This is a genomic window from Arthrobacter koreensis, from assembly GCF_035792275.1.
Lineage (GTDB): Bacteria > Actinomycetota > Actinomycetes > Actinomycetales > Micrococcaceae > Arthrobacter_B > Arthrobacter_B koreensis_A.
The window spans coordinates 57,337-104,118 of sequence record NZ_JAMWKK010000016.1 but is presented as its reverse complement, the minus strand read 5'-3'; the positions used below and the strand labels follow the sequence as shown (position 1 = coordinate 104,118).

Annotated in this window: 38 protein-coding genes and 1 pseudogene (1 of these 39 only partly in view); 14 read left to right on the top strand and 25 right to left on the bottom strand. The window is 63.1% G+C overall.

What is annotated here, in order from left to right:
- Positions 1-122: 122 nt before the first annotated feature.
- Positions 123-1,241: a peptide chain release factor 2 gene (prfB, locus tag NGB94_RS15095; protein ID WP_325791511.1), complete on the bottom strand. Its 1,119-nt coding sequence runs from the start codon at positions 1,239-1,241 to the stop codon at positions 123-125.
- 155 nt (positions 1,242-1,396) lie between these two features.
- Here prfB and NGB94_RS15090 point away from each other — a divergent pair, with 155 nt between their 5' ends.
- Complete coding sequence (locus NGB94_RS15090; protein ID WP_325791509.1) at positions 1,397-1,693, top strand: hypothetical protein; 297 nt, start codon at positions 1,397-1,399, stop codon at positions 1,691-1,693.
- A gap of 29 nt (positions 1,694-1,722) precedes the next feature.
- Here the strand turns inward: NGB94_RS15090 and NGB94_RS15085 are convergent, their stop codons facing one another.
- The 7 genes from NGB94_RS15085 to NGB94_RS15055 form a co-directional block, all read right to left on the bottom strand.
- The gene (locus NGB94_RS15085) at positions 1,723-2,142 is read right to left on the bottom strand and encodes a pilus assembly protein TadG-related protein (protein ID WP_325791508.1); all 420 of its coding nucleotides are present in this window, start codon (positions 2,140-2,142) and stop codon (positions 1,723-1,725) included.
- 41 nt (positions 2,143-2,183) lie between these two features.
- Entirely contained in the window at positions 2,184-2,594 is a 411-nt protein-coding gene (locus tag NGB94_RS15080) for a hypothetical protein (RefSeq protein ID WP_325791507.1), read from the bottom strand.
- 28 nt (positions 2,595-2,622) lie between these two features.
- Complete coding sequence (locus NGB94_RS15075) at positions 2,623-3,030, bottom strand: TadE family protein (protein ID WP_325791506.1); 408 nt, start codon at positions 3,028-3,030, stop codon at positions 2,623-2,625.
- A gap of 10 nt (positions 3,031-3,040) precedes the next feature.
- On the bottom strand, positions 3,041-3,271 hold the full coding sequence (locus tag NGB94_RS15070) for a hypothetical protein (protein WP_325791505.1): 231 nt from the start codon (positions 3,269-3,271) through the stop codon (positions 3,041-3,043).
- Positions 3,272-3,359: 88 nt separating this feature from the next.
- Positions 3,360-4,070, bottom strand: a complete 711-nt coding sequence (locus NGB94_RS15065; protein WP_325791504.1) for a type II secretion system F family protein — start codon at positions 4,068-4,070, stop codon at positions 3,360-3,362.
- A gap of 221 nt (positions 4,071-4,291) precedes the next feature.
- Positions 4,292-5,146, bottom strand: coding sequence for a type II secretion system F family protein (locus NGB94_RS15060; RefSeq protein ID WP_325791503.1), 855 nt, complete (start codon positions 5,144-5,146; stop codon positions 4,292-4,294).
- The gene (locus NGB94_RS15055) at positions 5,143-6,369 is read right to left on the bottom strand and encodes a CpaF family protein (RefSeq protein ID WP_325791501.1); all 1,227 of its coding nucleotides are present in this window, start codon (positions 6,367-6,369) and stop codon (positions 5,143-5,145) included. The genes NGB94_RS15060 and NGB94_RS15055 overlap by 4 nt, the downstream gene beginning before the upstream one ends.
- A 536-nt stretch (positions 6,370-6,905) precedes the next feature.
- Here NGB94_RS15055 and NGB94_RS15050 point away from each other — a divergent pair.
- Entirely contained in the window at positions 6,906-9,101 is a 2,196-nt protein-coding gene (locus tag NGB94_RS15050; protein WP_325791500.1) for a GH25 family lysozyme, read from the top strand.
- Positions 9,102-9,193: 92 nt separating this feature from the next.
- On the opposite strand, the gene rfbA is transcribed toward NGB94_RS15050, so the two are convergent.
- Positions 9,194-10,060 carry a glucose-1-phosphate thymidylyltransferase RfbA gene (gene rfbA / locus NGB94_RS15045; protein WP_325791498.1) on the bottom strand — a complete coding sequence of 289 codons (867 nt, stop codon included), beginning with the start codon at positions 10,058-10,060 and terminating at the stop codon, positions 9,194-9,196.
- Positions 10,061-10,115: 55 nt separating this feature from the next.
- Here rfbA and rfbB point away from each other — a divergent pair, with 55 nt between their 5' ends.
- Genes rfbB through NGB94_RS15025 form a run of 4 tightly spaced genes read left to right on the top strand, consistent with a single transcriptional unit; the run spans position 10,116 to position 13,646 of the window.
- Positions 10,116-11,114: a dTDP-glucose 4,6-dehydratase gene (gene rfbB / locus NGB94_RS15040; protein ID WP_325791497.1), complete on the top strand. Its 999-nt coding sequence runs from the start codon at positions 10,116-10,118 to the stop codon at positions 11,112-11,114.
- A gap of 5 nt (positions 11,115-11,119) precedes the next feature.
- Positions 11,120-12,568, top strand: coding sequence for a bifunctional dTDP-4-dehydrorhamnose 3,5-epimerase family protein/NAD(P)-dependent oxidoreductase (locus NGB94_RS15035; RefSeq protein ID WP_325791496.1), 1,449 nt, complete (start codon positions 11,120-11,122; stop codon positions 12,566-12,568).
- A gap of 4 nt (positions 12,569-12,572) precedes the next feature.
- Positions 12,573-13,238, top strand: coding sequence for a glycosyltransferase family 2 protein (locus NGB94_RS15030; RefSeq protein WP_325791495.1), 666 nt, complete (start codon positions 12,573-12,575; stop codon positions 13,236-13,238).
- Positions 13,239-13,244: 6 nt separating this feature from the next.
- Entirely contained in the window at positions 13,245-13,646 is a 402-nt protein-coding gene (locus NGB94_RS15025; protein ID WP_325791494.1) for a DUF2304 domain-containing protein, read from the top strand.
- Positions 13,647-13,752: 106 nt separating this feature from the next.
- Here NGB94_RS15025 and NGB94_RS15020 read toward each other — a convergent pair whose 3' ends face one another.
- Entirely contained in the window at positions 13,753-14,637 is an 885-nt protein-coding gene (locus NGB94_RS15020; RefSeq protein WP_325791493.1) for a glycosyltransferase family 2 protein, read from the bottom strand.
- 179 nt (positions 14,638-14,816) lie between these two features.
- Between NGB94_RS15020 and NGB94_RS15015 the strand changes: the two genes are divergently transcribed.
- Positions 14,817-15,584, top strand: a complete 768-nt coding sequence (locus tag NGB94_RS15015) for a glycosyltransferase (RefSeq protein ID WP_325791492.1) — start codon at positions 14,817-14,819, stop codon at positions 15,582-15,584.
- Between the two features lie 9 nt (positions 15,585-15,593).
- Here NGB94_RS15015 and NGB94_RS15010 read toward each other — a convergent pair whose 3' ends face one another.
- Both NGB94_RS15010 and NGB94_RS15005 read right to left on the bottom strand, forming a co-directional pair.
- Complete coding sequence (locus NGB94_RS15010; protein ID WP_325791491.1) at positions 15,594-16,529, bottom strand: glycosyltransferase; 936 nt, start codon at positions 16,527-16,529, stop codon at positions 15,594-15,596.
- Between the two features lie 84 nt (positions 16,530-16,613).
- On the bottom strand, positions 16,614-17,519 hold the full coding sequence (locus NGB94_RS15005; RefSeq protein ID WP_325791490.1) for a glycosyltransferase family 2 protein: 906 nt from the start codon (positions 17,517-17,519) through the stop codon (positions 16,614-16,616).
- Positions 17,520-17,689: 170 nt separating this feature from the next.
- Here NGB94_RS15005 and NGB94_RS15000 point away from each other — a divergent pair, with 170 nt between their 5' ends.
- Positions 17,690-18,943: a hypothetical protein gene (locus NGB94_RS15000; protein WP_325791489.1), complete on the top strand. Its 1,254-nt coding sequence runs from the start codon at positions 17,690-17,692 to the stop codon at positions 18,941-18,943.
- A 291-nt stretch (positions 18,944-19,234) separates the two neighbouring features.
- Here NGB94_RS15000 and NGB94_RS14995 read toward each other — a convergent pair whose 3' ends face one another.
- From NGB94_RS14995 to NGB94_RS14970, 6 genes are all read right to left on the bottom strand, one after another.
- Entirely contained in the window at positions 19,235-21,175 is a 1,941-nt protein-coding gene (locus NGB94_RS14995) for a DUF6541 family protein (protein ID WP_325791513.1), read from the bottom strand.
- A 110-nt stretch (positions 21,176-21,285) separates the two neighbouring features.
- Entirely contained in the window at positions 21,286-22,017 is a 732-nt protein-coding gene (locus NGB94_RS14990; RefSeq protein WP_325791488.1) for an ABC transporter ATP-binding protein, read from the bottom strand.
- A gap of 3 nt (positions 22,018-22,020) precedes the next feature.
- Positions 22,021-22,893 carry an ABC transporter permease gene (locus NGB94_RS14985; protein WP_325791487.1) on the bottom strand — a complete coding sequence of 291 codons (873 nt, stop codon included), beginning with the start codon at positions 22,891-22,893 and terminating at the stop codon, positions 22,021-22,023.
- Positions 22,894-22,895: 2 nt separating this feature from the next.
- Positions 22,896-24,908 carry a glycosyltransferase gene (locus tag NGB94_RS14980; protein WP_325791486.1) on the bottom strand — a complete coding sequence of 671 codons (2,013 nt, stop codon included), beginning with the start codon at positions 24,906-24,908 and terminating at the stop codon, positions 22,896-22,898.
- Positions 24,905-26,092, bottom strand: a complete 1,188-nt coding sequence (glf, locus tag NGB94_RS14975; protein WP_325791485.1) for a UDP-galactopyranose mutase — start codon at positions 26,090-26,092, stop codon at positions 24,905-24,907. Before glf ends, NGB94_RS14980 begins: the two co-directional genes overlap by 4 nt.
- Positions 26,093-26,200: 108 nt before the next feature.
- Positions 26,201-28,243 (bottom strand): acyltransferase family protein, encoded by a 2,043-nt coding sequence (locus tag NGB94_RS14970; RefSeq protein ID WP_325791484.1) that lies wholly within the window; start codon positions 28,241-28,243, stop codon positions 26,201-26,203.
- A gap of 293 nt (positions 28,244-28,536) precedes the next feature.
- Between NGB94_RS14970 and NGB94_RS16815 the strand changes: the two are divergent.
- Positions 28,537-28,992: pseudogene (locus NGB94_RS16815) on the top strand (FHA domain-containing protein); the annotation flags it as partial.
- Between the two features lie 402 nt (positions 28,993-29,394).
- A complete protein-coding gene (locus NGB94_RS14965) occupies positions 29,395-32,442 on the top strand; it encodes an FtsK/SpoIIIE domain-containing protein (RefSeq protein WP_325791483.1) in 3,048 nt (1,015 codons plus the stop codon).
- Here the strand turns inward: NGB94_RS14965 and NGB94_RS14960 are convergent.
- Entirely contained in the window at positions 32,439-32,864 is a 426-nt protein-coding gene (locus NGB94_RS14960) for a hypothetical protein (protein ID WP_325791482.1), read from the bottom strand. The genes NGB94_RS14965 and NGB94_RS14960 overlap by 4 nt on opposite strands.
- 256 nt (positions 32,865-33,120) lie before the next feature.
- Here NGB94_RS14960 and NGB94_RS14955 point away from each other — a divergent pair, with 256 nt between their 5' ends.
- The gene (locus tag NGB94_RS14955) at positions 33,121-33,369 is read left to right on the top strand and encodes a WhiB family transcriptional regulator (protein WP_055239553.1); all 249 of its coding nucleotides are present in this window, start codon (positions 33,121-33,123) and stop codon (positions 33,367-33,369) included.
- Positions 33,370-33,485: 116 nt separating this feature from the next.
- Here the strand turns inward: NGB94_RS14955 and NGB94_RS14950 are convergent, their stop codons facing one another.
- From NGB94_RS14950 to NGB94_RS14935, 4 genes are all read right to left on the bottom strand, one after another.
- Positions 33,486-34,967: a PAS domain-containing sensor histidine kinase gene (locus NGB94_RS14950; protein WP_325791481.1), complete on the bottom strand. Its 1,482-nt coding sequence runs from the start codon at positions 34,965-34,967 to the stop codon at positions 33,486-33,488.
- 12 nt (positions 34,968-34,979) lie between these two features.
- On the bottom strand, positions 34,980-39,815 hold the full coding sequence (locus tag NGB94_RS14945; protein WP_325791480.1) for an NAD-glutamate dehydrogenase: 4,836 nt from the start codon (positions 39,813-39,815) through the stop codon (positions 34,980-34,982).
- 88 nt (positions 39,816-39,903) lie between these two features.
- On the bottom strand, positions 39,904-41,208 hold the full coding sequence (locus NGB94_RS14940; RefSeq protein ID WP_325791479.1) for an AAA family ATPase: 1,305 nt from the start codon (positions 41,206-41,208) through the stop codon (positions 39,904-39,906).
- Complete coding sequence (locus NGB94_RS14935; protein ID WP_325791478.1) at positions 41,205-41,852, bottom strand: SAF domain-containing protein; 648 nt, start codon at positions 41,850-41,852, stop codon at positions 41,205-41,207. The genes NGB94_RS14940 and NGB94_RS14935 overlap by 4 nt, the downstream gene beginning before the upstream one ends.
- A gap of 178 nt (positions 41,853-42,030) precedes the next feature.
- On the opposite strand from NGB94_RS14935, the gene NGB94_RS14930 reads away from it, so the two are divergent.
- Entirely contained in the window at positions 42,031-42,261 is a 231-nt protein-coding gene (locus NGB94_RS14930) for a helix-turn-helix domain-containing protein (RefSeq protein ID WP_325791477.1), read from the top strand.
- A gap of 33 nt (positions 42,262-42,294) precedes the next feature.
- Here the strand turns inward: NGB94_RS14930 and NGB94_RS14925 are convergent, their stop codons facing one another.
- Complete coding sequence (locus tag NGB94_RS14925; protein ID WP_325791476.1) at positions 42,295-42,843, bottom strand: hypothetical protein; 549 nt, start codon at positions 42,841-42,843, stop codon at positions 42,295-42,297.
- A gap of 162 nt (positions 42,844-43,005) precedes the next feature.
- Between NGB94_RS14925 and NGB94_RS14920 the strand changes: the two genes are divergently transcribed.
- Together NGB94_RS14920 and NGB94_RS14915 are read left to right on the top strand one after the other, a co-directional pair.
- Positions 43,006-43,842: a LysM domain-containing protein gene (locus NGB94_RS14920; protein WP_325791475.1), complete on the top strand. Its 837-nt coding sequence runs from the start codon at positions 43,006-43,008 to the stop codon at positions 43,840-43,842.
- Positions 43,843-43,866: 24 nt separating this feature from the next.
- A complete protein-coding gene (locus NGB94_RS14915) occupies positions 43,867-44,400 on the top strand; it encodes an Rv3235 family protein (protein WP_325791474.1) in 534 nt (177 codons plus the stop codon).
- A 2-nt stretch (positions 44,401-44,402) separates the two neighbouring features.
- Here NGB94_RS14915 and secA read toward each other — a convergent pair whose 3' ends face one another.
- Positions 44,403-46,782 carry the 3' portion of a preprotein translocase subunit SecA gene (secA, locus tag NGB94_RS14910; protein ID WP_325791473.1) on the bottom strand. 359 nt of this gene lie beyond the right edge of the window, so the window shows 2,380 of its 2,739 coding nt (coding positions 360-2,739); its start codon lies off the right edge, out of view; it ends in the stop codon at positions 44,403-44,405.

Below are 46,782 nucleotides of genomic sequence, written 5' to 3'. Positions count from 1 at the left end.
GGAGCCAGACGGGCATTACCGTGGGACATGAAGACCTCTTGGGTTCGGCTGTGTGTGGTAACCACCAAACCTAAGAGGTCTTCACCCTATTCACGTGTAACCAACGTGGTGTCTCAGTACAACTAGTTGCGGGCGGAAACGCTGCCGTTCGCGCGCCAGCGGATTCCGGCGTCGATAAAGTCGTCGATTTCACCGTCGAAGACTGCGGACGTGTTGCCCACTTCGTGCTCCGTCCGCAGGTCCTTGACCATCTGGTACGGGTTGAGCACGTAGGAGCGCATCTGGTCGCCCCAGGAAGCCTTTACGTCTCCGGCGAAGGCCTTTTTCTCTGCGTCTTCCTGTTCCTTCTTCAGCAGCAGGAGCCGGGACTGCAGCACGCGCATGGCTGCGGCACGGTTCTGCAGCTGGGACTTCTCGTTCTGCATTGAAACCACGGTGCCCGTGGGAATGTGGGTCAGCCGGACCGCGGAGTCCGTGGTGTTCACGGACTGCCCGCCCGGGCCTGAGGAGCGGAAGACATCCACGCGGATCTCGTTGTCCGGAATGTCGATGTGGTCCGTGGCCTCAATCAGGGGAATAACCTCGACGGCGGCAAAGGAGGTCTGGCGCCGGCCCTGGTTGTCGAACGGGCTGATGCGCACAAGCCGGTGGGTTCCGGCTTCCACCACCAGGGTGCCGAACGCGTAAGGAGCCTTGACTTCGAATGTGGCGGATTTCAGCCCGGCTTCTTCGGCGTAGGAGGTATCGAGAACCTGGGTGGGGTAGCCATGCCGTTCGGCCCAGCGCAGGTACATGCGCAGGAGCATGTCGGCGAAGTCGGCAGCGTCCACGCCGCCGGCGCCGGCGCGGATGGTCACCACGGCCTCGCGCTCGTCGTATTCACCGGAGAGCAGGGTCACAACCTCAAGCTCGGAGAGCGCCTTGCGCAGCGACTCAAGTTCGGTGACGGCCTCCGCCTTGCTGTCGGCGTCGGATTCATCCTGGGCGAGTTCGACAAGGACTTCGAGGTCATCGATGCGCGCTTCGAGCTTCTGCAGCCGTTCCAGGGCGCTCTGCTTGTGCGAGAGCTTGGACGTGATCTTCTGCGCAGCATCCGGGTCATCCCAGAGGTTGGGCTCCCCGGCCATCTCGCTGAGTTCAGCGATGTCTTCCTTCATCGCGGCGACGTCTGACACGTCCTCAATGGAGGCAAACGTGGAGCGGAGGGCGCGGATTTCTGCGGGAAAATCAATTTCAGCCATGGTGATTACAGACTACGCCATGCCCCGGTTCCACAGCCCGGAACTGGTTCTTGGGTGACACAGCGGATCGGTGACGCACCGAAGGATGACCCCAGCGGTGTCAGCCCCCGGGAGTACATTGGTGCTGTCCGATCCGGAAAGGAGCTTCGAATTCAATGAACGCTTCCCCCTCCCCCATCCGCCATCCTGAGCGCGGACACAGCTACAGCCGCGAGGAGCTGGAGGAACTGGCCGAGCAGGGTGATCCCTGGGCGCTCGGGAAACTGGACGACTGGGACCAGTATGACGCCGCCGACTACACGGGATCGCTCCGGGACCGCTGCCCAGATCCGGACTGCGACCTCTACGGTGAGCGCGTCACCCTCTGCTATGCCGACGACGGCACACTGCTGGAGGTCGACCACGGCGGCTGGGGGCACTACCCGCCCCGGGAGCAGGCGAAGGCTTCCTAGCAGCGTCTGTTCTGGGCGGTTATGCTCGTTCAGCGCGTCAGCCGGGCCCGGGCGTCGCTTTCAGCGCTGATCCTTATGCCGTCAGGAACCAGGAAGTTCACAATCGGCGGGTGTACGACGCCGGAAAGCACCACCCGGGCGGTACGCCCGTCCGGGGTGCCGGTCTCCGGATCGATCTGCAGGGAACTGATCCTTTCGCCCGCACGGCTGTCTGCCAGGTACTGCTGCACGGCCCCGGTCACGGCTGCCGAATTGAGCACCGCCGCAGGCGCAGTGCCGGAACTGGAACCCTGGACCTGCGAAAGCGAGAAGGTGTCGGCGGCTGCGAGCGCGGCCCCGTCTGCTGCTGACAGGAGTTTCTTGTGGCCCAGATACACCGACGAGGCTCCGGCTACGACGGTGATCACCAGCAGGGCGAGCAGAACGTAGCCGATGATCAGTACCCCCATCTGCCCATCCTCCTGGTCTTTGGCCGTCGTTCGCTGCGGGGTCATCCGAACCTCTCGACAGTCTGCATAGAGGTTGAGTCGACTCGTACGGGAGTCAGCTCCATACCCGGAATTGAACCGAGGACCGGCAGGGGGACATCGAAAGCCACAGTGACCGTGACGGTCGAACCCGGGGTGAGGCATGCCGGGGAGCAGGCAACATCCAGATCCATTCCCGATGGATCGAGCCCAAAGTCCGTGACCGCGAGTTCGGCTGCGGCTCTGGCCTTGGCTTCCGCATTAGCTGACCCTGCAGCCGCATAGACCTTGGCGGCATGGTCCGCTGCGCCTACTACGGCATATGCCGCTCCCTGGACCTGTGCGACCGCAACAATGATGTAAACGAGGGGAACAAGGAGGAGCACGCCGAGGAAGACGAATTCGACGACGGCACTTCCTTCCTCAGCTCTCACTGGGCCAGGGCCTTCCCCCGTCCCGCTATTAGGGCCAATAGGCATGCCCTCTCACCTCGATTCCTCCGGTCGGGCCGATCAGGCCGATCACGGGAAGCGGAGCCCGCACCTGGATTTGGAGCATGGACCCGCCGTCCCCGCCAACGCGTGAGTAGGTCACGTCCTGGGCAAAACCGGATGACAGGGTTCCCGAGATGAGTTCACGGGCGCGTTCCACGCCGTCTTCGGGGCTGCGGTCCGCGAGGGTTCCGTAGCGTGCTCCCGAGGCAGCTGCGTCTGTCAGGGTGTTGCGCACATGCAGGATCAAGGCAAGCTGGACCACCGCCATCACCAGCAGCGTGAGGAGCGCTCCTACGAGGACGAAGTCGACTACGGCGGACCCGTCCTCATGGGCTCCCCCGGCCGCAGGATTTCGTCCGCGGAGGCGACGCTGCATCCGAGGTGCCCTACTGCCGGACCCGGGCAATAGCTGAATCGAAGAGAGACTTCAGGGCTGGCTCCGCGACCGCAAGAATTGCGGCGACCAGCACGGCGGACATCAATGTGATCATGACCCACCCTGGAACGTCCCCGCGATCCCGCTCAGACTCTTCCGGCGCGAGCGCGGCTGTCAGACGGGTCAGCACCAGCGTGGAAAAGAGCAGGGGAAGGGAGCGGATGGCTGAACGTTTATTCATTGGTGCCCTCTCAGTCTTGTTGCGGGTTTCGGTTTTCGGGAGTTGGGGCTCGCGGGCCGCGTGGGGCCCGGAGGTACGGCTGAAGCAGTCATAGGCCGATCCTGAGCAGTGACAGGCCAGGAAAAACAGCAAACAAAACTGTCAGCGGCAGGACGCCGAAGACCAGCGGCATCATCATGGCGATTTCCTTTTTGCCCGCCTGCTCCATGAGTTCCCGTTTAGCCAGGTCCCGGACGTCCTGAGCCTGTGCGCGCATCACGTCGGCCAGCGGCGTGCCTCGTTCAATAGCGACCGAGACACCGTCCACGAACCTGGATAATGGGGCCAGCTGGGTCCTTCTGGACAGGTCGGCAAGTGCCGTGAGCAGGGGAATCCCGGAGCGTGTCTCGGCCACCACACGCTCGAACTCCCCCGCCAGCTCCCCCCGTGCCGTCCTGCTGATCCGTTCGAATGCACCTCCGGCGCTTTCGCCCGCACCTACGGCCAAGGCCATCATTTCTGCCAGACTGGGAAACTCCGCCAGCATGAGAGCTTCGCGCCGGCTGACCTCGCGTGTGAGCAGGTAATCACGCAGCAGATATCCAAGCAGTCCGCCGGCAAGGCTCAGGACCGCAATCGCCGGCACCGGAATGCTGCCCCTTACCGAGAGCCACACCGCGAATGTCCCTCCGGCCAGCAGCCCACCGCCGGCATAGAGCAGCTGTTCAGAGCGGAATTCAAGCACGGTGGTCCGGCGGCCTGCCCGCTCGAGACGCTTGTACAGAGCCGACGCCGCTGGACTGATCCGGTTCAGTTTCACGACGGCATTGCGGAGCAGTGGCCGGAAGATCCGTTCCAGAGGGCCGAATGGAGTCACATCGGCTGGAGAAAGCAGCCGGGAACCCTGCACGCTGGAACGAAGCTGAGGTGCGATCCGGTCCGCGAACGTGGTCGGCCGTAAGAAAGGCAGCCGTACGATGGTCAGCCACAGACCCAGCCCAAGTCCTGCACCGGACAGCAGGACTGCCGGCCAGCCGGCGTTCACCGCAGCACCCGTGCATCTGCCGGCAGGGCTCCAATTCGGAGCATTAGACGGTAACAGCCCACGGAGATAACCATTCCGGCGGCAAGCACGGCCGCTCCAGCTGCCGTATTGTAAGCTGCCACCGCTTCCGGGCGGGTGGCCATCAGCAGGACGACTCCCCACGGGGCTGCGACGGCCAGCCGAGCGGCGTTGACCGTCCACGACTGTCGCGCCAAGAGCTCGCTGCGCGTCCGTGCGTTCTCCCGCAGGAACTCGGCCAGGGTTCCCAGGAGCCTGCCGAGGTCTGATCCGCCCACTTGCCGTGTAATTCTGAGGGCTTCGACGATCCGGTCCCCTACAGGATCTGCCAGGCGTTCCTTGAGGTTGCTGAGGGCCTCGTCGAACTGGCCACCGGCTCGGTAGTCCGCTCCGAATTCCCTAAAGGGGGCCCGCAGTTCCTCGGGTCCGTTCTCACCCAGCTGGATCAGTGCCTCAGGAAGTGACAGCCCTGCCCGTATGGCCGAACGCAGATGATCCACTGCGTCCGGCCACAGTTCCATGAGGGAAGCGCTGCGTTTCTGTGCCTGCCATCGCACGGCAGTCACGGGCACGGCACTCCCAAACAGTCCCAGGCAGACGCCGATGGGAAGCGAGCCGGTCAGCATCCAGGCGACCAGCAGCACGAGCAGTCCCAGAAGAGCACTGCTGGCGACCAAAGCTGACGGCGTAACCCTGCTTATCCCGGAAGCAACAAGCAACTGTTCAAGCTTTCCGGCACGCTTGGGTTTGCCGGGACGCTCCGGCAGTTCCCAGCACGACCACCAGACCAGGTACAGTCCGAAGCCGAGAGCCAGTCCCAGTGCCGCACTCATGCCGCCGGCTCCAGCAGTTCCGCGAGATTCATTCCGGCGCGTGCGAATTTGTCCGGTGACGGAAGTGAAGTGGGCGAGGCCACCAGCCGCCCGTTCTCTCTCTGGAACACGAGCGACGATTCAATGATCCCGTTTTCAACCCTTCGGCCGAGGGCCAGCACCTCCGCAACCTCGCGTTTTCCTGCCGGCGTCCGGACGCAGTGGACCACCAGGTCAATGCACGATGCGACTGTCGGAACAACGAAGGCGCTTGAAATGTTGGCCCCCGCCAGGAGCGGCAGCGTCGAGATCTTTGTGACGGCGTCGTGCGCACTGTTCGCGTGGACCGTACACATTCCCGGCAAGCCGGAATTCAAGGCTATGAGCATGTCCAGGCTCTCGGCCTCCCGCACCTCGCCAACGATCAGGCGGTCGGGCCGCATGCGCAGGGCTTCCTTCACCAGGCGCCTCATGGGGATTTCGCCCGAGCCTTCGAGGTTGGCCTGCCTGCACTGCAGACCAACGACGTCGCGCAGCGGAAGCTGGAGTTCGAAGATCTCTTCCACCGTGACGACACGTTCACGGGCTCCAATGGAGGCTGCCAGGCAGTTCAGCAGCGTCGTTTTCCCGGCCTGGGTGGCGCCGGAGACCAGGATGTTCAGGCCGCCGGCTACCGCGGCGGACAGAAATCTGGCTGCCTGGGGTGTCAGCGTTCCCAGTTCCACAAGGTGTTCCAACCGGCTCGCCCGGACGATGAACTTTCTGATGTTCACTGCCCAGTGGCGCCGGGTCACGTCTGGAATGACGACGTGAAGCCGCGACCCGTCCGGTAGGGCAGCATCCACAAACGGCGAGGAGAGGTCCAGTCGCCTTCCCGAGGACTTCAGCATCCGTTCCACCAGATCCCGGATCTGTTCCGAGGTGAGGCTGAGCGCTGTCAGCTCGGACCGGCCGTCCCGCGCTGCGTAGACCTCGCCGGGAGAGTTGATCCAGATCTCTTCGACTGTTTGGTCATCAAGGAGCGGCTGAAGTGCTCCGTAGCCTGCTACGGCGTCGAAGACCTGTTTGGTTGCCCGTTCAAGGTGGCCGAGCGCCGGCAGCGAGCCCAGCAGGGAGCGGTCGTCGTAGTCGTGGACCGCGGCTTCGACCAGACGCCGTACTTCGCCGGCCTGGCGTGCCGGGTCCAGGCCACGGACACGGATGAGCTCGCGCACCTCATCCTCGACAATACGCACCGCGTCCATTGTGCTCCCCCGGGTCATCCGCACGGCATTTCTGCCGTCTCAAAGAGACAGAACCTGCAGGCCAGTCCGGCCATGCGGGCGAGAATAGGTGATTTCCCCGCTGCTGACGAGAGTGAAGGATGCCTCGTGTGGAAAACTTTCGGGCGAGGCGGCGTCGCATGCCGTGGAGGTAGGAGCATCCAGCGGCCGCAGCAGCCCCTGGGACGGGGCTCACCCCGAGGGAACCGCACATGCAATGTGCTAGTTCGGGGACGAACTTTAGCCTCACTCATCACATTTGCAACATTGGCTCCGATAGTCTGGGCAGACATCCCAGCGCCGCACAGGCGCGTATTTTTCGTCTTGGAGATCCAGTGACACCATCAAAGCCCCGTTCCGTTCTGGCCCTGGGCATAGCCCTGGCGCTCTTGTTCACGGGAGCTCCGGCTAGCGCTGCGGTCGGTCACACCGTTCTGCCTCCGGCACCTGCACCTGCACCTCCGAGCGTTTCTCCGCAGCCTGAGGATGGAACCGGTATTGAAGGCACTGTTCCACCTATGCCGCTGGACGTGATTGTTTCGCCGCCCACCGGTCCAACAGCCGAGGAATCCGTTCCGGCGCCGCAAAGCGATGAGCCAGCTGTCGAGCAGCCGGAGAAGCCAGGCGCCATGGAAGTCAAGGACATCATTGGACCCCTGGGAGCCCGGATGGGGCAGGGACTTGAGCGGCTGGAAACCACGGGCGATCCGCAGGTACCCACCGAAGATGAAGTCCGGGAACGGCAGCAGGCCGAGGCGGATCCTGAAGTTCCGCTGAATGTGCCTGACCTGGGCACTCCGGCGAAGGTGGCGGAAGGCTCCTCCTTCGCTGGCGGCTCAGAGTCAGCGGACAGTGCCGTATTCAGCGCGTCGAGCAGGATAAACGGCGTTACCGCCTCGGTTACCCTCGCAGCGACCTGGATGCCTGCCGGGATCCAAGGGCTGGACGTTAGCAGTCATCAGGGCAACGTCGACTGGTCCCGGGCATGGAGCCAGGGCGGCAGGTTCGCCTACGTCAAAGCCACCGAAGGAACGTATTACAAGAACCCGTACTACGGACAGCAGTACAACGGCTCAAAAAACGCCGGAATGATGCGCGGGGCTTACCACTTCGCGATCCCCAGCCCAGGGTCCGCAGCGCAGGAAGCCAACTACTTTGTCAACAACGGCGGCGGCTGGACTGCGGACGGCAGTACCCTGCCTCCCTTGCTGGACATTGAGTACAACCCGTACCAGCAACTTGGCGATACCTGCTATGACATGTCAGCCGGAGAGATGGTGACGTGGATCAAGATTTTCTCCGACACCGTCAAGGCCCGTACAGGACGGGTTCCGATGATCTACACAACCACCGATTGGTGGCGCACCTGCACGGGCAACTCGTCTGCCTTTGGCAACCACCCGCTTCACCTGGCCAGGTACAGCACCGCTGGTCCCGGAGCGATGCCGGCCGGCTGGAGCACTTACACGGTATGGCAATACAGCAGCACGGGACCCTTTGTCGGCGACTCGAACGTCTTCAACGGATCCGCCGCAGCACTGAACGCCTTCGCCCGAAACATCCTTGTCCCGGCGGCTGCGGCTGCGATCGACACCAAGGCAAAGGCCAACCCCGGGCTGGGTGCCCAAACATCCAACATAACGTGCGGCATCAGAGACGGCGGGTGTTACCAGAACTTCCAGAGGGGAGCCATTCTCTGGTCCGGCGCCACGGGCGCACAGGTAAGCCCTAACGGCGCCATACGCAATGCCTACCAGCGGAGCGGCTTCGAGTCAGGCGGCTTGGGGTACCCCACCGGTGACCAGGTATGCGGCATCAAGGACAACGGCTGTTACCAGAACTTCCAGGGCGGAGCCATTCTATGGTCAGCCGTGACAGGCGCCCGACTCAGCCCCCAGGGTGCGATTAGGGAAGCTTACAAGAAGCAGGGGTTCGAAGCTGGGACGCTGGGATACCCGACCAGCGACCAGGTCTGCGGACTCAAGGACAACGGCTGCTACCAGAACTTCCAGGGGGGAGCCATTCTATGGTCAGCCGCAACAGGCGCCCAGGTGAGTCCCTCAGGACCGATACGCGCGGCCTACCAAAAACATAGGTTCGAAAACGGCGGACTCGGCTTCCCTACCAGCGATCAGGTCTGCGGAATCAAGGATAGCGGGTGCTACCAGAACTTCCAGGGCGGAGCCATCACCTGGACCAAAACGACCGGTGCCCACGCGACGGGCGGTGAAATCCGTCGGCAGTGGCAATCAGCCGGTTTCGAAACCGGAGTCCTCGGTTACCCCACCGGAGACGAAGTATGCGGCATCAAGGACAACGGCTGCTACCAGAACTTCCAGGGCGGAGCCATCCTCTGGTCAGCCCCAACAGGCGCCCAGGTGAGTCCCTCAGGACCGATCCGCGCGGCGTACCAAAAACACGGGTTCGAAAACGGCGGACTCGGCTTCCCTATCAGCGGCCAGATCTGCGGAATCAGGGACAACGGCTGCTACCAGAACTTCCAGGGCGGAGCCATCACATGGACTAAATCTGTCGGAGCGCACCCCACCGGAGGGGAAATCCGCAGGAAATGGCAGTCCACCGGCTTTGAAAAAGGAGTCCTAGGCTATCCCATCATAGATGAAACCTGCACAGTGGGACGGTGCACTCAGGCCTACCAAGGCGGCCGGATCGACTGGACCCCCAGCCGCGGCGCCGTTGTCGTGCGAAACTGAGCCCTCCGCCCCACGGCGTCGGTAACGCCGTCGACAACGAAAGCCGGCCAGGAAGTTCCTGGCCGGCTTTCGTTTGTCTTAGCTGAGTCCTGCTACTTATTCCTCAGCAGCTCAAGGAGGTATTGGCCGTAGCCGCTCTTGACCAGCGGTTCGGCCCGCTGGCGCAGCTCGTCGTCGGAGATGTTTCCCAGACGCCAGGAGATCTCCTCGGGGCAGCCGATGGACAGGCCCTGGCGTTTCTGCACGGTCCGGATGAACTCGGATGCCTCGTTGAGCGAATCGAACGTACCGGTGTCCAGCCAGGCTGTGCCGCGCGGCAGGATTTCGACCTGCAGCTTCCCCTTCTCCAGGTAGATTCGATTCACGTCCGTGATTTCCAGCTCGCCGCGCGGCGATGGTTCCAGGCTCCGGGCGATCTCCACAACGTCATTGTCGTAGAAATACAGCCCGGGGACCGCGTAGTGGCTCTTCGGACTCGTGGGCTTTTCCTCCAGGGAAATGGCGCGTCCAGACTCGTCGAATTCCACCACACCGTAGGCGCTCGGATCGGCTACCCAATAGCCAAACACCGCCCCACCGTCGATGTCCGCAAAGCGGCGCAGCTGCGTCCCCATGCCCTGGCCGTAGAAGATGTTGTCTCCCAACACCAAAGCCACCGGCCCGTTGCCGATATGCTCTGCGCCAAGAACAAAAGCCTGGGCTAGGCCGTCCGGGGAGGGCTGCTGCTTGTAGGTGATGCTGACGCCGAAGCGGCTTCCGTCGCCTAGCAGACGCTCAAACTGGTCTGCATCATGGGGGGTAGTAATAATCAGGATGTCTGTGATCCCGGCAAGGATAAGGGTGGACAGGGGGTAGTAGATCATCGGTTTGTCATAGACCGGCACCAGTTGCTTGCTGACTCCCAGAGTGATGGGGTGAAGTCTGGACCCGGTGCCGCCTGCCAATATGATTCCGCGCATGCCCTCATCATCCCGGCTCGGTCGAGGCACGGCAAATCCGGTAGTGTTTGTCTACATGCATAAACTCCTGGTGACCGGCGGCGCCGGCTTTATCGGCTCAAACTTCGTGCACTATGCACTGGCGAACACCGACTATGTCGTAACGGTGCTCGACAAGCTGACCTATGCCGGCAATCTTTCGTCCCTGAAGGGGCTGCCCGAAGACCGTTTCACCTTCGTCCAGGGAGACATCTGCGACGCCGAACTGGTGGACCGCCTGGTGCAGGAGACCGACGTCGTAGTCCACTACGCGGCGGAGTCCCACAACGACAACTCCCTCCACGATCCGCGGCCGTTCCTGGACACCAACATCATTGGCACCTACACGCTGATCGAGGCTGCGCGGAAGCACGGCAAGCGCTTCCACCACATTTCCACGGACGAGGTCTACGGCGACCTTGAACTCGATGACCCTGAGCGGTTCACCGAATCCACCCCGTACAACCCCTCCAGCCCGTACTCCTCCACGAAGGCCGGCTCGGACCTGCTGGTGCGTGCGTGGGTGCGTTCCTTCGGCCTTCAGGCAACCATCAGCAACTGCTCCAACAACTACGGCCCGTACCAGCATGTGGAGAAGTTCATTCCGCGGCAGATCACCAACGTGATCGACGGCATCCGTCCCAAGCTCTACGGCGCCGGTGAGAACGTCCGTGACTGGATCCACGCCAATGACCATTCCTCCGCGGTCCTCACCATCATCGAGAAGGGCGAGATCGGGCAGACCTACCTGATCGGCGCTGACGGGGAGAAGAACAACAAGGAAGTCGTTGAACTGATCCTCAAGCACATGGGCCAGCCTGCTGACGCCTACGACCAGGTCATCGACCGGCCAGGCCACGACCTGCGCTATGCCATCGACTCCACGCGGCTGCGCACCGAGCTGGGCTGGGAACCGAAGTTCTCCAACTTCGACGCCGGCATCGAAGACACCATCGACTGGTACCGCGAGAACGAAGCCTGGTGGCGGCCGCAGAAGGCCGAAACCGAAGCCAAGTACAAGGTCCAGGGCCAGTAACCGCGATGGTTGAATTCTCCAAGGCGCTCACTGCCCGCGAAACTCCCATTCCCGGCGTCGTTCTCTACGACCTTCCGGTCCACGGCGATAACCGCGGCTGGTTCAAGGAGAACTGGCAGCGGGAGAAGATGCTGGCGCTCGGACTGCCCGACTTCGGCCCAGTCCAGAACAACATCTCCTTCAATGAGAAGGCCGGCACCACCCGCGGCATCCACGCCGAACCGTGGGACAAGTACATCTCCGTGGCCACCGGGCGGATCTTCGGCGCCTGGGTGGACCTGCGCGAAGGCCCGAGTTTCGGGACGGTGTTCACGGCAGAAGTGGACCCGAGCCAGGCGATCTTCATTCCCCGCGGCGTCGGCAATGCCTTCCAGACCTTGGAGGACAACACTGCCTACACCTACCTGGTGAACGACCACTGGAGCGCAGACGCACAGGGGCAGTACACCTTCCTGAACCTCGCTGATGAGACCGCTGCCATCGACTGGCCCATCCCGCTGGAGCAGGCTGAACTGTCCGACAAGGACAAAGCGCACCCCCGTCTGGCGGACGTGGTTCCGATGAAGCCGAAGAAAGTCCTGGTCCTGGGTGCGGAGGGCCAGCTTGGGCGTGCCCTCCGCAAAACGTACGACGGCGATGCCTCCGTTGAGTTTGCCGGGCGCGCGGAGTTCGACCTGACGGATCCGGCTGCCTATGAACGGAACTGGAAGAACTACTCAGCGATCATCAACGCCGCCGCCTACACTGCTGTCGACGCAGCGGAGACCCCCGAAGGCCGGCGTCTGGCCTGGGAAATCAATGTCAGTTCCGTTGCTCGCCTGGCGCGGATTGCGACCTCCAACCGACTGACGCTGGTGCACGTCTCCAGCGACTACGTCTTCGACGGAACCAGGGAAACCCATCCGGAAGACGAGCCTTTCTCGCCCCTGGGGGTCTACGGCCAGACCAAAGCAGCGGGCGACGCGATCGTCGCCACAGTTCCCGCCCACTACATCGTGCGTACGAGCTGGGTCATCGGCGAAGGGAAGAACTTCGTCCGGACCATGGCCTCGCTGGCAGAACGCGGAGTGGAACCCTCCGTGGTGGATGACCAGATTGGCAGGCTCACCTTCACGGAAGACATCGCCGCCGGAATCCTCCATCTGCTCGCTTCCGGCGCGGAGTACGGGGTATACAACCTCACCGGTGATGGCGCACCGGTTTCATGGGCCGACGTCGCCAGGCAGGTTTTTGAACTCACTGGTCAGAGTGCCGCGGCGGTCACCGGGGTCAGCACAGAAGACTACTTCAGCGGCAAGGAAGCCGCGCAGCGGCCGCTGAACAGCGTGCTTCCGCTGCATAAGATCCAGGCAGCCGGGTTCACACCCGCAGACGCCTCCGGTCGGCTGGCTGGTTATCTGGGTGTTCATCCCGTCTCTACGGACGACTCCGTCAAACGCAATATGGGATACTGACACCGTGAGCACCACTTGGATCGTTATCCCCATGTACAACGAAGCGACCGTCGTTGGTTCCGTCATTGAAGACCTTCGCCGGGAGTTCCCTAACGTTGTCTGTGTAGATGACGGCAGCAGCGACGGATCACAGAGAGTTGCCCGCGAAGCCGGAGCAGTCGTGGTCCAGCATCCGATTAATCTCGGGCAGGGCGCTGCCCTGCAGACGGGCATCGAGTTCGCGCTGCAGGATCCTTCGATGACCAGCGTCGTCACCTTCGATGCAGACGGGCAGCACCGGGTCGCTGACGCCGTTGCCATGGTTGCCCGGATCAATTCGGGCGAGGCCGAAGTTGTCCTTGGATCACGGTTCCTGGATAACCGGACCAAAATCACGCGGCGCAAGCGGATTGTCCTGAAGACCGCGGCCATCCAGTCCCGGATGGCCACCGGGATGAACCTCACAGATGCCCATAACGGCCTGCGGGCTATCAACCGTGACGTCGCTGCCAAGCTTCACCTGACTCAGAACCGCATGGCCCATGCTTCCGAACTCGTGAACCAGCTGGCGACCCTCCGTCCTCGGTGGGTAGAGCATCCGGTGGAGATTATCTACACGGACTACTCAAAGGCCAAGGGTCAATCCCTTCTCAACTCAGTGAACATCCTGGCCGAACTCTTCTTTAGGTGACATGAATTGATACTCATCGTTCAGATAGTCCTTGTCGTCGCCGTCATCATGGTCTCCGTAGCCATGATGCGCGGCGGCGTGAACGCCCGGCACCTCGCGCTGCGGCGGATCATGCTGATGATTTTTGCCGTGGCTGCCGCGCTGTCCATTTTCTTCCCCAATGCACTGACCCATGTAGCAGGATTCCTCGGCATCGGCCGCGGAACAGACCTCGTGCTTTACGCCGCGATTGTCTGCTTCTTCGTGTTCATTGCGACCACATACCAGCGCTTCAGGAACATGGAAACTTCTATAACGACCCTCTCGCGGCGCATCGCCCTGGATGAAGCCCAGAAGCCGTGGGCCGAGAGGCAGGATGCCGGCGGGGAAAATCCCGGCGGACAGAACGCTGACGGCCTTCGCCAGTAGGTCCTGCCGCGGGGAAATCCTGCAGCCGACAGAAAAAGGAGCGGACCCGCTTTTGGATCCGCTCCTTTTTCTGTGTCCTGCATCTGTCCCGCGCCCGGGGACGTGCTTACCCGATAACGTGCTTTGCGAGCTTCGGGATGTAACCAAACTTGCCGCTGGCCGTCGACTGGGCAATCAGCGCAGCCGCGTTCAGCCGGGAGGTCAGGTGCAGCTTTGCGGCCCGGGCTGCACGGTTCCAGCCGAGCTGGTCAAACCTTGCGGCTTCGCCTTCAAAGAACCGTCGTTCTTCGTCGAACCGGCGTCCGTCCAGGGCCCGAACAGAGGAATCAGAACCGGAATGGCGGCGGTAGAGGAAAGCCAGTTCCGGGGTCAGCACCATCGAGCCGTCAGCAGCGGCGATATCCAGGAGCAGGGCCAGGTCCTGTACGACGTCGAAGTTGGACCGAAACCCAATCCGCTTCAACATCTCCGACTTCCAAGCGATGGAGGGGAAGTAGTGCCATCCGGCACGCAGCAGGCTGGTGGCCAGGTCCTCGCCGCCGAGCTGCCGACGTTGGGCACCCCGCGGAAGGGCGGCCTTCTTCACCCGGTCAGCCAGCGGCGTCGTTGCGCGGCTAAGTTCGTCGATCACCTGGACGCCGGGCTGAACGGCACTCGCTCGGGGAAACGCTTCAAAGGAGGCCACCACGGCTGTGAGGTAGTTGGGCAGCATAATGTCGTCTGCGCCCATGATGACGGCGATCGGTGCCTCAACCAGCTCCACCGCTTTGCGGTAGTTGCCATTCGCGCCAAGGTTCTTCTCATTGCGCTGGTAGCTCACACGCGGATCCGTGATTTCCGCGAACCAGCGGGCCGGCTCGGGGTCGGGATAACCGTCGTCAATGACAACAAGACGCCAGTCCTGGTGCTGCTGCCCCATCACGCTTCGGGCAGCTTGCTTCATTAGTTCCACGTCCCCGTAATAGGGGAACATCACATCTACGGCAGTCACGGATTGCTTCTTTCACTTCAATTGAGACGGCAGGGCAGCGCCGACGAGCGGCGCCAGATTTTTCGGGCAGCCAGGGGACGGGGAATAACATCAACTATAGGGAGGGCACGCACCGAAGTCGAAACAGCCCAGCCGGTATGCTTGATACGGCACCCCGCTCCCCAGAAAGAATCTGCAGGATGAGTATGAATACCAGCACCCCTCCGTCCCCGGTTCGTGGCCGGGTCAGCGTCTGCATGGCGACCTACAACGGAGCGGCCCATGTGGAGGAGCAGATCGCCTCCATCCTGCCGGAGCTGAAGGACGGAGATGAGCTGGTAATCGTCGATGATGCCTCCACCGATGACACCGCCGAGGTTATCGAGCAGATCGGCGACCAGCGCATCCGGTTGATCCGGTCTGCGGTCAACCGGGGATATGTCAAAACCTTCGAGGCAGCCCTCACGGCCAGCCAGGGCGACTACGTCTTCCTCTCCGATCAGGACGATGTCTGGATTCCTGGCCGGATCGACTCGATGGTGGCGGCGCTGCAGCATGCCGACGTGGTGGCAAGCAACTTTGGATACTTCGGACAGGCCCCCCGCCGGATCGAATCTCTTCGGCTGCGAAGCGCGGACAGTTCCCGCAGGTGGGCGAACCTTCTGACCCTCTGGATTGGAATCCGCCCTTACTACGGGTGCGCCATGGGGTTCCGGAGCTCGGCGAAGGACCTCATCCTCCCGTTCCCGCGGTTCCTCGTCGAAACCCATGACCAGTGGATCGCCCTGGTAGGGAACCTCCGCGGCTCGATGGCACATCTGGAGCCCAACACACTGAACCGCAGGCTTCACGACAACAACACCACCCCGAAGACCGCCCGAAGCCTTGGACGCATACTGCGCGCCAGGTTTATGCTGGCCCGTGCCTTCGTAGTTGCGCTGGCCCGGATAATGCGGCGGAAGGCGTAGAGGACAGCTTTAGTCGGCTTTCCGCTTCCGCGGGGTGACCAGGGCACTAACGCGGGGGCTGATTCGTCCCATTCGCCCGGCCAGTGCATCCCGCACGCCGAATAGAATGGCTGCGATCTGCCGGCCGCGATGCGGACCGTAGACCACGCGAACGCCGTAGAAAACGATTTCCAAGCCGATCCTCCTAAGCACCCATATGGGCTGTTTCAGCAGGTACCGCTTGTACATGACCAGGCCGTTGCGCGTGATGTAATAGACACGGAAGGGTGCGTGAGAGTGCACAAAACGCTTCTGTCCTCCCACCGTGACATGCCATGTTCCGAGCCGCATGGGGCGCGAGTCCCCCACCGAGTGGGCGATGTTGCAACCCGGGGCGATCAGGGCGGCCAGCCCCAGTCCGCGAATTCGTGCCGTGAACTCCGAATCGACACAGTCGATGAACAGATCCTCTTCCAACAGTCCGGCCACCTCGAAGGTCGACGCCGGGATCAGCGTTCCGGACTGCATCGGATCGAACGCCTCGAGGAAGGCTTCACCGGCTTTCTGTACCATGACCGTGCTGCCGTTGTGCGACTCTGCGCACACCATGCCTACAGCTAAGCCCTGGGCCTTGGCCCGTTCCCAGGCGCTCAGCGCTGATGCGACGTAGCCGGAATCGAGTTCTGAATCCTGGTCCAGCGTGAGGAAGAAGTCCGGCGACGATTCGGCAGCATAACGGATGCCTGCGTTGAGTGCCGCAGCGATACCGCTGTTGGTTCCCTGCTCCAGTACAACGGCGCCGGCCTCCGCCAGTCCCGCCAGCACTGACGGGTCTGCCTCCGGGGATCCGTCATCGACGACGACGATGAGTTCAACCTGGTCGGCCAGCCGCTTGACTTTGTCTACCAGATCCAGCGGCGGGTTGTAGGCGGAAATCACCGCGGCGACGCGGTAGGAGTCGGACATGCTGTACACCTTTGGTTGGTACGGTTGCGTGCGGTCGTTCGATGTCGGCTGCGGGCCGGTTGGATCCCAGCGGGCCAGCGGTTGCTAGTCGCCCAGCCGGACGGTCTTGGCAAGCAGCTGGCCGGGCCAAATTGTCCGGGGAGATCGGACCAGTCCCTCATAAAGCCCGCGTCCTGCGGAGCGGAGCCAGAGCCTGCGGTCCTCAGCGGCCAGCCCCTGGCGCAGCGCCAGCACGGCCATGCCGGCAGCCCACCTCACCGGGTTCTGCAGCAGCGTCCTAGGCGCCGGGTCCAGACGGCGACGCCACAGGTTGTTGCGGATGTAGTAGAAAAGGCGCCCGCCCATGTCGGTTTGGTTCTGCTTTTCCGGGTGGCTGATGCGGCTGTCCGGGAGCATCATGCCGAATGTGCTGCTGCTGAGCCTTCGGGTGTATTCGGCGTCGTCGAACCAGATAAAGAAGTCAGCGTAAGGCAGCGGCATCTTTGCTGCGGCCACGAGGTCGATCAGGACACCAACGAAACTGGCACTGTCGACGGCGATTCCCCCCAGCGCATTGGCTGTTAGCTGCTTCTCGGGGGCCGGGGTCAGGTCGGGCAAATGGCCGCTGTTCGGCGAGCCCTCCGGATTGAGAACCAGCGAGGTAACAAACCCGGGCCGGTCCGTCGCGGACTCCATGGCCTTCACCAGGGGTGCCAGGCTGCCGGGAAGCGGTTCGGCGTCATCGTCCATCAGCCAGGCACAGTCGTGGCCTGCGGCGATGGCATGCTCTATCCCCCAGGCGAAACCCCCGGCGCCGCCGAGGTTGGCACCGGTTTCGAAGACTGAAACTTCCGGAAACTCCTCGCGCACCATGGCAACGCTGCCGTCGGTGGACCCATTGTCCACAAGGATAATCTCGTCCGGTTGCCGGTCTTGGGATTGAAGTGCCGAAAGGCATTTGCGGAGCAGGTCCACACGGTTATACGAGACAACAACTGCTGCTACAGACAAAGAGTTCCCATCGACGGAGTGTGCCCCGGCTCCATGCCGAAAGGAACAGGCTGAAGGCGGGCGGCGCTATCTCGATGATATCAACCCGTTCAACTCGCCGGGTTAGAATCTTCAGCGGGAACAAGCGCGGAAAATGGTCCGTGCAGATCCCGTGTAACGGAGGATACTTCTTGGGCCAGCGCACTGTCCTGCGGCATTTCCAGCGTCTGGGGGCGTTCGGCGCCTCTGTTGTCATCACCACCGTGGTCGGAGTCCTGGCCATACCTGTTGTGATCACCCACGCTGGGAGCGCAACATGGGGCGTGATCGCGCTCGGGCAGTCCGCGGCACTCCTCTTTGGCGTGCTGGTTTCCTTCGGCTGGGGAACAGTGGGGCCGGCCATGGTCGCCGGGATGCCGGCGGAGCAACGTCCGCAGATGTATGTCGATTCGTTGGTCAGCCGGTTTTACCTGTTCATCGTCGCTGCCCCGCTGGCTGCACTGACAGTATGGCTGATTGCTGGCAGCAGCTCCCCGTCCGTGGCGGTTCTAGCCTGCATGGCGTACCTCCTGCCCTTCCTCGGAGCCTCGTGGTACTTCGTCGGTGATGCGCGGCCCGGGCGGCTGCTGGTCTTCGATACCCTGCCGGTCACACTGGGGACACTTTTCGGCCTGGGCGGGCTCATACTCACCGCAGACGTGTACGTCTACCTGTCGATACAGCTTGGCATGAACCTCTTGGCTGTCCTGGCCAGCGGCCTGCTGATCCGCAGGTCTGCCTTCGGTCCCCGGTTCGATTTCCGCCTTGGCCGCGCCCTGCGCCGCCTGGGCGGCCAGCGGCACGGCGTCATCACCGCCGCTACCTCCAGCCTATATGTCAATACGCCCCTGCTGGTTGTGGGCGCGGCCATTCCGGCCGCCGTTCCGCTTTACGCGATGGCTGAAAAGTTCTTCAAGTACGGACTCACCGCAGTCGGCCCGGTGGTCCAGGTCCTGCAGGGTTCCATCGCGGATCCGGACAGGGCACGCCAGGATGCCCGCGTACGCACAGCTGCCAAGCTGGCCCCGTTCGGGGCGCTGGTCAGTGCCCTGGCTATGGCCGTTTGCATTCCCTGGGCAAGCATCCTGCTGTCCCAGGGCGAGATCACGGTCGGGTTCGACCTCAGTGTGCCCATGGGCGTCGTGTTTGGCGCGGTCGCCGTCTCCCAGGTCGTTGGGCTCGCGTGCCTGATTCCCATTGGCGAAGGGAAAGCACTGGCGGTGTCCACGGTGCTAGGAGCTGCCGTCGGAATTCCGCTGATCATAACCGGCGCCCTGACACTTGGTGCCGCTGGAGTTGCTTGGGCCGTGGCAGTGTCCGAAATGGCGGTTGCTGCATATCAGCTGCGTGTGGTTCACACATATTTCCGCCGGTCAGCAAGACGCGGTGACTCCGTTCCGCAGTGACCGCAGTCCGGGCGCCGCTTCTTCGGCGGGTAACTGTACTGAGACTAAAGTTTGGTGGTTACCACACACACTGAACCAAAGAGATCTTCATGTCCCAAGGTAATGCCCGAAGAATGATCCTGATCCAGCGCGTCGCCGCACGCCGGCCCGTAACTCATGTGGCTAACGACGAAGGCCTTCACCGATGCCCTCCAACCCTGGTTAGACTTTCACAACCAACAACACCCACACGGCAGCCTCGGAGGCAAAACACCGATCACGATGTGTAATCAACCTGTTGTCTGAGTACAGCTAGCCGCAGGCAGTAATCCGGTACAGCTTTGCGTCGCCTTCGGCATCCACCAGTTCAACGGCACCGCTCGAGTCCAGGTCCTCCAGACCTGGATACGGATGGTCTCCACCATGTATCTCCTGATCCCCGAAGTCCAGCACATACTTCACCCCGGTTTCCCGCAGGGCCGGGCAGACGTCCGGCTCTGTCTGGGCTTCCCGGAGGCTCGCGTACACTTCGTCTTCTTCCGGGTCCAACGCGGAGATCGTGTGCAGCTGCATAGGCCTGTGACCGGTCAGTGCGTAGACCAGGGAACTTCCGGTCCACGGATTTCCAACGAGTTCCGCACCGTCTTCGATCACGCCGTCGAGGCGCCTCATCAGTTCGTACTCATCACTGGAGACCAGCGGGGAGTCATCGGTCAGCTCGTAGTTGCCGGCCGCGGACATCGCTGCGTTGCGGACGTTCTGCTGCTGGGTTGCCACCGCGGTTACCGCCAGCACGATCACCACTGCTGCAGCGGTCGCGGTGCGGGTTGTTGCCGCCTTCCATTCCCGTGCCATCATCAGATCCAGCACTGGCTGCCAGATCCTGCGATTCAGCCAAGCGATCAGCATGGTGCCTCCGATGGCGGCCAGCGGCAGGGCGGCTACGGGAAGCAGGGCAGCGAGGCGGTAGTTGTCCGTGTACCAACCTCCGGTAATCAAGTCCCGGAAGTCGCTGTCTGCTGCTCCGGTGGCGACGACATATAGGAAGCCGCCTACAGCCCAGAGGCCGGCAGCCCACCAGGACGCACGCCCGAGGACAACGGCCACGAGTCCGAAGGCGCACAGAATCATTACGGCCCATGAAACGGGGGATCCAAGCGGTGCGCTGGCAAAAACTTCGCCCATGGCCTGGGCCGGTGTCTGGTACGGAAGCCAGATCAGTGTGTCAGCTGCAGGACGCACAACGTACCAGAGCCTCACGACTCCGATTCCGTAGAGGACGAAGCCCAGGATATACAGCCAGGCCCGAACCGTGCTGCGCCGGGCGACCTCCGTACGTACACGGCGGGTCACTGCCGCGATTACCAGGGGCACCGAGAACGCTGTCACCGCCAGGACCGCACTGGGATGTCCCAGCCCCAGCCCGGGAAGCGCTGCCAGGAGCAGTAGCCATAGCAGAGGCAGCGGTGCGGACCTCCGGGCCAGTCCCAGGACAGCGAGCAGGATTCCGAGCACTGCCGGAATCAGGCTGACGCCGAGGAAGTTTGGGTAGAGGACGCCAAAATCCACCAGCAGTAGCGGGAAGGTTCCGAAGGCGCCCGCCAGAACTCCGGCCAGCAGAGTGGGTACTACGCGCCGGCCGGCGATCTGCTGGACCAGGAAAATGCAGCCAAGGGGCCAGATAAGCGCCCCAATCACAAGGTTGACCGCGTTGACGCTCACCGGGATCGCTGACCCGGTAAGCGAGTCGACCAGTGACACCAGCCCGTGCCATCCGGCGGGATAAAAACCAATCCCGGTCATGCCGCCTATGCTCAGGGATGACGCGGACCCGGTATCAGCTATGTACTGGATGGCGTTGAGATGGAAGATGTTATCGAAGGTCTGGGAGAAGCTCTCAGGAGACCCAAAGGCATAGAGCAGGCGGCGTCCCACAAGTGCGGCTGCACCCACAACTGTAACGGCCTCCACCAAATGCAAGGCCGGGTCCGCGGCCTGCGGCTGCCCCTGCTCGGGGGAACGGCCGGCCCACCACGCCCTCAGCAGCCACACCACGAGCGTTGTTGCAGCGGTCAGGACAGCAAGCGGGACCCAAGACCAGCGAACGCCCATGAAGTCCGCAATAACTGCCGACACCGCCACCAGAGAGACGCTGAGCACGGGTGAGACTGCCAAGGCAGCCATCCACCGCAACCGGAACCCAAGGAAGGCCAGCAACCCTCCCGGCACTAGAATGACGCACAAAGCGACCATGATCTGTGGCGTGACGGAAATCCAGGTCACTGTGTTCCTTCCGATGTGCCGTGATTCTCACAGCACGTTGATTCAGGGTCCGGACGCAAAGCCGCCAGCAGGGTGGGAACCTACGCGACGCCGCGGAGACGGTCAACGACGTCGCGCACCGGGGCGTCCATCACGATCTTTCCATGCTCCAGGAGCACTCCCCGCTCACAGATGCGCGAAACCAGGTCCAAATCATGACTGACAACTACCAGCGTCTTGCCTTCTCCGGCCAGTTCCTTGATCTTGTCGATGCACTTCTTCTGGAACGGTTCGTCGCCCACTGCCAAGATCTCATCCACCAGGAAGACTTCTGGGTCCGTATGTACGGCGACGGAAAAAGCGAGCCGCAGGTACATACCCGAGGAATAGAACTTAACCTCGGTGTCGATGAACTGGCCGATTTCGGAGAATTCGACAATTGAGTCGAACTTCTCGTCGATCTCCTGCTCGGTCATGCCAAGGATTGCACCGTTGAGGTAGACGTTGTCCCGTCCACTGAGATCATGGTGAAATCCTGCGCCGACTTCGATAAGTCCCGCAACGCGCCCCCTGGTACCCACGCGACCGGCATCGGGGCGCATGACGCCGGAGATGTGCTTCAGCAGCGTGGACTTGCCTGACCCGTTCAGGCCCAACAGCGCCACGGTTTCACCTTGCTCCACGGCTAGGGACACGTCCTTAAGGGCATCAAATTTCTCGCTCAGGTCGCCCTTGCGCCCCTTGATCAGCCAGACAAACGCCTCTTTCATCGAGCGCGTATGGCGCAGGACAAACCTCTTGCTGATATTGCTTACTTCTATGGCAGTGGCCACGGGTCAGAGCTCCTGTGCGAAACGGCCTTCAAGGCGACGGAAAACGAGCTGTCCGGTCAGCAGGACCAACCCCGAAATAGCCAAGCCGACGGGAATCCACACTGAAAGCAGGTGCGGAGGAACAGCTTCTGCCGCGTCCGCGGTGGGCAGCCAGAAGGCGAAGTGAAACGCTTCGACGCCTACGGTAATCGGATTTAGCTGGTAGACGGTGAAAAACGTTTCGCCGAGCTTGTCACGCACCATGATCCATGAATACAGGACAGGTGAGGCCCACGTTGCGATCATCAGCAGCATGTCAACCAGGTTTTCAGCGTCCCTGAAGTACACGTTGACGGCTCCGAAAAGCAGGCCCAGACCGGTGGCCAGAAGTGCCACGATCAGGAAGCCGGCTACGGCAGCCGCCAGCTGCATCAGGCCGGGCCGCCAGCCGTTGAATAGGCAGGCGACCAGCAGAATGATGATCTGAGGTACGAAGTGGACTCCCGAAACCCAAACAGATGCCACGGGGAAGAGCTGACGCGGAAGGTAGATCTTTTTGATCAGACCTCCGTTGCCCACGATCGAGCGTGAGGCATTGCCCAGGGCTTCGGTGAAAAAGTTGATCAGCACTATGCCTGAGAACAGATAGATCGCGTAGTTCGGAAGCCCGCTGGGGTTGCCAGGGCTCCGCTCCATGTTCAGGAAGACACCAAGGGCAACATAGAAGACGACGAACTGCACAGCCGGCTTCACATAGGACCACAGCAGCCCCAGCACCGATCCGCGATAGCGGACCTTCAGTTCCTTGGCAACTAGCAGCTTGAGAAGGAACCGTGAACGGAAAAGGTCAGCAAATCCGCTGCCCCGCCCCGGCGTCTGAAGAGGTTCGGCCGACAAACCTATCTGCCCTCGTCTTCCGAATGCTTCTCAAACGTTGCCTTCCAGGCTTCGAAGGAAGTGATGTGCGGCAGAGCGCCGCGGTAACGGTCGCTCAAGTGCTGCCAGTTCTTCAGGATCTCCGCGTTCAGCCGAAGGCTCTCCGCCAGCAGCTCGCGCACCTGCTTTGGGTCACGCCGGTACCAGGAGGCACCGGTCCCCTCAGCATTGGAGACCACCGCGCTGTCGTACTGGGACGTACGCCACCACTTGTTGTCCTGGTGGGCAATGTACGCCTGGGGGTGCTCCATGCTGACCGCAGGAACCTTCTTGGTCAGCTGCTTAACCACGGTCTTTGCCGCCCATGGAATCAGGGTGGCGTACGAGGGCGCACTGAAGCCCTGTCCTCGCCGCGGCGGTTTATGCATGACGGGCGCTGGGAACGCCTCCGGCTCAGACTGGATCTGGGCATCCGAGAATTCTGAGACCATACCGCGGATTTCCGGAAGCTTGGTTGGCAAGAGGTCGTGAAGCTGCTCGGGACCCTTCAGGAGATCGCGCAGCGCCATGGCCCGGCCGACAGCTGTATAGTACTGCATCGAAATCAGGTGTTTGAGATCCATGTAGCCGGTTTCCCGGACAACGCGGCCGCCGTGTTCATACGGGCTGTGCAGCAGCGCCGCAATCATGCGGTTGCGCGTGTGGAAATAAGCCTGCCATCCCACGAGATCGTCCTTATCGATCCACGAGACATGCCACACGGCCGAGCCCGGCATGGAAACAGTCGGATAGCCCGCGGTCTTCGCCCGCAGCCCGTACTCGGCATCGTCCCATTTGATAAAGACCGGCAAGGACAGCCCAATGTCGCGGATGACCTTGGTGGGGATCAGGCACATCCACCAGCCGTTGTAATCTACGTCGACCCGGCGGTGTAGCCACGAGGTCTGCCGCAGGTTGGAGCGCACGAAGTCGTGGCCTAGGGTCTGATCCTCGTGAGGCTGATCCGGCTGAAAACGGTACGGATTAACTGTCTCGCCGAAGGTATGGAGCACGGTCCGGTTGTACAGGTCGAACATGTGCCCGCCCACGATGGTGGGGGTCTTGCAGCGGTCGGCGAAGGTGACTAGGCGGGAGATGCTCTCTGGTTCCATGACAACGTCGTCGTCCAGGAGCAGGACGTAGTCACTCCCGCTTTCTACTGCCTCATACATCCCGCGTGCGAAGCCGCCGGAACCACCAAGGTTTGCCTGGTTGATGATTCTCAGTTTGCCGTCCATCAGGGCTTCGACTTCAGCGAAACCCTCGGCGTCGGCAACCTTCTTTGTACCCTGGTCTACAATCAACACCTCCTTGAGGCACCTCAGAGCCTCAGGATGCTCGCCCAGAATACGCAGGTTGTTAAGGCAGAAGTCAGTCTTGTTCAGCGTGGTGATCTCAAGGGTGACTGTGCCCTGGCTGACCGGTTCGCCCGGGGCCTGCCATTCAGCTTCCTCAAGGACGAGAGGCTCAGAACCGGCCACTAGATCGAACCAGTACCAGCCCCCGTCGCCGAACGGCTTCAGACTCAGCTCGAACGTGCTGGTTGCCGGGGCGCCCACGCGCTGGGTTTCGACGTGCTGGAGTGCACCACGTGCATTGGACTTGTAGACACTGACGGCTCCGGTTCCCGTCGTCCGGACGCTCAGACGCACAGTATCCAAGTTGGTCCAACGGCGCCAGTAGCTAGCCGGGAACGCATTGAAATAGGAGCCGAAGGACACACGCTCACCGGCCCGGACGGACGTTGAACGCCGGGAGAGGAAGTCCTCTGCGTGGGCTTCCTTTCCGGGCGTGGAAAACGACGGGGCCGCCCGGGTGCTCTTCTTGGCGTCCCCATTCATGGTAGACAATTGGACGCCCACCGCGCTGCCCGTGTCCAGATACAAGGGCACCGTGTCTAGCTGGTCCTGAGAGGGTAGGACGACACGCTGGAGGGTCGACCAGACTTCGCGTCGCTGTCCGGCCCTTGCCGAGCTTTCGACTATAGCGTTGCTCACGCGTCGACTCCTCCGCTTTCCAGCTTTGCTCCCCCGGTGAAGTGGGGCTTGATCTTATTGTCGTACATGGACAGGGCAGACCCGATGGCCATGTGCATGTCCAGGTACTTGTAGGTACCCAGACGTCCGCCGAACAGGACGTCCTTTTCGCCCTTGGCAAGGTCGCGGTAGGCAAGCAGCTTGGAGCGGTCCTCAGCAGTGTTGACCGGGTAGTACGGCTCGTCTCCCTTTTCAGCGAAGCGGGAGTACTCACGCATGATGACCGTAGCGTCCTTGGTGTAGTCCCGCTCCGGGTGGAAATGGCGGAACTCGTGGATCCGGGTGTAGGGAACATCCTCATCCGGGTAGTTCATGACTGAAGTTCCTTGGAAGTCCTCGATCGGCAGGACTTCTTCCTCAAGGTCGATCGTGCGCCAGGAAAGGTCGCCCTCGGCATAGTCGAAGTAACGGTCGACCGGACCGGTGTAAACCACCGGCACCTGGCCGAGTGTTATGGAGCGGGAGAACTCGTGCCCGTCGTCGAAGAAATCGGTCTTGAGGTGCACCTGGATGTTTGGGTGGTCAGCCATCCGCTCGATCCAAGCGGTGTAGCCGTCTACGGGCAGGCCCTCATACTTGTCGTTGAAGTACCGGTTGTCGTAGGTGTAACGGACTGGGAGACGCGAGATGATCTCGGCGGGCAGATTCTTCGGATCCGTCTGCCATTGCTTGCCCGTGTAGTACTTGATGAACGCCTCATAGAGCGGGCGTCCAATCAGCTGGATGCCCTTGTCGTTGAGGTTCTGCGGATCGGTGCCGGCCAGTTCGCCGGCCTGCTCCTGGATGAGCGCCCTGGCTTCGGCCGGTCCCATCGAGGAGCGGAAGAACTGGTTAATTGTTCCCAGATTGATAGGCATGGGGTACACCTCGCCTTTGTGGCTGGTGTAGACCTTATGCACGTAGTTGGTGAACTGGGTGAACTCGTTCACATAGTTCCAGACACGCTCGTTGGACGTATGGAACAGGTGCGCACCATAACGGTGCACCTCGATCCCGGTCTGGGATTCGTTCTCGCTGTAGGCATTGCCACCGATGTGGTGCCTGCGGTCAAGGACCGCAACCTTCAAGCCCAGTTCTTTGGCGGCACGTTCGGCTACGGTGAGGCCGAAGAAGCCCGACCCTACGACGACGAGGTCAACGTTCACTTGTCACTCCTGTAAGTTTCCGGGCAGCCGTACGGCACACACCCAACGGTTTAGGTTATCGGACATTTTTTGTGGGCACACATTCGGACGTTCGACTCTTGCGGTGCGCTACCATCCAACCAAGGCATGGAACCGGCGGTCGAACTCGATGCTCATCGATTCTGCATAAGACGCGGTCAGGTGGTTGTCATCCAAATACACCCGGACATTGCCAACCACGGGAGAGCAGACATTGTTCGGACAGATGATGTCCGTCATGTCCAGCAGCGCCAGGTTCTCTATGTCATCGAAGTCGACGGCCAAGGAAGCGCTGTCCGAGAGCTTGTCTTCCAGCGGCGCGGAGCATTGATCTGCTCCGTGGGTCTCTGTACATTCCAGGACGTTGAACTCGAATCGCGGGTTGTCGCGGACACCAATGAGTGGAACCTCCTTCTCTGCCAGCAGATGGGCCGCTTCCGGAAGACCTGCTATGACCTGGTCATTGGCTTCATCCGCGCGAGCCGCGGTGCCCACGGCCAGAACCGCGTCCGGCTGCAGTTCCAGCGCGTATTCCAGCGCTGCTTCGTTGAACTCTCGGCATTCCTCCCAATGTCCGTCCTGGGGCGCTCCGAAGCGACACCCGCCGAGGAGGAGCGCCATCACCCGGTAGTTCCTTTCCTCTGCCATCGGCCGGATGGATCCGAGCCATTGCTGGGCGTGCGAGTCGCCGATGACTAGAAGAGTCTTCCCGTAGTCATCCGACTCTGTGCCCATGCACCGATCGGCGAGTTCCTGGCTAACAGGTGCATCGTCATATGCGCTGCAGTCTCCGTCGAGGCTCGCCCATTCCTCCCCTAGAGAAGTGGTAAGTGGAATGATCGGCGCCCCTGGATCACTTCGGTCTACAAACCCCGGCAACAACGCGGCAGCTCCAGGGTTGTTCCGGTCCGCACCTGCCGCTAGCTGGGCTGCTTCCAGCTTCAGTCCGCCCTGCCAGGCCACGGCTGGCGCTGCGGCCAGCACAATGCATACTGCAATAACAACAGCCGCCCGCCGTTTCTTCTTCTCCGCCCATTGCATGGCGCGCATGGGCCGCTCCACGAATCGCGTGGTCAGGTACGCCAGCGTAAGAGACAGAGCAATAATGGCAGTGCCACCGATCGGTCCCACTTCCTCACGTCCACGCCAGATCAGGTAGATGATAAGGACGGGCCAGTGCCAGAGGTAGAGGGCGTAGGACATGTCACCAAGCCGGATCAGAGGTTTCCAGGTCAAGAGCCTGTCCGCTCCGAACGGGCTCTGCGTTTGCCCCGCAAGTATTATGAGAGCGGCGGCTACGAGCGGCCATAATGCAACATAACCGGGGAACTGGCCCTGGACATCGAGGATGAAGCCGCCGGAGAGCATGGCGGCGAGGCCGATCCAGCCCGCCGCCACGCGTACGGCGCCCGGCAGCTTTAGGTACGGCAGCGCGAGGACCAGCAGAGTACCGAAGGCGAATTCCCAGAGTCGCGTCCTGGTATCGAAGTAGGCGTGGACCTGGTTCGTATACGTTTCGTAAATGGAAAACGTTAGGGACGCAACAAAGACCGCACCGAACACGAGCAGTACTGCTCGGCGGACGGGAACCTTCGCAGCTTTGACGATAACCGCCACCAGCGCGAAAAGCAGCGGCCAAAGGATAAAAACCTGGCCCTGCACGGATAAGGACCAGAAGTGCTGAAGCGGGCTCGCGATGCTTTGGTCAGTTGCGTAGTAATCCACTGAGTTGGCTGCAAGTGCCCAGTTTTGGAAGTAGAAGAGGGAAGACCAGGTCTGAGACAGGATTTCAGACCAGCGCGAGCGGGGGACGAACAAGGCCGTAGCGGCAAGGACGCTCAGAAGAACGACGACGACGGCTGGCAGCAGGCGTTTGAACATATGTAGCCAGTAGCGGCCTAGGTCGAGTGCCCGGCCCGCTTCGAGTTTGCGTACAAACGACAAAGTGAGCAGGAAGGCCGAGATGAGCAGGAAGATGTCCACGCCGCCCGACACCCGCCCAAACCAAATGTGGTAGGTCACCACCATGAGCACAGCTAGCGCCCGAAGTCCCTGGACTTCGGGCCTGAACCCTGGTTTCGGGCGGGCACGCGGTTGCTCATGCTTCCGAGTGACTAGTACTTCCTGGTGCACACGGGCCTTTCGAAATAACTTTTTGCGGTCTCCCCCATCGCGAGTCTATCGTTCCTCCATCACTCGACCCCGCAACACCGCCCGCCCCCTCGCGCGAAAATTATCCACAACTGCTCTGCGTCCCGAGGTTCCTAAGCGCTCCGGCAGTAGCTTGGTGCCGACTGGATGTTTCCTGTCAGGGAGGTGTACTTGTGGCGATCCACGCATCAGCAACGGGGCGTCTCGTGTCCCATGTTCTCCCTTCCTTACACGAGACCCAGGTTCTGCCACTGGTGATTAATCCCACGTCTTTCATGAGCGATGCGGAGCTAGCCGCCCAGGTGAATGGCCTGCTTAGTCTTTCCGATCATCAGTCCAGAACTGCCCGTGCGTTCGAACTGGCTGGCGGTCAGGAGGGGCGCATCCTCTTTACGCCGGGCACCGATTCCAGGGCATCCCGCGTTCGAGACGCCATCCCTGGGCTCCTCCTCGTGACACACACCGGCCCGGATGCCGGACGCATAGAGGAACTAAGGCCCGGACACTACTCACTGGGACGCCCAAGCCCAGACCAGAACGCCGGGACGGAGCGCACTGGCATCCTGATCAGCGACCCTGCGCTGTCACGCATCCATGCCCGGCTCGAGGTGAATTCCAAAGGAGTGCAGATATTCGACCGGGACTCCAGCAATGGGCTCTGGGTAGACGGTAAGCGCGTAAGCCACGCACGGTTGTCCACCACGTCCATAGTGCGGGCCGGAAACACTTTATTCCGGCTGCATCTACCGGGAACGGACACAGGAAGGCCGGACGGGCTAGAAATCCCAGGAACAGGTAGCCCTCCACAGCCAGTGGACAGCCCCGTCGAAATAGAGGATGCTCCCCCGCCGCGGCCAGGCTCAGGCACCCTGGCAGCAACTTTTCTACCGCTCGGGCTCGGAATCGCACTGGCATTATCAACCGGAATGTGGCTCTTTCTGGCCTTCTCGGGCATTGGCGCGCTCACCGCCGGGGCCAGATTCCTACTCTACCGACGCCGCATTACCGCCTTCCGAGGTGCCGAAGCGACGGCAATGGAGGTGGACCGCATCCGGCGTCATGTCCTGCACCCCACCTTGGGTGATCGATGCCTTGCTGCTGAGCCAGGTTCTGCATTCGGAGACTCAATCCGAATGGAACCAGCACCGAACACCAAAACCACCAGCCGGAAACCGCCCATCGCCCTGCGGCTTGGCACCGGCTCTCTTCCGGCAGACTTGGCACTCCGAAACCGGACTGATACCTGGCGCCCGCCAATGCTCGATGCCGTGCCGGTGGTATTGGAGGCACCGGCCGGCAGCACAGCTTGCGTCACGGGGGCCTTCGGAGACGTCCAAGGGCTCTTACGCTCCCTGCTGCTCCAGCTTGGAAACAGCAGCGCAACGGACGGACCCGCGGTTGCACTGATCGGCACCAGAGCTGATGAACTCATCTGCGATGCCCGGTTCCTCCCCGGCATTCAACTGGTGCCGGCCAAGCACACGAGCGCGGCGGTGGCCGCACTCGTGGATCTCGCCGCGTCGCGTCCCGGCTACCCCCTGGTAGTCGTCGCACCGCCGGGGTTATGGAACACGGCACAGAGGATCTGGAACAGCCTCCCGGAGCAGACCCGCGGGCTCACCTGCCTCATCGCCTGTCGCGACCCCGGCACCCTGCCCATCCAGCGGGACGCTGACGCCACAATCGCGCTGGACCGGGACTGTGGAACCCTCACCCGGGACAACCAGCGGCAGACTTTCCTTGCGGACCTGCTCGGAGCGCGCGCTTTTCATCGGGCCGCGCTTCGGCTGGCGGGAGCATCTGCCCGAAATCCGTTGGAGACTGCATCCCCCTTGTTGCCGGAACCAGCGGGGCAGACATGGAGGGAACATCGGCCGTTTCGAGCGGTGATCGGTCACGCCGGCGGGCGCCCGGTGGGACTTGACCTTGTCCAGGACGGACCCCACATCCTCATCGCCGGCACTACGGGTTCTGGAAAGTCTGAACTGCTGCGAACCTTTGTGTGCTCACTGGCCTGCCAGATTCCGCCAACTCGACTGAACTTTCTCCTGATCGACTTCAAGGGCGGGTCAGGGCTCGCGCCCCTGACGGAACTCCCCCACACGGCGGGTTTCCTGACCGACCTGTCCCAGGAGAATGTTGCACGCGCCCTCATCTCGCTGCGGGCTGAACTACGACGCCGGGAGTCCCTACTCGCCCATGCGCAAGCCACTGACCTGGATGAGTTCAATGCCCGGACGGCTCGGGAGACAGCGCTTCCACGCCTCGTCGTCGTAGTAGACGAGTTCCGAATGCTGGCGGACGCCGTACCGAACGCCGTACAGGAACTGATGAAGATTGCGGCCCTCGGCCGGTCTCTAGGCGTTCATTTGGTTCTGGCCACACAGCGGCCGCAGGGCGCCGTCACAGCCGATATCCGAGCCAACATCTCCGCATCCATTTGTTTACGCGTTCAATCCACTATGGATTCCCGCGACATTGTTGGCTGCGACGACGCCGCAGGCATTCCTTCGTCTTCTCCGGGAAGGGCGGTCCTGCGCCTCGCTGGCGGGACTCCCCTGACCTTCCAGACCGCGTCCACCGCGGCGAACGAACAAAAGCTTCCGCTGGTGCAGACCCTAGCGGATTTCCTGTCCGCTCCCGCAAGGACGGCCGCCCCGTCCGGCCCAGGCCTGAGAAGGATTGTGGTGGGGCTCCAGGCAGCCGCAGTCCACGCCGGATTCCCGGAGCGCGCGCGGACGCCCATCCTGCCTCCGCTTCCCGCAGATCTGTGTTCCCATCCCATCCCGCCCTCTGGCTGCCTTCGGATCGGGCTGGCAGACCAGCCCGCTCGCCAAGCCCAGCAGTGGCTCGACTGGAACCTCAATAAGCATTCCCACCTGGCGCTGGTAGGACTCCCTCGAGCCGGGCCAGCGCCCACCGCTTCCACGCTCGCCCGGCAGCACCTGTTCAACTTGCCCGGCAGACATCTGTATGTGCTCGACGGCGACGGGTCACTAACCTGGACATCTGGCCATCCCCAGGTGGGCGCCTGCGTGCCGCCTCACGATAGGGCGCGGGCTTCCAAGGTCCTGTCGATGCTGGCGGACGTCCTGCTTGAACGGCTCGCGGACCAGCGAAACGCCGCGGGCATTACGGTCCTGGTCTCCGGATGGGGACGATGGCAGGAAACATTTCGCTCGGCCAAGTCGTCAACCGCGGAGGATGCGCTGCTTTCCCTGGCGCGGGACGGCACAGCCGCGGACATCTGCCTGCTAGTCTCCGGGAACCGTGAATTGACCACCGCACGGTTCTTCCAACTCTTGCCCAACAGGTTGTGGTTCCCTGCCGGCCTTTCGGAGGATGCGCTGCTTACTTGGCCGCGCATGCCTGAGCTGAGTCCGTTGCCTGGCCGCGCCTTCGTCCAGGGTCCACTAACGCCCGGGGCCGGAGAGGGGCTGTTGGATAGGACAACGGACGGGTCGAAGACCCTGGCGCAGTGCTATCAGCGCGACTGGCCTGCCGAGCCTGCACCGCTCCCGGAAGGGACGCCGCCTCCACGCCGGATAGACGGGCTGCCCCGCACCGTCTTGCACAGTGACCTCGACACTGCCTCTGGCCCGTGCAGCTTCCCCGTGGGCATGGGCGGAGACGAGCTCAAAACCATCGAGGCGCAGGTGCCGCCCGGATCGGTCTTCACCGTCCTGGGCCCGCCACGTTCCGGTAAGACAACTCTCCTGGACACCTTCGCCGCGTCAGCGGCGTTTTCGTCCGCACCAGAGGGAGGGCATGCAATCCCACCCAGGCTCTGTCGGGTCAGTCCTGCCAATGGAATCACCGGAGCCAGAGGCAGCGTCCCTCCCCCGGACGGAAACCTGCACGGCTGGCTGGTACTGGCCGATGACGCAGACCAGCTCCCCGCGGAAGACCAGCAGCTTCTCATCCGGCTGGCCGACCGCGGCGCCGGGGTGGTTCTGGCGGCTGTTCCCTCATACAACCTCCTTTCCCGCCTCCCGGTGGCGGCCCGGGCACGAATGCCGCGGAACGGTGCGCTGCTGGCGCCGTCGCAGGCTGGTGACGGCGAGTTTTTCGGGGTCCGGGTGGAGCAGGAAGGCAGGCCTTTCCCCGGACGCGGCTACCTGTTTGACGGCGGGTCAGCCGTGGAAGTCCAGTTCGCTGTTCCCCCCGCAGGACTCAGCTAGAAAGTCTTCGCGTCTCCGCTGGTACGGGAGGTCCAGTCAATAACGGGTTTCGTGAACAGCAGGAGCAGCACGGCAGCAGCAGGAAGCAGAAGGACCAGCCCCACCACCATTACCCCGCCCTGCAGGGTTGGCACTGCTATGACGATCATGAACAGCTGCCAGACCAGGGCCGCGGCACGTGTCCAGCGCATGCCCCGGAAGAAGAAGTGCCCCACAACCAGCAGCCATACGGCCACCAGAACGATCAGGAACAGGCTGAAAACTGCCCCGCCCATGGAGGTCGGTGTGGAGGTGGCAAGGTTGTACACGTACCAGCCCGCAACGCCCAGAAGGGCCAGTGCCTCAAAGACCAGAACGGCTGAAATCAGTACAACTGCGCCCGGTCGCGGGGGCTGGGCCGGGGAATTTTGGGGTCTTGACACACTGGCACCATACCGGACATAGTCGAGGAGCAGCGACCGGTTAGGGATCCTAGAGGACCGAGGCCACGGGCCTTTGTGACGCATCACTCATCATTTCCGGCAGATTAACAGCTTGTTAACCCTTGTTTGCGTTTCCAACGCGTGACACCCTAGTAGAGGGGATCAGGGGCCGAAACCGGCCCCTTTAGTTTGTGGTTGCTCGTGAATGTTTTCACAAACAAGCGGAGTCAACTTTTCAGAGGAGATAGTGATTAGCATGGATTGGCGGAGCCGCGCAGCATGTCTGGATAAGGATCCGGAGCTGTTCTTCCCCGTAGGGAACACCGGCCCGGCTCTTCTTCAGATTGAAGAGGCCAAGAGCGTTTGCCGCCGGTGCCCGGTTATCGATACGTGCCTTCAGTGGGCGATCGAGACCGGTCAGGACGCCGGTGTCTGGGGCGGCATGAGCGAAGACGAGCGCCGTGCGCTTAAGCGCCGTGCCGCAAGGGCGCGCCGGGCTTCCTAAGGAAGCAGAAGGCCCCGGGGCCTTCGAACACAACGAGACTTTTGCCAGGCACCCCCGCCTGGCAGCAGAGAAGGGCCGCTGCCTGCAGGCAGCGGCCCTTCTTCCGTACAACAGCCTCAGCGGCGGCGGGCCCCGTCGAGTTCCATGTCGATCGTGACTTCCGTTCCGCCGCCCGGACGGGGAGACCACACGATAGTGCCCGCCAGCTCGCTCTGGACCAGAGTCCGCACAATCTGCAGTCCGAGTCCTTCCCGGCGGGGTTCTTCCGGCAGTCCAACACCGTCGTCGGAAACGGTCACCGTGAGGTTTTCCCCTCCGTCCGCGCCCAGGTGGCGCTCAGCGTTCAGCCACACCGTTCCGTTTTCCTTGCCGGCGAGGCCGTGTTCGACGGCGTTGGTCACCAGCTCGTTGATCACCAGTGCCAGCGGGGTGGCCAGGTCGCTGGGCAATTCGCCGAAGGTTCCCTGGCGTTCTGTGCGGACCGCCTGCGACGGCGAAGCCACCTCAGCCGAAAGCCGGAACTGCCGGTCAATCAGCTCATCGAAGTCCACGTTCTGGGTGAGCCCCTGGGACAGCGTCTCGTGCACCAGCGCGATGGTGGATACCCGGCGCATGGCCTGTGCCAGGCCCTGTTTGCCTTCGTCGCTCTCCATCCGCCGGGACTGCATCCGCAGGAGCGCGGCGACCGTCTGCAGGTTGTTCTTCACCCGGTGATGGATTTCGCGGATGGTGGCGTCCTTGGACACCAGTTCCATTTCCCGGCGCCGCAGCTCCGAGACGTCGCGGCAAAGCACCAGCGCACCGAACCGTTCCTTCTCATCCCGCAGCGGAATAGCCCGCAGCGACAGGCTCACTCCCCTGGATTCGATCTCGGTCCGCCAGGGCATCCGGCCAGTGACTACCAGCGGCAATGTCTCGTCCACCATTCGGCGGTCCTTGAGCAGCGCCGTCGTGATCTCGGCAAGCGGCCTGCCCTCAAGCGTCTCCATGTCGCCCAGCCGGCGGAACGCAGAGACACCGTTGGGGCTGGCGTACTGCACCACGCCCTGGGCGTCGAGCCGGATCAGCCCGTCACCCACACGGGGTGCGCCGCGGCGCGACCCCGTGGGAGTGGCGAAGTCCGGCCACAGTCCGAGGGTTCCCATCCGCAGCAGGTCATACGCGCACTGGCGGTAGGTCAGTTCCAGCCGGGACGGCATCCGGGAGCTCGAAAGGTCCATATGGGACGTGACGACCGCAAGCGTGCGCCCGTTGCGGACGAACGGAATCGCTTCCACCCGCATCGCCGTCTCGGTGGTCCAGTTTGTCTCGCTGGAACGCTCGATGGTCTGGGACTTCCAGGCCTTGTCCACCAGCGGCTGCAGGTCGGCGCGGATGCGCTCCCCCACGAAGTCGCTGTGGAACACGGTGTGCGACGTCGACGGCCGGGCATGCGCCAGCGCCACGTAGGTGCCCTCCGGGAGCGGGAACCACAGTGCCAGGTCGGCGAACGCAAGGTCCGCAACCAGCTGCCAGTCCCCCACCAGCAGGTGCAGCCATTCCGCGTCTCCCGGACCGAAATCCGCGTGGTCCTTGATGGGATCGGTGAATATTGCCATGGCTTAAGTCCGTCAGCGCCTTACAATCGAGCGCAGCAGGCGCAGGGCCACCGAAAGTGAGGCCATGTCGTCCTGCTCCAGCTGGTTGACCTCGGCGAACATCTTGGTTGCTCGTTCGAGGTTGTCTGCGTTTTCCTGTTCCCAGGCCTCAACCCGGGCGACCGGGTCTTCACCCTCCATGGACGGCGTGGCCTGCAGGGCTGCGACCGTCATGTCCGCCACCGTGGAGTACAGGTCGTCACGAAGGGCTGCGCGGGCCAGGGCCTGCCACCGGTCCCCCCGCGGGAGCTTGGTGATCCGCTCAAGCAGGTCGTCGATGCCGTAGCGGTCGTAGACCGCGTAGTACACCGCAGCGATGTTCTCCGCCGGTTCCTCCACCTGCCGGGTCGCAAGGGCGACGTCGAGCAGGCCGTAGCTCTCGAACTGTTCCGCCCAGTAGGTGCCCAGTTCATTGGGTACATCCCACCCGGCAGCCTGTTCGAGGGCCGCTTCCACTCGTTTGCGGTCGTCCCCTCGCATAAAGCGCATCAGGTCTTTCCGGAGCGGTTCGACGATCGGCTTGAAGGCCTGGATGTCCTCGTCGATGGAGCTGCCGCGGCCAACGTGGTTCACGAACCAGCGCACGGCGCGGTCCAGCAGGCGGCGCATGTCCAGGTGAATGGTGGTCCAGGTCTCCGTCGGGAAGCTGGCGGGCAGTTCGCCCAGTGCGGCAACGACGTCGTCAATCGCGTAGATCTCCCGCAGCGCACTGAAGGCGCGGGCAACCGTCGCTTCACTGGCGGAGGTCTCCTCCATGACCCGGAAGGCGAACGTGATTCCGCCGATGTTGATCATGTCGTTGGCCACCATGGTGGAGATGATCTCGCGCCGCAGCGGATGGGTATCCAGCTGGTCGTCGAATCGTTCCACCAGCTGCTTGGGGAAGTACCGGCGCAGCGTGCCGCGGAAGTACGGATCGTCCGCCAGATCGGAGGCTGTCAGCGCGCGGGTCAGCTCAATCTTGGCGTACGCCGCCAGGACCGAGAGTTCCGGCGCGGTCAGCCCCTGCCCCTCGGCGACCCGTGCCCGCAGTTCGTCCTTGGTGGGCAGCGCTTCAAGGGCACGGTCCAGTCCGGCGTGCTCTTCCAGCCAGTCCATCAGGCGCTCGAAGCTGGGGCTCCACTCGATGACGCGCTGGCGGTCGTTGAGCAGCAGCATGTTCTGGTCGATGTTGTCCTGCAGCACCAGGCGGCCAACTTCGTCCGTCATCGAGTGCAGGAACTCTGAGCGCTCGGAGGCGTCCAGCCGTCCTGCAGCGACCATGCGGTCAACAAAGATCTTGATGTTGACCTCGTGGTCGGAGCAGTCCACGCCGGCAGAGTTGTCGATGGCGTCTGTGTTCAGGATGACTCCGGACAGGGCAGCTTCGATGCGGCCGTGCTGGGTCATGCCCAGGTTGCCGCCTTCTCCGATGACCTTGGCGCGGACGTCCCGGCCGTCAATGCGGATCGCGTCGTTGGCCTTGTCCCCCACCTCGGCATTGGTCTCGGTTGAAGCCTTGATGTAGGTACCGATTCCACCGTTGTAGAGCAGGTCCACCGGCGCCTTCAGAATGGCGCGCAGCAGCTCCGGCGGGCTCAGCCGGGTGACGCCGGAATCCAGTCCGAGCACTTCGCGCACCTGAGCGCTGATCGGGATGCTCTTGGACTGCCGGGGGAAGACTCCGCCGCCCTCGCTGATGAGGGATTCGTCGTAGTCGGCCCAGGAGGAGCGCGGCAGTTCAAAGAGGCGGCGGCGTTCAGCGTGCGAACGGGCGGCATCGGGGTTCGGATCCAGGAACACGTGGCGGTGGTCGAAGGCAGCCACCAGGCGGATGTGCTCCGAGAGCAGCATGCCGTTGCCGAAAACGTCTCCGCTCATGTCGCCCACGCCGACGGCGGTGAAGTCCTCGTTCTGGGTGTCGACGCCGAGCTCGGTGAAGTGCCGCTTGACTGACTCCCAGGCGCCGCGTGCGGTGATGCCCATGGCCTTGTGGTCGTAGCCCACCGATCCGCCGGACGCGAAGGCGTCCCCGAGCCAGAAACCGTACTCGGCCGAGAGTGCGTTGGCGATGTCGGAGAACGACGCCGTGCCCTTGTCTGCGGCGACAACCAGGTAGCTGTCATCGCCGTCGTGCCGGACAACATTCTGCGGCGGCTGGACCTGCTCGCCGTCTTCGGTCACAACGAGGTTGTCCGTAATGTCCAGCAGGCCGCGGATGAAGGTGCGGTAGCTTTCCTTGCCCTCCTCCATCCAGGCGGCGCGGTCCTTGGCAGGATCCGGCAGCTGCTTGGCGTAGAACCCGCCCTTCGCGCCCGTGGGCACGATGACGGCGTTCTTCACAGTCTGGGCCTTGACCAGGCCAAGGATTTCCGTGCGGAAGTCTTCGCGCCGGTCGGACCAGCGCAGACCGCCGCGGGCTACTTCTCCGAAGCGCAGGTGCACGCCTTCGACACGCGGTGAGTAAACCCAGATCTCGTATTTGGGGCGCGGGAACGGGGCCCCGTCGATGGAGGCCGTATTCAGCTTGTGGCTGACGTACGGCTTGTCCTGGTAGAAGTTCGTTCGCAGCGTGGCCTCGATGAGGTTGGCGAACGTGCGCAGCACCCTGTCTGCGTCGAGGGTGGGCACCTGTTCCAGTCCGGCGTCCAGTTCGGTGCGCGCAGCCTCCATTTCGGCGGCCCGCTTGTCCTCTTCCACTGCCGGATCAAACCGGGCGCGGAACATGCGGCCAAGCGCACCGGTGACGCGGGGGTTGCCCAGAAGGGTATCCGCAATGAAGCCGTAGGAATTGGTGTTGCCCATCTGGCGCATGTACTTGGCGTAGCTGCGGAACATCACCACTTCCCGCCAGCCAAGGCCCTGCCCCAGGATCAGGCGGTCAAGCGCATCGGATTCACTGGCACCGGAGATGCCTGCCCGGAAAGCCTCTGCCAGAAGGGTTCCGGTTTCCAGCGGATCCACGCCGGCTCCGTAACGGAGTCCCAGGTCGTAGAGATACAGCTCAACGCCGTCCTGCCGCTTGATCTCGAACGGGCGCTCGTCCAGCACCTCGAGTCCAAGGTTGTGCAGGAAGGGAAGGATCTGGGTCAGGGATTTAGGCTCCAGGAGATACAGCTTCAGGCGGGCATCAGCGCTGTCGGGATTGTCGTTCCCGGCCGGAAGATAGACAAAAAGCTCCGGCGCGGTTTCCGGGTTCTGAATCCGGTCTTCGAACCGGGCGATGTCCTCCAGCGCGTCTTCGACCTCGTAGCCCACGCGGTAGTCCATCGGGAAAGCGTCGCCCCACAGTGTGGAGAGCTGCTCAGCCTGCACGCGGTCGAACTTTCCGCGCAGCACCTCGTCGATTCCCTCGGACCAGGAACGGGTGGCGTTGACCAGCCGTCGTTCCAGCGCAGCGGCGTCGACATCCGTTATCTCCGCGCCCTTGGGCAGCCGGATGCGGAAGAACAGCCGGGCCAGCGCCGATTCAGTCAGCCGGGCCTCGTAATCGATGGATTCAGCGTTGAACGTTGCGCGCAGCTCGTCCTGGATGCGCAGGCGGACTGAGGTGGTGTAACGGTCACGGGGCAGGAACACCAGCGCGGACATAAAGCGCCCGTACACGTCCGGACGCAGGAAGAGCCTCGTGCGGCGCCGTTCCTGCAGCCGGAGGATGCCCTGCGCGGTCTCCAGCAGGCCGTCGACGTCGATCTGGAACAGCTCGTCGCGCGGGAAGGTTTCAAGGATGGAGAGCAGGTCCTTGCCGGAGTGCGAGTCCGCAGGGAATCCTGCCCGCCCGATGACTTCCTTGACCTTGTCGCGCAGGATCGGGACAGCCCGGACGGATCCGGTGTAGGCACCGGTGGCGAACAAACCGATGAAGCGCCGTTCACCCGTGACATTGCCGTCGGCATCAAACCTCTTCACGCCGATGTAGTCGAAGTACGCTGCACGGTGCACTGTCGAACGCGAGTTGGCCTTGGTGATCACCAGGGCGCGCTTCTCCCGTGCCTTGGCCCGGCCGGCGGTGGTGAGGTGCTGGACCTTGCCTGACTCGGAGCTGCGGCGCAGCAGGCCAAGCCCGGTGCCCGATGAAGAGCGCAGCACGTCTTCGCCGTCTTCGTTGATCAGGTCGTATTCGCGGTACCCCAGGAAGGTGAAGTTGCCGTCGTCAAGCCAGGTAAGGAGCTCCCGTGCCTGCTGCAGGTCCGGGATGCCGGGACCGGCAGTGGCCAGTTCCGCGGCGATCTCATGGACTTTCGCCCGCATGCCCGACCAGTCCTTGACCGCAAGGCGGACGTCGTCCAGAACCCGGAGAAGACCGTCCACCATCTCCCGGCGCCGGGCATCATCGCTCAGGCGCGGGACTTCGACGGCGATCCAGGACTCGATGCGCGTGGTCTGGTCCCCGTTGCCGAGCAGGCCGGAAATGTCCGGCAGGGCAGCAGTGTCACCGCTGGAAATGCCGGCAGCGTTCGGAACCCGCTTGACCTGCTGCAGAGTATCGCTGTCCCTGTGCCGCGTAGCCAGGAACGTGGGGTGGACCATCAGGCGGATACCGCTGTTCTGGCGGACGATCTCGGCCGTGACGGAATCCACGAGGAAAGGCATGTCATCGGTGACGATGAGGATGACGCTCGCGTCGCCCTGGTCGAAAACATCTACCGCAGCGGTGCCTTCCGCACGGGTCCATGCCAGCGCCCGGTGCGCCTCTGCGCGTTCCCGCAGGGCCTGTGGAGGGTAGAGTGCGGCGTCTTCAGCCGCCAAATGTTCGTAGTAATTCCCGATGAAATCCTCAAGGGAAATATCCGAGCTGGAAAGATCCGTGGTGTTGGATCCAGACGACATTTAATACGCCTCCGAAATTCGCCGCTTAGTACCGGCCGCCCCTTTGCGGTCCGTTTGCTACGAGCCTATCTCCTCGGCAAAGAAAAGGTCACTTCGTGGCGGCCGCGCGCCTCCTCCGCCGTTTGGGGCTGCCGCCTGCGGGAACGTTGGCCAGGGCGGCAATTGCCGCCCTGAGTGCAGAAGACGGGGCTGCTTCGAGCAGCGCGGCTCCGGCGAGCAGCGAAGCATCGGCTGCGTCCCAGTCAGCCGGAAGGAACGCACTGATCCGCCCGGGACCGAACCGCTCCCACGCTTCGCTGAGCTGCCGCTCCGGAGAGCGCCCCACCGTGGAACGCCGCACCTTGTTCAGCACTACCAGCGGTGACGCGGAAGGAACAGCGGTTTCAAGTTCGGCGAGCGCCCGCACCAGGCGGGGAACTCCCACCGGATCCGCGGCGCCCACGGCATAGACAGTGTCCGCCGCTTCAAGAGCCACCAGCGTTGCCGCGTTGCGTCTGGGTGCCATTGTGTCGAAGCTGAGTTCTTCGTCGGCCTCAACGCTGAATCCGCAGTCCACCACCGTGATGTCGGCAATGCTGCGCGCCTGCTCGAGGACCCGGGCAAGGGCAGTACCGCGGATTTCAAGCCACCGGTCTGACCGCGTGATACCGGTCAGCACCCGCAGGCGCCGGTTCTTGAGCTGAACCTCTGCTGCGGTTGCTGCCAGGGCTGCCGGCTCCAGCAGTCCCTGTTCTGCCAGACGGCACGCCTGGGCCAGGCCTGCCGATTCGTCGGCCAGCCCCAGCACTGCGGCAATGCTGGGTGCATAGGTGTCGGCATCCACGAGGAGTACTTTGCTGCCGGCAGCGGCTGCCTCGGCTGCGAGGTTCAGTGCGAGGGTGGTGCGGCCGGGGCCGCCCGCCGTCCCCCAGACGGCGACCAGGCTTCCCGGTCCCTGGCGTGCTTCCCGGTCCGGGCTGGCCTCCCCCGTCAGTTCCCAGCGGCGGAGGCCGTCAGCAGGGTCTGCCAGTGAGGACGCTGTTCCGCTCTCCGGTCTCCGCGATCCCATGGCCTGGACTGCCCCGGCCACGAGCTCTGCCAGGGCTGTCGATTCCAGGTTCCTGGACGCGTGGCGGACTCCAAGCTGGTCGAGCCGGCTCCTCGCAGCGGGATCATCCGCGAGCACTACGAGGGCGACGCCGGCGGCTGCCACGCGGTCGGCGAGGCTGGCGGTCAGCTCACCGGCGTCGTCGTCCACGATGGCCGCGCGTGCCATGCCGCTCTGGCACGCGGCAATCAGTTCAGAGAGCTCGCTGCAGCGGCGGATCACGGTGACCGGGCCCTGCAGGCGTTCCAGTCCCTGTACCAGCTCCGCAGTTCCGCTGCCGGAGGTTACGACCGGTATGGTGCTCATCCGGCTGAAGGATTGGGGACGACGGCGATTTTCGCCTGATTGGACAGGGCACCGAGCAGGGCGGGAAGGTCCTGGTCCTCAACGAGGACCAGCAGCCGGGTGGCGTCCGCGCCGGCAATGACCGACTCGTTCACGGAGAGCTCGGAAATTTCAGCGGCTGTGAGCAGCCGGCGTGGTTCGCCGTAGCCGTTCTTTCCATCCGGAAGGGAAGCCCAGACATCCACCCGGTCACCGGCACGGATACCGCTGGGCAGCGGTGCCTCTACGTCCAGGCCCAGCGGCTTACGGTCCAGGCTTTCGGCTTTGCTGAGGTCCGCCCGTGCAAGCAGTTCGCCCCTGCGGATAAGGGTTCCGGCGACGGCGTTTTCGGGAAATGGGTCATCGGCAGCCATGTAGGTACCGGCGAGCCCGCCGAGGGAAACCTGGGCCACGTCGAAGTCCGCGGCCTCCAGCACCGACCCGACAGGAATCTCGCGTGACGCCACCAGGACCTGGACGGTCTTGTCCTGGCTGGCTACAAGCGCGCTGACTCCGGCGACTGAGGCCAGCACGAGCAGCACCCCCAGCAGCAGCCGGGGGTCCTTCCACGACGGTTTCTTGAGGCGGGGCGCGGGTGCAGCCGGCGCCACGGTCTTGAGACTCATGCTTCCCCCTAGGTTTCCTCCGCTTCCCTGCGGAGTGTTGGAGGTCATTGTGGCCCTCAAACGGCACTATGGAAACGGGTGGGGCCCGTAATGTGTGGATAACGGGCGTCCGGCTGCCTCAAGATGGCAGACTTGGTCAGCAGCGGCACAGTGCCGGGAAGGGTCTAACGGTGGCACCATGGTGGAGAAAAGGTTCCTTACCCTCGCCGATGTGGGCGAGGTCCTGAACATATCTTCGTCCCAGACGTATGCCCTGGTGCGCTCCGGCGAACTCCCGGCCATCCAGGTTGGGGGCCGCGGCCAGTGGCGGGTCGAGAGCGCCAAGCTTGAGGAATACATCGCAGGTGCCTACCGCCGGGCCGAGGCTGCCCGTTCTGCACTCCCCCAGGACGAGACTGCGGAGGCCTGACCCGCCCCGGGGCCGGATCCGCCTTTTTCGTCCCTACCGCGTGGAACTGACCGCGGCGAGCCGCGAGAAGGGCACTACCGGCGCTGAACCTACTTTGCCGCGGCGCCGCGGCTCACCCGGTTCCACGACGGCAAATTCAAGAAAGTCCTTCCCCACCCGGTCGATACTGCCGTGCAGGGGCGCGGGCATTCCGCGCAGGTGCAGATCCACCGGATAGCGGTCCCGGGCCAGCTCCCTGAGCGCTGAGGCCAGGCGCAGCTGCACTGCGGGAACGGATGCGTCCGCATACCGGTCCATGCCCTCCAGCATCTGCACGGCGTCCAGGGCCACCACGTACGATCCCGAGGCCGATTCGAGCAGGAACCAGTCAGTTCCCACCCGTCCCAGCACTCCGCTCAGCGGGCCGGCCGCCAGCCCCAGATGCACCCGCAGCCTCCGCCCGCGCTGCGCCCGAAGCCGCGCGGCAAGATCCAGCGCTGCCACTTCGCCGCGCTGGCGGTCCGCTATTTCCGCTTCCAGATCTGCACGCCCGGCAGCAGCCAACTGTGCTTCCAGGTCTGCGAACAACGCCTCCCATCTCATCGGGCAAGGCTAGCCTCCACATTTCACCCGCACCACTCTTTACAGCTGTGACATCAGTCTGTATGAACAGACACCAATTGAAATCAAAAAGGCTTCAACTCATTCCAAAGCACCAAACGACGTCAAATCACATCAAACGCAGTGAATCTAACGGAGGCAGCAATGGCTTCACCAGGCAGGCGCAGACTGTTGGAAGACACGTTCCAGGCGGTTGCGGCAGCAGCCTCCGGAGCGTTGATGCTGTGGGCGGGGAACCTGCTGCGCGCAGACCCGGCCGCGGGGTTTGTGCCGGATGCCTTCCGCTCGCTCACGGACCTGCAGTCTGCCGCAGGCCTTGCCGCCGGAGGAGCGGGCCTGCTGCTGCTGGCCTGGTGGTCAGCAGGACTGGCTGCTGCATTCCTTTGGGCAGTGCTGCTGCGCTGCGGCAAGCAACGCGCTGCGGGAGCCGTGGGAGTCCTCAGCCCGGCCTTCCTCAAGCGGCTGGCCGCCGCGGTCCTGGGGCTGCAGCTGGCAGCGGCACCGCTGACGGCGTTCGCTGCACCGGCGGCGACCGCCGTCGTTTCCACAGGTGCCGAAACACGGATGCCGGAGCAGGTAGGTGCCTATGCACTGGCCTCCCAGGCTGCCGATCCCTCCTGGCGCACAGAGGGCCAGCCCGTTCCGGGCAGCAGCGGGGCCCGCGCAGCTGCGGCGTCCGGCACCGGCCCCGCCGCGGACCCGTCCTGGAAACCCTCTCCTGCGCCCGTGGACGGATCCCTGCTCATTCCGGGCGCACCAACGGCGGCGAACGCAGCATCGCCTGCGGCGACGGTCACCGTCACAGCGGGAGACACACTCTGGGACCTCGCCGCAGCGCAGCTCGGTTATCTCGCCACAGATCACGAAATCGCCAGGTACTGGCCGGCCTGGCATGAACTGAACCGCGGCGTGATCGGTCCTGATCCGAATCTGCTGCTTCCGGGGCAGGTTCTTGCCGTCCCGCCCCCGCCCGCCGAATAGACCGCCCTTCGGAGAGGACACCCGATGACCATCCTGATTATTCTTCCCGCCCCGGATGAAGCGTCCGGAGAACTTGCCAGGGCCAGCGGCGAATCCAGGCCGGTGTTCAGCACTGTCCCCGGCGGGGCTCCTCCGGTGGTCCCGCAGCGGCACCCGGTGCTGGTGCGTGCGGAACCGGAGCCGGACCCGGACCCGGACCCGGTACAGAACTGGACCAGCTCAGCCCAGGAAGACGCCCGGATCGAGGCGATCAGCCGGTCTGTGACGATGGGAGCCCTGGAGGTTCTGGCAGGAGTCCGGCCGCTGCAGCAGCTGGCCCGGTGGATGGACTTCGAGGAGTTCGAACGCCTGCAGCTGCGGACCAATTTGGTCCGCGGGCGGGGACAAGCGCGCCAGCACCGCAATGTGCGTATTCTCCGGGTGCGGGTTTGCCCGGTATCTGCGGGAGTCTACGAAGTCGCCGTGGCAGCAGCTGAAACGGACAGAGTCCGCGCCGTTGCCCTCCGTTTGGAGCAGCGGCGCGGACTCTGGAAAGTTTCCGCCCTGGAGATCGGGTGAAGCTACTTGCGGCGCTTCTTCTTCCCGGCCGAACGGGTGTCCTTGCGGGACGCGGCCTGCGCAGGCTTGGCTGCAGCCGTACGCTCTACCCGCGTCTCCACCTGGCCCTGGCTGTTCGGTGCGGAGAACTGCAGGCTGGCCGGCTGCTCGGGTGCCTCGAGTCCCGGAGTCTGGATGACCGGACCGCCCACGATTCCGCGTGCGTCCTTCAGTCCCTTCAGCGCTTCGGGGACCTCGGGCTGGCTGACCTGCACCTCGACGTTGAAGAGGTAGCGGATGCTCTCCTCCCGGATGGCTTCCATCATGGTCTGGAACATCACGAAACCCTCGCGCTGGTATTCAACCAGGGGGTCCCGCTGGGCCATGGCACGCAGGCCAATGCCTTCCTTGAGGTAGTCCATCTCATACAGGTGTTCCTGCCACTTACGGCCGATCACCGAAAGCACCACGCGGCGTTCCAGCTCGCGCATGGCGGCTGAGCCAATGGAGTCTTCGCGTGCCTGGTAGGCCAGGCGGGCATCGGACAGGACTTCTTCAAGCAGGAAGTCGCGGGTCAGGTTGGACCGGCCGTCAGCTTCATCAATCACTTCGTCGATGCTCAGGCTGATCGGGTAGACGATCTTCAGGTTCTTCCAGAGAGTCTCCAAATCCCAGTCGTCACCGTGGCCTTCGGCTGTGGCGTCATTGACGACGGCGGTGATGACGTCCTCCAGGAAGAAGCCGATCTTCTCCTGCAGGTCATCGCCTTCGAGGATGCGGCGGCGGTCCCCGTAGATCGCTTCGCGCTGGCGGTTCAGCACGTCGTCGTACTTCAGGACGTTCTTGCGCTGCTCGGCGTTGCGTGCTTCGACCTGCCCCTGGGCGTTCTGGATCGCCTTGGAGACCAGCTTCGATTCCAGTGCGACGTCGTCAGGCATGGAGGAGCTGTTCATGATGCGTTCCGCTGCACCGGAGTTGAACAGCCGCATCAGGTCATCGGTCAGCGAGAGGTAGAACCGGGACTCACCCGGATCTCCCTGGCGGCCGGACCGGCCGCGGAGCTGGTTGTCGATGCGCCGTGACTCGTGCCGCTCTGTGCCAAGGACATAGAGGCCGCCGAGGGCACGGACCTCGTCATGCTCCGCGGCGACGGCCGCCTGGGCCTTCTCCAGCGCGGCCGGCCAGGCTGCTTCGTAGGCCTCGGGGTTCTCGGCCGGATCCAGTCCGCGGGCGTTGAGTTCAGCCACGGCGTTGAACTCAGCGTTGCCGCCGAGCATGATGTCGGTGCCGCGGCCGGCCATGTTGGTCGCGACGGTCACGGCACCCTTGCGTCCGGCCTGTGCCACGATGGCCGCTTCACGGGCATGGTTCTTGGCGTTGAGGACTTCGTGCCGGATGCCTGCCTTGGCCAGCTGCTTGGAGAGGTATTCGCTCTTTTCCACGCTGGTGGTACCAACGAGCACGGGCTGTCCCGAAGCGTGCCGCTCCGCGATGTCCTTCACGACGGCGTCGAACTTGGCCACTTCGTTCTTGTAGATCAGGTCCGACTGGTCCAGCCGCGCCATCGGCTTGTTGGTGGGGATGGGCACCACGCCAAGCTTGTAGGTGCTCATGAATTCGGCGGCTTCGGTCTCAGCCGTGCCGGTCATGCCGGAGAGCTTCTCGTAGAGGCGGAAGTAGTTCTGCAGGGTGACGGTGGCCAGGGTCTGGTTCTCTGCCTTGATCTGCACCCCTTCCTTAGCCTCGATGGCCTGGTGCATGCCTTCGTTGTAACGGCGTCCGGCCAGAATACGGCCGGTGTGTTCGTCAACGATAAGTACTTCGCCCTTGAGGATGACGTAGTCCTTGTCCCGCTTGAACAGTTCCTTGGCCTTGATGGCGTTGTTCAGGAACCCGATCAGCGGGGTGTTGGCGGCCTCGTACAGGTTGGTAATGCCCAGGTAGTCTTCGACCTTTTCGATGCCGGACTCGAGCACGCCCACGGTGCGCTTCTTCTCGTCGACCTCGTAGTCGACGTCGAGGGTCAGGCGCTGGACCACCTTGGCGAACTCGGTGTACCAGCGGTTGACGTCGCCGCTGGCGGCGCCGGAGATGATCAGCGGGGTCCGGGCCTCATCAATGAGGATGGAGTCAACTTCATCGACGATGGCGAAGTGGTGGCCGCGCTGGACAAGCTCGTTGGCGCTCCATGCCATGTTGTCCCGCAGGTAGTCGAAACCGAACTCGTTGTTGGTGCCGTAGGTGATGTCAGCGGCATACTGTTCGCGGCGGGTGGCCGGGTCCTGGTTGGCAAGGATGCAGCCGGTGGACATGCCCAGGAAACGGAAGACGCGGCCCATCAGGTCCGACTGGTATTCGGCCAGGTAGTCGTTGACGGTGACCACGTGTACGCCGCGGCCGGTC

Excerpts from the sequence above, each read along its gene's own strand:
- NGB94_RS14965 (WP_325791483.1), top strand. The coding sequence starts at position 29,395 with ATGGAACCAGCACCGAACACCAAAACCACCAGCCGGAAACCGCCCATC.
- rfbB (WP_325791497.1), top strand. The coding sequence starts at position 10,116 with ATGCATAAACTCCTGGTGACCGGCGGCGCCGGCTTTATCGGCTCAAAC.
- NGB94_RS15015 (WP_325791492.1), top strand. The coding sequence starts at position 14,817 with ATGAGTATGAATACCAGCACCCCTCCGTCCCCGGTTCGTGGCCGGGTC.
- NGB94_RS15090 (WP_325791509.1), top strand. The coding sequence starts at position 1,397 with ATGAACGCTTCCCCCTCCCCCATCCGCCATCCTGAGCGCGGACACAGC.
- NGB94_RS14915 (WP_325791474.1), top strand. The coding sequence starts at position 43,867 with ATGACCATCCTGATTATTCTTCCCGCCCCGGATGAAGCGTCCGGAGAA.
- NGB94_RS14935 (WP_325791478.1), bottom strand. The coding sequence starts at position 41,852 with ATGAGTCTCAAGACCGTGGCGCCGGCTGCACCCGCGCCCCGCCTCAAG.
- rfbA (WP_325791498.1), bottom strand. The coding sequence starts at position 10,060 with ATGCGCGGAATCATATTGGCAGGCGGCACCGGGTCCAGACTTCACCCC.
- NGB94_RS14940 (WP_325791479.1), bottom strand. The coding sequence starts at position 41,208 with ATGAGCACCATACCGGTCGTAACCTCCGGCAGCGGAACTGCGGAGCTG.
- NGB94_RS14950 (WP_325791481.1), bottom strand. The coding sequence starts at position 34,967 with ATGGCAATATTCACCGATCCCATCAAGGACCACGCGGATTTCGGTCCG.
- NGB94_RS15085 (WP_325791508.1), bottom strand. The coding sequence starts at position 2,142 with ATGGGGGTACTGATCATCGGCTACGTTCTGCTCGCCCTGCTGGTGATC.
- NGB94_RS14995 (WP_325791513.1), bottom strand. The coding sequence starts at position 21,175 with ATGGTCGCTTTGTGCGTCATTCTAGTGCCGGGAGGGTTGCTGGCCTTC.
- NGB94_RS14930 (WP_325791477.1), top strand. The coding sequence starts at position 42,031 with ATGGTGGAGAAAAGGTTCCTTACCCTCGCCGATGTGGGCGAGGTCCTG.
- NGB94_RS14945 (WP_325791480.1), bottom strand. The coding sequence starts at position 39,815 with ATGTCGTCTGGATCCAACACCACGGATCTTTCCAGCTCGGATATTTCC.
- NGB94_RS15050 (WP_325791500.1), top strand. The coding sequence starts at position 6,906 with ATGCCGCTGGACGTGATTGTTTCGCCGCCCACCGGTCCAACAGCCGAG.
- NGB94_RS15010 (WP_325791491.1), bottom strand. The coding sequence starts at position 16,529 with ATGTCCGACTCCTACCGCGTCGCCGCGGTGATTTCCGCCTACAACCCG.
- NGB94_RS14955 (WP_055239553.1), top strand. The coding sequence starts at position 33,121 with ATGGATTGGCGGAGCCGCGCAGCATGTCTGGATAAGGATCCGGAGCTG.
- NGB94_RS15055 (WP_325791501.1), bottom strand. The coding sequence starts at position 6,369 with ATGGACGCGGTGCGTATTGTCGAGGATGAGGTGCGCGAGCTCATCCGT.
- NGB94_RS15035 (WP_325791496.1), top strand. The coding sequence starts at position 11,120 with ATGGTTGAATTCTCCAAGGCGCTCACTGCCCGCGAAACTCCCATTCCC.
- NGB94_RS15070 (WP_325791505.1), bottom strand. The coding sequence starts at position 3,271 with ATGAATAAACGTTCAGCCATCCGCTCCCTTCCCCTGCTCTTTTCCACG.
- NGB94_RS14920 (WP_325791475.1), top strand. The coding sequence starts at position 43,006 with ATGGCTTCACCAGGCAGGCGCAGACTGTTGGAAGACACGTTCCAGGCG.
- NGB94_RS15060 (WP_325791503.1), bottom strand. The coding sequence starts at position 5,146 with ATGAGTGCGGCACTGGGACTGGCTCTCGGCTTCGGACTGTACCTGGTC.
- prfB (WP_325791511.1), bottom strand. The coding sequence starts at position 1,241 with ATGGCTGAAATTGATTTTCCCGCAGAAATCCGCGCCCTCCGCTCCACG.
- NGB94_RS14925 (WP_325791476.1), bottom strand. The coding sequence starts at position 42,843 with ATGAGATGGGAGGCGTTGTTCGCAGACCTGGAAGCACAGTTGGCTGCT.
- NGB94_RS15075 (WP_325791506.1), bottom strand. The coding sequence starts at position 3,030 with ATGCAGCGTCGCCTCCGCGGACGAAATCCTGCGGCCGGGGGAGCCCAT.